Source organism: Pararobbsia silviterrae, assembly GCF_003628125.1.
In the GTDB taxonomy this organism is placed as follows: Bacteria; Pseudomonadota; Gammaproteobacteria; order Burkholderiales; family Burkholderiaceae; genus Pararobbsia; species Pararobbsia silviterrae.
In genome coordinates, this window is record NZ_RBZU01000012.1 from 172,830 (window position 1) to 225,017 (window position 52,188).

At 62.0% G+C, this 52,188-nt stretch carries 41 protein-coding genes (1 of these 41 cut by a window edge); 20 read left to right on the forward strand and 21 right to left on the reverse strand.

Annotated elements, in window-relative coordinates; all coding sequences use genetic code 11:
• Positions 1-365: the 3' portion of an ion channel gene (locus D7S86_RS22810; protein WP_121089665.1), read on the forward strand. It extends 541 nt beyond the left edge of the window; only the last 365 of its 906 coding nucleotides appear in the window; its start codon lies beyond the left edge, outside the window; its stop codon occupies positions 363-365.
• A 208-nt stretch (positions 366-573) separates the two neighbouring features.
• On the opposite strand, the gene D7S86_RS29610 is transcribed toward D7S86_RS22810, so the two are convergent.
• From D7S86_RS29610 to D7S86_RS22820, 4 genes are all read right to left on the reverse strand, one after another.
• Positions 574-726 carry a hypothetical protein gene (locus D7S86_RS29610; protein WP_158602055.1) on the reverse strand — a complete coding sequence of 51 codons (153 nt, stop codon included), beginning with the start codon at positions 724-726 and terminating at the stop codon, positions 574-576.
• A gap of 587 nt (positions 727-1,313) precedes the next feature.
• Positions 1,314-2,477, reverse strand: coding sequence for an NRAMP family divalent metal transporter (locus D7S86_RS22815; RefSeq protein ID WP_240648359.1), 1,164 nt, complete (start codon positions 2,475-2,477; stop codon positions 1,314-1,316).
• 613 nt (positions 2,478-3,090) lie between these two features.
• Positions 3,091-3,243, reverse strand: a complete 153-nt coding sequence (locus D7S86_RS29615) for a hypothetical protein (RefSeq protein WP_158602056.1) — start codon at positions 3,241-3,243, stop codon at positions 3,091-3,093.
• Between the two features lie 55 nt (positions 3,244-3,298).
• On the reverse strand, positions 3,299-3,583 hold the full coding sequence (locus tag D7S86_RS22820) for a hypothetical protein (protein ID WP_147432430.1): 285 nt from the start codon (positions 3,581-3,583) through the stop codon (positions 3,299-3,301).
• 381 nt (positions 3,584-3,964) lie between these two features.
• Between D7S86_RS22820 and D7S86_RS22825 the strand changes: the two genes are divergently transcribed.
• The 5 genes from D7S86_RS22825 (at position 3,965) to D7S86_RS22845 (ending at position 12,568) form a co-directional block, all read left to right on the forward strand.
• The gene (locus tag D7S86_RS22825; RefSeq protein WP_158602057.1) at positions 3,965-5,566 is read left to right on the forward strand and encodes a carboxylesterase/lipase family protein; all 1,602 of its coding nucleotides are present in this window, start codon (positions 3,965-3,967) and stop codon (positions 5,564-5,566) included.
• Positions 5,567-5,642: 76 nt separating this feature from the next.
• Positions 5,643-5,897: a 7(1) septoil knot domain-containing protein gene (locus tag D7S86_RS30315; RefSeq protein WP_240648363.1), complete on the forward strand. Its 255-nt coding sequence runs from the start codon at positions 5,643-5,645 to the stop codon at positions 5,895-5,897.
• Between the two features lie 152 nt (positions 5,898-6,049).
• A complete protein-coding gene (locus D7S86_RS22835; RefSeq protein WP_121089675.1) occupies positions 6,050-6,760 on the forward strand; it encodes a hypothetical protein in 711 nt (236 codons plus the stop codon).
• A gap of 531 nt (positions 6,761-7,291) precedes the next feature.
• Positions 7,292-10,834: a two-partner secretion domain-containing protein gene (locus D7S86_RS22840; protein ID WP_121089677.1), complete on the forward strand. Its 3,543-nt coding sequence runs from the start codon at positions 7,292-7,294 to the stop codon at positions 10,832-10,834.
• Positions 10,835-10,846: 12 nt separating this feature from the next.
• On the forward strand, positions 10,847-12,568 hold the full coding sequence (locus D7S86_RS22845; protein WP_147432431.1) for a ShlB/FhaC/HecB family hemolysin secretion/activation protein: 1,722 nt from the start codon (positions 10,847-10,849) through the stop codon (positions 12,566-12,568).
• Here D7S86_RS22845 and D7S86_RS22850 read toward each other — a convergent pair.
• The gene (locus tag D7S86_RS22850) at positions 12,565-13,419 is read right to left on the reverse strand and encodes a sulfotransferase family protein (RefSeq protein WP_121089772.1); all 855 of its coding nucleotides are present in this window, start codon (positions 13,417-13,419) and stop codon (positions 12,565-12,567) included. The two genes, D7S86_RS22845 and D7S86_RS22850, sit on opposite strands and share 4 nt — an antisense overlap.
• A gap of 137 nt (positions 13,420-13,556) precedes the next feature.
• Positions 13,557-14,594 (reverse strand): aldo/keto reductase, encoded by a 1,038-nt coding sequence (locus D7S86_RS22855; protein ID WP_121089681.1) that lies wholly within the window; start codon positions 14,592-14,594, stop codon positions 13,557-13,559.
• A gap of 689 nt (positions 14,595-15,283) precedes the next feature.
• On the opposite strand from D7S86_RS22855, the gene D7S86_RS22860 reads away from it, so the two are divergent.
• The 6 genes from D7S86_RS22860 to D7S86_RS22885 all read left to right on the forward strand — a co-directional run bounded on the left by D7S86_RS22860 (position 15,284) and on the right by D7S86_RS22885 (position 22,270).
• Complete coding sequence (locus tag D7S86_RS22860) at positions 15,284-16,039, forward strand: SDR family NAD(P)-dependent oxidoreductase (RefSeq protein ID WP_158602059.1); 756 nt, start codon at positions 15,284-15,286, stop codon at positions 16,037-16,039.
• 127 nt (positions 16,040-16,166) lie between these two features.
• A complete protein-coding gene (locus D7S86_RS22865) occupies positions 16,167-17,207 on the forward strand; it encodes a sugar ABC transporter substrate-binding protein (RefSeq protein ID WP_147432432.1) in 1,041 nt (346 codons plus the stop codon).
• 152 nt (positions 17,208-17,359) lie between these two features.
• Positions 17,360-18,391 carry an ABC transporter permease gene (locus tag D7S86_RS22870; RefSeq protein WP_121089687.1) on the forward strand — a complete coding sequence of 344 codons (1,032 nt, stop codon included), beginning with the start codon at positions 17,360-17,362 and terminating at the stop codon, positions 18,389-18,391.
• 10 nt (positions 18,392-18,401) lie between these two features.
• Positions 18,402-19,988, forward strand: a complete 1,587-nt coding sequence (locus D7S86_RS22875; RefSeq protein ID WP_121089689.1) for a sugar ABC transporter ATP-binding protein — start codon at positions 18,402-18,404, stop codon at positions 19,986-19,988.
• Between the two features lie 26 nt (positions 19,989-20,014).
• On the forward strand, positions 20,015-21,010 hold the full coding sequence (locus D7S86_RS22880) for an ABC transporter permease (protein ID WP_121089691.1): 996 nt from the start codon (positions 20,015-20,017) through the stop codon (positions 21,008-21,010).
• Positions 21,011-21,241: 231 nt separating this feature from the next.
• Entirely contained in the window at positions 21,242-22,270 is a 1,029-nt protein-coding gene (locus D7S86_RS22885) for a GGDEF domain-containing protein (protein WP_121089693.1), read from the forward strand.
• Between the two features lie 101 nt (positions 22,271-22,371).
• Here D7S86_RS22885 and D7S86_RS22890 read toward each other — a convergent pair whose 3' ends face one another.
• The 7 genes from D7S86_RS22890 to D7S86_RS22920 form a co-directional block, all read right to left on the reverse strand.
• Positions 22,372-23,019 carry an isochorismatase family protein gene (locus tag D7S86_RS22890; RefSeq protein WP_121089695.1) on the reverse strand — a complete coding sequence of 216 codons (648 nt, stop codon included), beginning with the start codon at positions 23,017-23,019 and terminating at the stop codon, positions 22,372-22,374.
• Between the two features lie 75 nt (positions 23,020-23,094).
• A complete protein-coding gene (locus D7S86_RS22895) occupies positions 23,095-25,860 on the reverse strand; it encodes a winged helix-turn-helix domain-containing protein (protein ID WP_158602060.1) in 2,766 nt (921 codons plus the stop codon).
• Between the two features lie 153 nt (positions 25,861-26,013).
• Positions 26,014-27,198 (reverse strand): lipid-transfer protein, encoded by a 1,185-nt coding sequence (locus tag D7S86_RS22900; protein WP_121089699.1) that lies wholly within the window; start codon positions 27,196-27,198, stop codon positions 26,014-26,016.
• Positions 27,195-28,742: an acyl-CoA synthetase gene (locus D7S86_RS22905; RefSeq protein WP_121089701.1), complete on the reverse strand. Its 1,548-nt coding sequence runs from the start codon at positions 28,740-28,742 to the stop codon at positions 27,195-27,197. Before D7S86_RS22905 ends, D7S86_RS22900 begins: the two co-directional genes overlap by 4 nt.
• A 3-nt stretch (positions 28,743-28,745) precedes the next feature.
• Positions 28,746-29,873 carry a DUF5938 domain-containing protein gene (locus D7S86_RS22910; RefSeq protein WP_121089703.1) on the reverse strand — a complete coding sequence of 376 codons (1,128 nt, stop codon included), beginning with the start codon at positions 29,871-29,873 and terminating at the stop codon, positions 28,746-28,748.
• Positions 29,874-29,921: 48 nt separating this feature from the next.
• Positions 29,922-30,689 (reverse strand): SDR family NAD(P)-dependent oxidoreductase, encoded by a 768-nt coding sequence (locus tag D7S86_RS22915; protein ID WP_121089705.1) that lies wholly within the window; start codon positions 30,687-30,689, stop codon positions 29,922-29,924.
• Positions 30,686-31,447, reverse strand: a complete 762-nt coding sequence (locus D7S86_RS22920) for an SDR family NAD(P)-dependent oxidoreductase (protein ID WP_121089707.1) — start codon at positions 31,445-31,447, stop codon at positions 30,686-30,688. Before D7S86_RS22920 ends, D7S86_RS22915 begins: the two co-directional genes overlap by 4 nt.
• 211 nt (positions 31,448-31,658) lie before the next feature.
• Between D7S86_RS22920 and D7S86_RS22925 the strand changes: the two genes are divergently transcribed.
• The gene (locus D7S86_RS22925; RefSeq protein ID WP_121089709.1) at positions 31,659-32,285 is read left to right on the forward strand and encodes a LysE family translocator; all 627 of its coding nucleotides are present in this window, start codon (positions 31,659-31,661) and stop codon (positions 32,283-32,285) included.
• Positions 32,286-32,388: 103 nt separating this feature from the next.
• Here D7S86_RS22925 and D7S86_RS22930 read toward each other — a convergent pair whose 3' ends face one another.
• The 8 genes from D7S86_RS22930 to D7S86_RS22960 form a co-directional block, all read right to left on the reverse strand.
• A complete protein-coding gene (locus D7S86_RS22930) occupies positions 32,389-32,871 on the reverse strand; it encodes a GyrI-like domain-containing protein (RefSeq protein WP_121089711.1) in 483 nt (160 codons plus the stop codon).
• Between the two features lie 699 nt (positions 32,872-33,570).
• Positions 33,571-34,281: a hypothetical protein gene (locus tag D7S86_RS29270; RefSeq protein ID WP_147432434.1), complete on the reverse strand. Its 711-nt coding sequence runs from the start codon at positions 34,279-34,281 to the stop codon at positions 33,571-33,573.
• 304 nt (positions 34,282-34,585) lie between these two features.
• Positions 34,586-35,065, reverse strand: a complete 480-nt coding sequence (locus D7S86_RS22935; protein WP_147432435.1) for a DUF4175 domain-containing protein — start codon at positions 35,063-35,065, stop codon at positions 34,586-34,588.
• A gap of 219 nt (positions 35,066-35,284) precedes the next feature.
• Positions 35,285-38,437, reverse strand: a complete 3,153-nt coding sequence (locus tag D7S86_RS22940) for an autotransporter family protein (protein WP_147432436.1) — start codon at positions 38,435-38,437, stop codon at positions 35,285-35,287.
• Between the two features lie 656 nt (positions 38,438-39,093).
• Complete coding sequence (locus D7S86_RS22945) at positions 39,094-39,669, reverse strand: DUF934 domain-containing protein (RefSeq protein ID WP_166444153.1); 576 nt, start codon at positions 39,667-39,669, stop codon at positions 39,094-39,096.
• Complete coding sequence (locus D7S86_RS22950) at positions 39,656-41,311, reverse strand: nitrite/sulfite reductase (RefSeq protein WP_121089719.1); 1,656 nt, start codon at positions 41,309-41,311, stop codon at positions 39,656-39,658. The genes D7S86_RS22945 and D7S86_RS22950 overlap by 14 nt, the downstream gene beginning before the upstream one ends.
• 26 nt (positions 41,312-41,337) lie before the next feature.
• Positions 41,338-41,526 carry a DUF2970 domain-containing protein gene (locus D7S86_RS22955; protein ID WP_121089774.1) on the reverse strand — a complete coding sequence of 63 codons (189 nt, stop codon included), beginning with the start codon at positions 41,524-41,526 and terminating at the stop codon, positions 41,338-41,340.
• Positions 41,527-41,666: 140 nt separating this feature from the next.
• Entirely contained in the window at positions 41,667-42,890 is a 1,224-nt protein-coding gene (locus tag D7S86_RS22960; RefSeq protein ID WP_240648360.1) for an aminotransferase-like domain-containing protein, read from the reverse strand.
• Between the two features lie 325 nt (positions 42,891-43,215).
• On the opposite strand from D7S86_RS22960, the gene D7S86_RS22965 reads away from it, so the two are divergent.
• The 7 genes from D7S86_RS22965 to D7S86_RS23000 all read left to right on the forward strand — a co-directional run bounded on the left by D7S86_RS22965 (position 43,216) and on the right by D7S86_RS23000 (position 51,937).
• A complete protein-coding gene (locus D7S86_RS22965; RefSeq protein WP_121089723.1) occupies positions 43,216-44,634 on the forward strand; it encodes a cytochrome ubiquinol oxidase subunit I in 1,419 nt (472 codons plus the stop codon).
• Between the two features lie 20 nt (positions 44,635-44,654).
• Positions 44,655-45,656: a cytochrome d ubiquinol oxidase subunit II gene (gene cydB, locus D7S86_RS22970; RefSeq protein ID WP_121089725.1), complete on the forward strand. Its 1,002-nt coding sequence runs from the start codon at positions 44,655-44,657 to the stop codon at positions 45,654-45,656.
• Between the two features lie 306 nt (positions 45,657-45,962).
• Complete coding sequence (locus D7S86_RS22980; protein WP_121089729.1) at positions 45,963-46,652, forward strand: 2-dehydro-3-deoxy-6-phosphogalactonate aldolase; 690 nt, start codon at positions 45,963-45,965, stop codon at positions 46,650-46,652.
• 39 nt (positions 46,653-46,691) lie between these two features.
• Entirely contained in the window at positions 46,692-48,167 is a 1,476-nt protein-coding gene (locus tag D7S86_RS22985; protein ID WP_121089731.1) for an aminotransferase-like domain-containing protein, read from the forward strand.
• 224 nt (positions 48,168-48,391) lie between these two features.
• The gene (locus D7S86_RS22990) at positions 48,392-49,291 is read left to right on the forward strand and encodes an AraC family transcriptional regulator (RefSeq protein WP_158602061.1); all 900 of its coding nucleotides are present in this window, start codon (positions 48,392-48,394) and stop codon (positions 49,289-49,291) included.
• A 353-nt stretch (positions 49,292-49,644) separates the two neighbouring features.
• Positions 49,645-50,211 carry a hypothetical protein gene (locus tag D7S86_RS22995; RefSeq protein WP_121089735.1) on the forward strand — a complete coding sequence of 189 codons (567 nt, stop codon included), beginning with the start codon at positions 49,645-49,647 and terminating at the stop codon, positions 50,209-50,211.
• A gap of 598 nt (positions 50,212-50,809) precedes the next feature.
• Positions 50,810-51,937, forward strand: a complete 1,128-nt coding sequence (locus D7S86_RS23000; protein WP_121089737.1) for an aminotransferase class V-fold PLP-dependent enzyme — start codon at positions 50,810-50,812, stop codon at positions 51,935-51,937.
• Positions 51,938-52,188 lie beyond the last annotated feature (251 nt).

Here is a 52,188-nt window from a genome sequence, read left to right on the forward strand (position 1 = left end):
CGGCACGCATGCGCATGATGCGCTCGGAAACCACGGCCGAAGGCTTTTTCATTCGCAAGCTCTACGACATCCCGTTAGTCCGGGAGCGTCATCCGGTTTTCATGCTTGGGTGGAACATGATGCATGTGATCGATGAAAGCAGCCCGCTTTTCGGAGAGACGGTGGAGTCACTGACGAAGAGTCGGGCAGAACTGCTGCTCACGATCGAGGGCGTCGACGAAACCACGATGCAAACGATGCAGGCGCGCACGGCCTGGCCGCCCGAGCGAATTCTTTGGGATCACGATTACGTCGATCTCCTGCATCAGGAAGACGGCGTCACGCATATCGACTACACGGTGTTCGACAAAGTCGTGCCGCGATGACACGTCGAGCGCTTGGAGATCGACGATCGTGCGCGCCGTCCGATGGCGCCGGCCGACAGAAATCGTGTGGAGATGACGAGGTTCCGCTCGCGGGTCGGTATTCTTGATAGACACATGTGCCGTCTCGTCATTTGGGGCGATATGTACGTAATATATGTACATATCGCCGCGAACTAAGAAAAACCCACGCCCGCGGCAGACCGCGCTTTTAGTGCGTGTTGAGCGGCGTACGCTTTGTGAGCGCGTTCCAGAGCGCGGCGAGGCGATGCATGCCGCGCGATCGAACGATGTCGAAGTGGTCAGGAAGGATCACGCAATCGTGGGCGTGAGGGATTTTCCAGAGCAGAAGGCCGTAGGTCATGATGCGTCTCCAGGCATCGTCGAAGATGCCGTGCGTGGGGAAACGGCGGACGCGCGGCCGCTTGCGTCATCAACGCGGCATCAGCGCATCGGCTCGCGTTCCCCGGTATGCGATAAGGGTGAGCGAGGTAAGGGGCAACTGTCGCTGTCGGGCATATCGACTCCTTGTGTACAGCGCACGCGCACTGCGTACACGCGTGCGGATTCCACGTGCGGACTCACGCAATCGACGACATCGTCGCGGCGCGAGCGAACACGTCCACGGGACGGCGCCCGTGAAGCGAAGTCGTCGGCACGCCCGCATTCGAATATGCAGCGTTCAGACGACGCGATAGCAGTGCATGAAGGGAACAACGACACGCACCGTCTGCCTGTGAGCAAGACGGCGGCGAGAGAAGAGGCGCTCGGACGTCTTGCAGGTCAGGCAGTGGGACTGCTCGAAGATCGACTACTGGATGCGTCCAAGGCATCGGCCTCGTTTGTGAAAGTGCCCGAATTCTAGTGGGCGTCTAGAGATAGCGTCAATGCATATTCCCTTTCAATCGTGACGCTTGATTAGACGCCCCTTAGCGGTCTGTTCGGCACGCGTTAAAAGAGCGAAGACAGGCCGCCGTACACGCCGAGGAACGCCGTCGCGGCGGCGCCGATGAGCAATAGCCAGAAATAGAATCCCTTAAGCCGCTTTTCCTCCGGGAGCGCGTCTGCCGCCAGTGCGGCCAGTAAGCCGAGCACAAAAGGCAGAAAGAGGGCGTTGACGACCTGTGCGCCGATGTTCACGAGGACGAGATCGTGGCTGATGCAGACGATGACGCTGGCGGTCAGCACGCTTGCGACGTAACCCCCGTAGAACCACGGTGAACGACCGGGCTTGAATTCCAGCGATCGTTGGTAACCCAGGACTTCGCCAAGACCCCAGGCCATCGCGAGCGACGCCACAACGGCCGCGACGGTGGCGGCGCCCAGTACGCCGACGCCGAACACCAGGCGGCCGAACTTCACGCCCAGATAGGGCGTCAACATCGCGCTGATATCACCGACCGATTTGAGCGATACCGTTGAGCGATGTCCGCCCAAGGTGGCCGCCACCGCGACGAGTACCGAGATCGTCAAGCATTGCGTCAGCAGAGCGCCGATGGCGGTTTCCCCTCGCGCCGTGGGGAGGTCGCGTGCCTCGAGCCGTTTTTCCGCAATGGCCGATTGCTGGTAAAAAATCATCCAGGGATTGAATACCGTGCCGATCAAGGCCGCGGCGAGAAACAGGAAGCCATGATCCCGCCATGGGAGATCGCTGACGTGCTGCCGAATCGTCGCGAGATCCGGTTGGGATCGCCACGCTACGTAAAAGAACGCCAATTCGAAAAGACCGATGATCACGGCCACGCGTTCGACGCGCCGATACGAACCCGTCGTCACGATCCCGATCAGCGCCGCCGCCGATAGCGGCAGGCTGATCAAACGCGAAACGCCGTAGAGCTCGCCGATGCCCGCGACAGCAGTGAATTCCGTGACGAGCGTTCCGGTCGTCGCGACGACCAGTCCGACGACCGACAGGTATGCCCATGTCGGTCCGAATCGCTCGCGGATCAGTTCTCCGTGCCCTTTTTGCGTATAGATGCCGAGTCGGACCGTGAGCTCCTGAACCATGTAGAGCACGGGGAAGAGCGCCAGCAGCAAAGGCGCCAACCGGTAGCCCCACTGCACGCCGCTTTGCGCGGCCGCGACGACGCTGCCGGCATCGGAGTTGGCCAACATGACGAGCAGACCGGGTCCGCAAATCGACAAAGCGCGCAACAGTCGCGCTCTTATCGTGCGGCGTGGAAGGCGATCCTCGGGTGTCGTTTCATTCGCGCAAGTCTTATTCGATTTCGTCGCTTCGTGCTGCATATCTGTTCGACTGATCTGATCCGCACACGGGGGTGTCGGAGCAGTAACGCCGCCTCAGGCGGCCAGGAGAGACGCATCGTGCGCTCCTCGAAGCTGGAACTCGAAGTGACAAAACGTTCGACTAACTGGACGGCGGCTGGGTGTCGCGACCTGCGTCGGACTCCCTTGCCCTGCCTCCGTGGTTCAACGTTCCGACGTGCTTTTCCCGAGACGCCCGCTGCGAGTGGATAACAACAACAATGATCGCCAAGCCAACGGCAAACGCGAGCCAGGACGCGACTTCAAAGGAATCTCTCATGGCAAGGGGTGTCCAGAGGCTGATTGCGAGCTGACTGAACGCTTTGTCTGATGAGAGCGCGGAGCTTCCGTTTCCGGTTCCTTAAGCTCGGATTGCGTTGACGGTCCGAGCTTCCATAAGCCGAATACCGCCATCAAAACCGCGAGTCCGAAGCCGATGCCCAGCACGATGCATGTACTCATTCTAACCTTTCAGCGCGTTTTCACTGTCGTCGAGCGCAAGCGTCATCCACACGCACGCAGTGACATCCATCGTACAGAGGCTTCCTTTCAGAACGGGCAGCGTATCGATGCGCGCTTTCAGCACGGTTCCTTTCGCGATGCTAACGATGACCATGACACGTGAATCGGGCTACACGTCGAAGCGATTGACGACGCGTTCAAGTCCGGTACTACTTGGTGTCGGTCGTCTTGCTGGTGGAGTCGAAGAACGCCGTGGCAGATAGCACCATCGATCCGATTTTGTCGACGTGATGATCGCTGAGCCAGCGCGCGAGTCCCGTTTTCAAGAACGTGTCGTTCCTGTCTTTGGGTGCTGTATCGGCCAACGTTTGATACGCCTGCGTCACCAATGTCCGAGGCGCTTCGGGCGGAAACAGCTTCGCAAACTTTGTAATGGTGGCGGCGGAGACCGTGTTGTCCGTAGTCGTTGACGTACTCGTCGATGTGATTTTCACGCTGCGCTCCGAATGGCATCGCCCCATGAAACAGGGGTCGCGATTCAGTGTACGCGTTCAGCGTGACCGGTGTGAATGCTTCTTGGTGGAAAGGGTCTACGCGGGTGCCGCAGAAGCCCGAGCATCGCATGTTTTTGCACGCGTCTTTGTAAAGTCGGATTCAAGCCGCGCCTGAACAGCGAGCGTGTCCGTGTCGTCATCGCCTGCGCGTGGAGAGTCTTTGATCGTTAAGCCTGCATGCCGAAAGGTTTCAACGACCTGACTTGTCGCGACGACGTCGGTGGGCTTCCACGTTTCGAGAGGCGATGTCGGATCGATTTCTGTCGATCGGATGGTCGGACTGTTGCAGTATTCGAGTGCGATGGTCTCTTGGAGAATTCCATGTATCCGGCACGATGTGTTGCCGTGCTCCTGCTAAGCCTACTGTTTGCTAACGTGGCCTGTCCGTCTGAAAGCGCGTCATCGGGTACGGACAACGATCGTGACGCGGCGTTTTCCAAGGCGCTTGTCCATGCACCGGACGCCGTTTATCAAGGCACCGTCGACTCCGGCTTTTCCGTGTTCAAAGGCATTCCGTACGCGCAGCCGCCGGTCGGCGATCTGCGATGGAAGCCTCCGGTTCCGGCCGAAAAAAATACCGCCGTCGTCGACGCGACGCGATACGGACCGGCCAGCGCGCAAAACGCGCTGGCCGGTGACGTGCTCGACATTGCCGCACCCAAGGATCAAAGCGAGGATTGCCTGCACCTCAACGTCTGGTCTCCCGCGCACGCGGCCAACGCGTCGCTTCCCGTCATGGTCTGGATCCATGGCGGTTGGTTTGCGCGCGGGTCTTCCCGGCAATATCCAAGCGGGGTGCTCGCCAAGAAAGGGAACGTCGTCGTCGTCACACTCGACTATCGCCTCGGGCCATTCGGCTTTCTTGCGCATCCGAGGTTGACCGCCGAATCGCCTGACCACAGCTCCGGTAACGATGGGCTGCGCGATCAGATTGCGGCGCTTCAATGGGTGCGGCGCAATATCCAGGCATTCGGCGGCGACCCCGATCGCGTGACGATCTTCGGACAGTCCGCCGGTGGGTATAGCGTCTGCTATTTGCTGGCCTCGCCGCTGACGAAGGGGCTGTTCCGCGCGGCGATCATGCAGTCGGGGACGTGTGAACTCAGAGGTCCGCAGCCCGCGCGACGCGCGGAGCAATTGGGGATCCGGCTATCGAACACGGTTCAATGCGAGGACACGCGAGACGTATTGGCGTGCCTGAGGCAAAAAAGCACCGCGGAGATCCTCGCTGCGCTTCCCAGTTCGGCGACGCTTCGATCTCCGGTGAACTATCGTCCGAATCAGGACGGGGAGGTGTTGCCCGGCTCGGCACGGCAATTGATCATCGACGGCGCGGGAAAAAACATTCCCGTCATGATCGGTTCCACGATCGACGACGCAAGTCGTTTCGTTCCGTCGACGTCGACGCGCGAGGAATGGGCGGACTATGTGAGAAAGCGCTGGCCGAAGCTGGCCGACACGATTCTTGCGCTTTATCCAGCCGATACCGACGCGGACGCGCATGCGGTGGCCGTGCGTGCGGCCACCGAAATGGTGTTCGGCTGTTCGGCTTTGGCGACCGCCAAGGCGATCGCCGGCAACGGGACGCCCGTCTATCTTTATCTTTTCACGTATGTGCCGGAGCGCGGCAGGCGCTTGAAGATCGGCGCATTCCATGCGGCCGAGTTGCCCTACGTTTTCGGGAATCTCAATCAGACGAACAGCCCAGGCTATGGTCCCGATGACGTTCGGCTGTCCGATGCGCTGATTGCGATCTGGAGCCGCTTCGCGGCGACCGGCGATCCGAATGGACCCGGTCTGCCCGCATGGCCTCGGTATGTGCCGACCGCTGATACGATTCAGGAAATCGGACTTGAGCAACAGCACGTAGCGAATCCGGAAGCGCGCGACTGCAGCGCGTTGCAGCGGCTTGGATTGCAGTAGCGGTGCTTTATTCCGGCAACAATTGAATCTTTCTTTAAGTGAGGCTTGGATGGCGCGCATCTATCAGGCGGCAACCATGAGCGAGGCTCAGTTTCGCGTCACGTTGGTCGACGATGCGGCGCGGGCGGATCTGCTCGTCTGTCGCGTTTCGAGTGCGGCTGAAGCGCACGGCGACGCCCTGTGGTTCATCACGAGCGACCGGCAATTTCCCGGTACGCCCGTTTATTTCTGTGACGAACGTCAAGCCGACTTGAAAGTGTGTTTCGTCCACGCGCGCGGCGAAGCGGGTTGGCGTCGCGCGCATCCGATGCAGGGGCGACTGAGCAGGTAGCGCGCCGCACTCGCCGGTGTCATGACTCAGCGTGATTCGGCCGATCGCGGTGCCCATCCCCGGAATTAAAAAATCCAAACCAATCTATTCGAGCGATCGGCCCGTTCGCGATTCAAGACAATGCAGTCTCCATTCAACGCTCGGAGACTGAAGTGACGATCAACGCATTGTTCGGCGTGAACCCCAATCGAGAAAGTCAAAGTACGGGCGACGCGAAAAGCGGTATCGACGGTTCCACTTTTGCCGCGTCGCTCGCGGCATCGATGCAGGCATCGCAACAAGCGCAAGCCACGCAAGCGGACACCTCCACGCAAGCGAACACGTCCCCGTCTTCGGCATCGAATGCTGCGTCGAGCACGGCGTCCGCGACCACCGCATCGAATACCGATACGTCGACCGTCGCCTTGGGTGCCGATGCGAAAGGACTGTCCGAACTCGCCGCGGACGGTGTGACGGTGTCGGTCCAGAGTCTTGCCGGGCTGGATTTGCCGCAGGGATTGAGTCCTTCTTCCGCAACGTATCAGCAGGATCTCCTCAAAGCCTTGAACGCGGCGCCCCATGAATCGAGCGGCGATACGCTGTCGCAGTCGGCGTTCGTCTCTTTGATCGAGCAATTCGGCGGCACGCAGACGCAAGCCGATCAACTCTTTTCGCAGCTTGGCGGGACGGACTCCGGCACCGTATCGAATGCACAGATGCTCGATGCCTTGGGTCAACTTTCGAGCGACCCGTCGAGCACGACGTCCCAGATGTTGCTGAGCTTGATGGACAGCAATCACAACCAGGTCGTGAGCAGCAGCGAATTCATGCAATTCGAAACGGCGATGGTCGACGCGGAGAACGGTGTCTCGACAGTGGGGTGAACGCCACCCGGGGCGATTCGACGCATGCCCGATAACGAGGGCATCGGGCACGATATACGTCTAGTCGACGCAATCGACACCTTGAGTCGTGGCGTGCGAGGGATCGACATCGCTCCCTCGCTGTTTCTCAAACATCGCCTGCGCTCACCGCAGCCGATCGTCGCATGAAGAGGCAGGCCGTGGGTTCATCGCGAGGCCCACGGTCCGGATCGCGCATTGCAGCGTTCACTGAATAAACCCTGAAAGATCCGTATCAGGATCGATGACAGTCGCGCCGGGCGAGTCTCGGCAGCGCCGATATGTCGCGCGCGTGAACGGCGCCGTGCGCGACGAAGGGTTGTGGCGATACCACGCAAAGATTGGATTCATATCCAGGTTTTCGACCCGCTGAATGTGGCCTTACAATCGCGGCTATCCTCGCATGGCATCGGGGGCTTGACGCCAAAACAGCGGCGGGCCATGGCGACACGGATTCGATTTCCGAACGCGTGAAGAACGGGGTATTCCCTTATATGGCTCGCGACAATAAAAATGAATCACATCTATCGCCTGGTCTGGAGTCGCGTCGCTCATAGCTGGGTCGCGGTGCGCGAAAATGCGCGGGGCAGGGGCAAAACGCAAAGTCGTGGCGGCAAGCGCGTCGTCGAGTTGACCGCCGCTGCGCTCTCGGTTTCCGCGGTGTGCATTCCTTTATCGCCCGCGGCATATGCGGCCAATGCCAGCGATGCATCGATTGCCGCGGGCAATGGCAGCGCCAAGATCGCGACGGTCGGGACGACCACGACGATCAATCAATCCAGCGAGCGCGTGGTCATCGACTGGACGAGCTTGTCGACGGCCGCCAACGAAGCGTTGGTCTTCAATCAGCCGAATGCGTCCGCGGTCGCGCTGAATCGCATCACGGGCTCGAGTCCCAGCACGTTTCTCGGCAGTCTCTCGGCCAACGGCCAGGTCTATATTCTGAATCCGAACGGCGTGCTGTTCGGCGCCGGCGCGCAAGTCAACGTCGGCGGTCTCGTGGCCTCGACGATGCAGATGGACGCGGCGGCGTTCATGAACGGCAGCGGCACATTCACGCAAGCGGCGAGCGCGACGGGCACGGTCGTCAATCAGGGCTCGCTCAACGCCGCGAGCGGCGGTTATATCGCGCTGCTGGGCAAGACGGTGCGCAATGACGGCACGATCACCGCGCCGCTCGGCACAGCGGCGCTCGGTGCGGGCAGCAGCATCACGCTGACGTTCAGCGGCAATAGCCTCGTCCATATGCAGGTCGACCAGAGCGTGTTCAACACGCTCGCGGAAAACGGCGGCCTGATTCAAGCCGACGGCGGCGTGGTCGTGATGACGGCCGGCGCGGCGGATTCGCTGCTGGCGTCCGTGGTCAACAACACCGGCACGATCGAAGCGCGCACCGTCGAAAATCACGCGGGGACGATTACCTTGCTCGGCGGCATGCAAGCCGGCACGGTCAACGTCGACGGCACGCTCGACGCGTCCGCGCAGAACGGCGGCAACGGCGGCGCCATCGAAACGAGCGCCGCCACCGTGAACGTCGCGAACAGCGCCAGCATCGATACGCGCGCGCCGCAAGGTCTCATGGGCTCCTGGCTCATCGATCCGATCGACTTCACCGTCGCCGCGAGCGGCGGCAACATCACGGGCGCGGCACTGTCGGCCGAGCTCAAGTCGACCAACGTCACGCTCGATACGGTGAATACCACGGGCACCGCGACGGGCAACATCAATATCGACGACGCGGTCAACTGGAGTTCGAACAGTGTCGATGCGAGCAGCCATACGCTGACGCTGAACGCGGCCAACAACATCAATATCAACGCTCCGATTACGTGGGGCGTGAGCGGCACGCCGGGCGACGCGGCCACGACGGGCGCACTCGTGCTGAACGCGGGCGGCGTCATCAATATCGGCGCGGCAATGAACGCGTATTGGCGCGCGCCGTTGACGATGAATACCGGGCCGACGAGCGCGAGCGTCATCAGCACGGTCAACGTCGATCTTCTGCCGAATGCGGGCGGTTTTTCGGGCTCGGTGAACTTCTTTTCCGATGCGGGCACGACCGCGGCCGGCGGAACCGGTTTGCTCACGATCAACGGCAATGCCTATACGGTGATCTCCGATGTCACGCCGGGTTCAGGCGTCGGTGTGGCGGGCGACACCGGAACCGACAGCCTGCAAGGCATGCAGAACAATTTGAGCGGCTACTATGCGCTCGGCAGCAATATCGACGCGAGTGCGACAGCGTCATGGAACGGCGGCGCCGGCTTCGCGCCGATCTCGACGTTCACCGGCGTGTTCGACGGGCTTGGGCATACGATTTCCGGACTCACTGAATTCGACACCCAGCTCGCGGCTAATGTCGGCCTGTTCGGGGACATCATGGCGACCACCGTGTGCAACGTCGGCCTTGTCGGCGCGAGCGTCGCGGGCAGCGGCTATGTCGGCATACTCGTTGGCTTCAATCATATTGGCACGGTCACGAATAGCTTCGCGACGGGGACGGTGAGCGGGGGCGTTTCGGTCGGCGGGCTTGTCGGCGCAAACGAAGGCACCACCGCTAACAGCTATGCCGACGCCTATATTCCCTATGGCGCGTCGTTCGCTGGCAACTACCACGGCGCCGGCGGATTGGTCGGCAGCAACTTCGGAACTATCGAAAACAGCTATGCGATCGGCGCTGTCAACTCGATTTTCAACGCCGGCGGATTGGCGGGAAGCAATTGGGGCGGCGCGATTATCGACAGTTATGCGACCGGCACCGTATGGTCCCGCACCGGCGCAGGCGGCGGTCTCGCCGGATATGGCGGCGAATCGAGTTCGATCACCCAGAGTTACGCGACAGGCGCCGTTACCGGGGCCGGGGACGCGGGCGGACTCGAAGGAAAAACCTATGGTTCGATCAGCGACAGTTACGCGACCGGCAGCGTGAGCGTGCTGAACAGCGGCTCCACCAGCGCGATACTGGGTGGTCTGGTCGGCATCGACGGCGGCTCGATCGCGAATAGTTATGCGACCGGAAACGTCAGCAACGCCACAATCGCCGGAACGGGGACGGCGGGTGAAACCGGCGGCCTCGTCGGCATGAACTACGGCGGCTCGATCACGAACAGCTACGCGACGGGGGCGGTGACGGGCGCGCGCTATGTCGGCGGGCTCGTGGGGGCCAATTTCGGTCCGTTCAACATCAGCGGCTCGATCCATAACAGCTACGAGACCGGTGTCGTCACGGGCACCGATAGCGCCACGACTGGCGGGCTCGTCGGCGCCGTCCTTTCCACGGGTTCCGTCACGGACAGCTTCTACGACAGCGATGCGAATCCGACGCTGACCGGCATTGGGGGTAGCGTCGATCTCGGTGGCGTCGTATGGGGTATGAGTACCGCGGCACTGCAGAATTCCGCCAACTTCACGAGCGCGACCGGCACGTCGAATCCGACGGACCATAGCGGCAACGGCGATGTGAATCCGGCTTGGGATCTTCCGGGCGCCGGCAATGGCGCGGGCTCGACATGGTTTATGTACAGCGGCTTCACCACGCTTTTGCTGCAGGCCTTTTTGACGCCGTTGACGATCACGGCCAACAACGTCAGCACGCAATATGACGGCACGGCCTTTTACGGCGGCAACGGCGTCACGTACTCGGTCACACCCGATCTGTCCTTGTTGTCGGGGACGCTGACCTATAGCGGTTCGGCGCAGGGCGCGGTCGGTCTGGGCGATTACGTGATCTCGGTGAGCGGCCTGTATTCGGCCCAGAACGGCTACATGATCACCTTCGTCGACGGCCGCTTATCGATCGTCAACACGCCGCCCGCGACGACAGGGGGAACGGGCGGTCTGGTGACGGCATCGAACGATCTTGGACAGGTGGAGGCGTGGGTCCTGTCAAAGCAAAACAGCGGACAAGCGAGTGCTTCGCGCGGCGTGCCCGATCTCGCGGATGCGGGTACGGCCTCCGACGATGAAGGCGACGTGACGATCAAGCTGGGCAGCAACGGATCGACGCTGCATATCGAGCGCGACGCCGGCGGTGAGCAAGCCCATATCCATCCATAAGAAGAGCTTGATTTGAAACACTCGACCTCGCAGCACGGGGCTGCCTCGCCCAGACCGTTGCCCTTGTCTTTGCTGATCGGGACGTTCTGCATCGGCATCGCGCCTGCGATGCCCGTGCACGCGGCCGGGCCCGCCGTTCCAAGCGCCGGCACGATTCTCCAACAAGTGGAGCCGGCCGCGCCGCCCGCACCGCCGTCCAACGATACGGGTCTGCGTATCCAGCAACCCGCGTCCGGCGCCTTGCCGCCCAGCATCGCGATCCACATCGAACATATCGACATCGTCGGCAATACGAAGATCGACACGGCGACGCTGCACGCGCTCGTGGCCGATGCCGAGGGCAAGGATCTCGACTTGCCTCATATCGGCGAGCTGGCCGCGCGCATCACCGACTACTATCACGCACACGGTTTTCCGCTCGCGCACGCGATCGTCCCCGCGCAGACCCTGCAGGCCGGTACCGTGAAGATCGAAGTCATCGAGGCGCGCTACGGCAAGATAGACATCGACAATCAAAGCCGTGTGAGTGATGGCTTGCTGCAGTCGACGCTGGGCGGTCTTCAAAGCGGCGATGTCATCACGCAGGCCGACCTCGATCGCAGTTTATTGCTGCTCGCCGATATCGCGGGACTGGTCGTCAATGCGACGCTGAAATCGGGTGCGCAAGCCGGTACGTCCGACTTGATCGTCGATGCCGCGTCGGCGCCGATGTTCAGCGGCAATCTCACGCTCGACAACGGCGGCGATGCCTACACCGGGCGCATACGCGGAGGCGCCAACGCCGATGTCTACAACCTGCTGCATCGAGGCGATACGCTCGGCGTGAGCGCATTGACCTCGGGCGACGGCATGCGCTACGGACGCGCTTCGTACGATGCCTTGCTGGACGGCTCGGGAACCCAACTGGGTGGTGCGTATTCGGCGCTGGACTATAAGCTGAACGGGTCGTTGTCGACGCTCGATGCCCGAGGCAGCGCCCAGACGAGCAGCGTCTGGCTCAAGCAGCCCATCGTGCGCAGCATGACGGTGAACGTCAACGCGCAGCTCGAATACGATCACCTGCAACTGAATGACGAGATCCGCAGCACGGGCATTCAGACCGATCGCCATCTCGACAATCTGACAGCCACCTTGTCGGGCGACGTGCGCGATGGTCTGTGGGGCGGCGGCCTCAGTCTGTGGAGCGCCGGCGTGACGGACGGCCATGTGCGTTTCGACAATGCAGTCGCGCAGGCCGAGGATGCGCTCACGACGAATACGCAGGGCAGTTTCGTCAAGGGCAACGCGACGCTGACGCGACTTCAAACTGTGACCGCGCGCGATACGCTTTATGTGAATCTGACTGGGCAGTGGGCATCGGGCAATCTCGATGCGTCGCAAAAGCTCACGATCGGCGGGCCGAACTCGGTGCGCGCGTATGACGTCGGCGTGCTGTCGGGCGACACGGGCTACACGTTCACGACCGAGTTGCGCCATGCGTTCGGCCCCTCCGCGTACGGCCAATGGGAGGCGATCGCGTTCGTCGACGCCGCGCATGTGGAAGTCAATCGCGACGCACTGCTGGCCAGCGCGAACAGCGTGAATCTCGGCGGCGTCGGTCTTGGCCTGAATTGGGCCGGACCGCATCGACTGGCCGCAAATCTGGTCGTCGCGATGCCCGTCGGCCCGACGCCGGTACAGATCGGCAGCCGTTCATCCGTGCGTGCGTGGCTGCTGGCGAGCGAGGCGTTCTAACGCGCGGGCGTTGCGGCCTGCGGCGCGAGCCGGTTCGGGTAGTAAAGCTGATAGAACCACGCGTAGGCGCTTTCGATCCGGGCCTGGATGCGTGGCGCGATATCGTGATGCGTGGGCGGCGCGATGCGCGCGTGCTGCGTGTGCAGGTATTTCATGCGGAAGTGGCTGTCGCTTTCCTGAATGCCTGTGCTGATCGCTTCGGGATCGATCCTGAGCGGCGAGACGCCGAGCCATTGATAGATATGCGACATGCAATCGGCCGGACGCGCCATCAGATCTTCGAAGCGCAGGAAATACAGGCATTTCTGGACGGCCTTCGGCAGGTCCGTCACGGCATGCAGCGAAGCCAGCGGTATGCCGATGACCTTGTCCTTGGCGAATAGCATGTCCGCACGGCCGAAACGGTCGTAGTCGGCCAGGTGATCGGGAAAATCGATCAGGATCGTGCGCTGGTGCTGCGCCTCGATCGATCCGTAGATTTGCCCGAGTTCGCGGACGCACACGATCAATTTGGCGTTCGGTTCGAGATGCAGCAGCATCTCGACGGCATGCAGCCATGCGCGGTTCTTGTCGACCACCACGGGGCGTTCGCAATCGTGATGCCAGCCGTGCAGGAAGCCCTGCATGGCCGACGTCAGATGCCCATAGCTGCGGTCGAAAGTCTGATCGAGTTGCGACAGAAAGAACGTGTCGTCGCTGACCATGTGGCGCATGCCGATCAGAAGATTGCATAGCGGCGAGCTATTCCCTTCGCAATGGATCTCCGGATGTTGCGCGAGCAATTGGCATAGCAAGGTCGACCCTGCGCGCGGCAGCCCCGTGACACCGACAAAGCGTGGATTCGTCGCCATGATTTTCATTGGAGTGAGCGGCGCCCGCGTATCGGACGCAGACGGAAGCAGCGCCCGATTATAGGGGAAGCGTCGCGGGCTCACATCGGCGACGACCCGCTGCATGAGCGCGTCGTCGCGGCTGCCTCTCTATCGGATCAACGACCCGCGGGCGTCGGCGCGGCGGGATCGACGAGCCCTTCGTCCTTGAGGTCGCGCCACAGGTCTGCGGGAATCGGCAGACGCATGAAGGCGAGGTTCTGTTCGAGCTCCTCGACCGAGCGCGCGCCCGGAATCACGCTGGCGACGATCGGATGTCCAAGCGGGAATTGCAGCGCGGCCGCGGCGAGCGGAATGTCGTGACGTGCGCAGACGGCCTGGAGTTGGCGGACCTTGTCGATGACGCGCGGCGGTGCGCTGCGCGTATTGAAAGTCGCGCCGTTCACGGGACCGGACGCGAGGATCCCCGAGTTATACGGGCCGCCGATCACGAGCTGCGTCCCGCGTTGTTCGCAAAGGGGCAGCAGCGTCGCGAGCGGCTCTTGTTCGAGCAAGGTATAGCGGCCGGCCAGCAGGAAATAGTCGAAGCGCCCTGCGACGACGAAGTCGCCGAGCATCTGCCATTGATTGATCCCGACGCCGACGGCTTTGATGACGCCTTCGGAGCGCAGGTCGTCGAGCACGCGATACGCGCCTTCCATCGCGTCCTGAAAGTGGCTGCGCGCGCGCGGATCCTCGCCGGGTTCGAAGGCCAGCGCTTCGTCGGGGTCGTGGATCGCGAGCATGTCGATATAGTCGACGCCGAGCCGCTCGAGACTGTCTTCGATCGAGCGGCGCACCGCATCGCGCGAGTAGTCGAACTCGGGTCGAAACGCGGGCGCCTGATCCCAGAGCACGGGCGCGACCTCGTCGGCAGAGATCGGCACCAGTGCATAGCCGACCTTCGACGAAATCACGATCTTGTCGCGCGGGAGCGATCGGATGGCTTCGCCGAGGCGCGATTCGGCGAGCCCGAAACCATAGACAGGCGCCGTGTCGAAATAGCGGATCCCGCGTTCGAACGCAGTGTGCACGGTCGCGATCGCGACGTCGGGATCCGTCGCGCGATACATATTGCCGAGTCCCGTGCCGCCCAGGCCCATCGTCGTCAATTTCAGTCCGGACGTGCCGAGCACGCGCGACGAGATTTCAGTCATCGTTCAATTCCATTCATTGAGTTAAGCCGCTTTTTCTGATCATCGAATTGATCAATCGATTAATCGCCAAAAAATACTAGCGGGCCGACTTATATTTGACCAGTGTTAACGCGCGTCGAATGTTTATTCAAGGGTTAACGCGAATTTCTTGAATGGAATGTGATCGTGTTCGGCTCTTTCTCGTCTCGATATACGTGTTAACGCTTAGCTGATATCGTAAGTATTGCTCAATCGTCACTAACGTTTTATGCCGTGTAACGTTAGTGATCTAGGGTAAACGTGATGCGATTTTCGTCGAAATAACTCACACAAAAGTAGTCGAATGACCCACAAAAATAGAGGTTATCTTGCCATGCTTTATTTTATAAAGTATTGAAAATGCATATAAAAACAAACAATCGCCCAAAAAATGGGACGCAAATCGTGCGTCGCAACACGGAAATATCGAGACCGTTCGTTTACTTCGTCGAACGTGTGGTGTTATAAAGAATTCACACATTACATTTTATTGAACAAACGTTAGTCCCAAGTCCGATCAATTTGGATCGGTCCATGTGTCGTTGTCGGTGAATGGATATGGGTTTCAATGTGCATTGAATCGATGCATGGATCATGTCGCGCCTAAAAAATATATGTCGTGGTGAAAAGTTATTTCAGATATCGGGTGTGATCGGGAATTCGGAATGAAATTGAGCGAACGAAAAGCGGTCGTGACGGGCGCCGCCAACGGGATCGGCAAGGCGATCGCGCACGAACTGGCCGCGCACGGCGCGCACGTGTTCTTGCTGGATCGCGACCGCGTTGAAGGTGAGGCGGCATGCGCGGCGATCGTCGCGGCGGGCGGCCGTTGTGAATTTCGCGAGCTCGACGTGACCCGTGCGGATCAGATCGCCGACGTCGCGAGCGCGATCCTCGCCGACGTCGGGTATATCGACATCCTCGTCAACAACGCCGGGATCTGGCGCCCGGGCACGGTCGTCGACGCGAGCGAAGCGACGTGGGACGCGGTGCTCGACACCAACGTCAAGAGCGTGTTCCTCGTCTCGCGCCAGTTCGTGCCCGCGATGCTCGAGCGCAAGCGCGGCGTCATCGCGAACGTCGCGTCGGTGGCGGGCATGGTCGGCGCGGCGGACGCGTCCGCCTATGCGGCCTCGAAAGGGGCGGTCATCAATCTCACGCGCAGCATGGCGCTCGATTTCGCCGCGCATAACGTGCGCGTCAACTGCGTGTGTCCGGGAATGATGGATACGCAGATGGGCGATGCGGTCGTCGCGCACTATCGGCCCGCGGATGTGCCCGAGGCCTCGAAACAGAATTGGCAACCCTTGCGCAGAGCCGGTGAACCGGACGACGTCGCGAAGGCCGTGCTCTACATGGTCTCGGACGATGCGCGATTCATGACCGGATCTGCCGTCGTCGTCGATGGAGGATTGACGGCGCAGTAGCGGCGTTCGCGCGTCGACGCGGCGCGCGCATGTCGCAGCACAGGGAAAGCCGTCATTCGACCGGCGAAAACAATCCCAATCGATCTCACCGAGATCCATTCAACCCGTTTCCTGGAGGAGACCCAAGGTGGCGAAGAAAACTCGTATGTGGGCGGCCGTCTGCGCGGCATTGACGATCGGTGTGTCCGGCCTCGCGCATGCCGCGGACAAGACGACGCTCGTCGTCATGATCCGGGGCCTCGACAACCCGTATCACGCGGACTATGCCGCGGGCGCCAAGGCCTTGGGCAAGGCGCTCGATCTGCCGGTCGACGTGCTCAGCAGCGAAGGCAATAGCCAGAAGCAGTTCTCCGATCTCAAGGCCGAGATCGCGAAGACGGGCGGCAATATGGTCGTCAACGTCGATCCGAACGAAGGCCCGGACGTGGTGCCGATCGCGAAGATGCTCGAAAGCGCGGGCGTCTACTGGGTCAGTTGGTGGAACAAGCCGGACGACATCAAGGTCGAGGACTATCCGCACTGGGTCGCGCACATCAGCTTCGACGCGGTCGGACAAGGCTATTTCAACGCGAAGGAACTGTTCAAGACATTCAAGACGCCGAACCAGGGCACGATCATCGCGATCCAGGGGATGCTCTCGAACAACGCCGCGATCGATCGCTTCAAGGGGTTGCAAAAGGCGCTCAAGGAATATCCGAACGTCAAGCTCGTGCAGTGGGAAGCCGCCGATTGGGACACCAACAAGTCGTATGAGATCACCAAGCAACTGCTGTCGGCGCATCCCGATGTCGACGGTGTCTGGAGCGCGAACGACAACATGGCGCTCGGCAGCATCGCGGCGCTCAAGGAAGTCGGCAAGAGCGGCCAGGTGAAAGTGAGCGGCACCGACGGCATTCCCGACGCGTTTGATGCGATCAAGGAAGGCACGATGTCGTCGACGGCATACGACGACGCGCGCTATCAGGCGCAACTCGGCCTTTCGATGGCGCTTGCCGCGAAGTCCGGCAAGCTCGACGTCAAGGCGACGCCGCACAAGTACCGCGCGTTCCTGATCCCCGGTGCGCAGGTGACGCCGCAGAACGTCGATCAGATCAAGGCCGGCGTCGGCACGATGCCGACCTACGATCTGAAGAACTTCTACGCGCGTTGGGTGGCCGAGATCAAGTAAGACCTCGACCTCGGGCATGCCGTCAGGACAGGGTGCCGACGCATGCAGGAATCGACGAGCCGGGCGCCGCGATGTCGCGCCCGGCTCGTCGGCGCGCAGACCCACGTTGTCGCGGCCGATCGGGGTCGTGACCTCAGGAAGGATCGTTGTTCATGAAACAAGCGGAAAGTCTCGCCGATGCGCGCACGGCGCAAGCGTCGGCCCGTGGATTCTCGATCGGGGGCGCGCGCCAGTGGTTGCGACGCTCGGGCGTCGGTGCGCAATGGATCTCGCTTGCCCTGATCGTGCTTGCGTTCGCGATCGGCACGCAAGGCCAAAGTCTGTCGTGGACGAATCTTCAGGTCGTCCTGAGCCTCGCCGCGATTCCGGCGATTCTTGCCGTGGGGCTGCATCTGACGATCGTGATCGGCGGCATCGATCTGTCGCTGCAAGGCACCGTCGCGGTCTGCGCGGTGTTCGTCGGCGTGCTCAGCAAGAACCGCTTCAATGATTTCGACGTCGGTCTCTGGATCGTTCCGATCGCGATGGCGATCGGCGCGGCCGCCGGATTCGTGACCGGCATGCTCCATACGAAACTCAGAATTCCATCCTTCATCACGACGCTCGGCATCAGTTGGGTGCTCTATGGCGTCGCGGTCTATATCAACAAGTCCAAGCTGATCAGCCTGCTCGATACGCGGATCCAGCATTTCATCAACGAGAAGACCTTCGGCATCGCGCATATCGTGCTCGTCGCGCTGCTGATCACGCTCGTCGTGCAGTGGTTCGAGGACAAGACACGCACGGGCCGCTATCTCTACGCGGTCGGCGGCGACGAGGCGCTCGCGCGGCAAGCCGGCATCAACGTCGAACGTATCAAGGTGCTGGCGTTCGTCGTCGCCGGCTGTCTGTACGGACTCGGCGCCGTACTGCTCGTCAATCGCATGGGCAGCGCGACGTCGCGCGCGGGCCTCAATCTGCTGTTCCCGGTCATCACGGCCGTCGCGGTCGGCGGCGTATCGCTGACGGGCGGGCTCGGTGGCGCGAAGAACGCGCTGCTCGGCACGCTGATCCTGACCGTGCTCAATAACGGCATGGTGCTGATGGCCGTCAATCCGTATGCGCAGACGGCTGTCAACGGCGTCGTGCTGATCGTGGCGGTCGCGTTGACGCTCGATCGAAAGAAGCTCGGCTTCATCAAGTAAGGGGGCATGCATGGTAACGACGATGGAACGCGTGAACGGTCACGCGCTTGACGATCCGCATGCGAGTCCGTCGCCGCACGATCCGGATATCGTGCTCGCGCTGCGCGGCATCACGCGTCGCTTTCCGGGTGTGACGGCGCTGAACGAGGTCGCGCTCGACGTGCGCAAGAACGAGATTCTCGGCTTGCTCGGCGAGAACGGCGCCGGCAAATCCGTGCTGACGAAGATCATGACGGGCATCTATCAGCCCGACGAAGGCACGCTCTCGCTGCACGGCAAGCGCGTGACGATCCGCGGCACCGCCGATGCGATCAAGAAGGGAATCGGCGTCGTGTTTCAGGAAGGATCGCTGATTCCGAATCTCAGCGTGATGGAAAATCTGTTTCTGCGTCACGAGGATCCGTTCCTGCGGTTCGGCGCGTTGTCGCGCCGCGCGATGGCGGCCGAGGCGCGCCGGCGCCTCGAACAGATGAATCTTGACGTCGACGTCGATGCACCGGTCTCGTCGATTTCCGCGGCGGCCAAGCAGATGGTGGAGATCGCGCGTGTGCTCTGGCTATCGGAGAAGTACGGCGCGTCGAATCCGATCGTGATTCTCGACGAGCCGACGACCGTGCTCAACGATGCCGAACGCGGCACCTTGTTCGAGATCTTGAACCGTCTCAAGCATCGGGCCTCGATCATCTTGATCTCGCATCGGCTGCAGGAGGTCCTCGAGAATTGCGATCGCGTCGTCGTGCTCAAGGACGGTGTCAACGTCACCGAGACCCGCACCGAGGGTCTGGCGATTGCCGAGGTGGAGAAGCTGCTTGTCGGCAACGACTATTCGGGCGACCGGTTTCGCGAGAGCGATCAACGCACGCCTGACGGTCCGGTGACGTTTCGCGTCGACAATCTGAGCAAGGCAGGGGCGTTCGACGCGCTGAGTTTCGCGGTCCGCGAAGGTGAGATCGTCAGCCTCGTCGGGCTCGTGGGGTCGGGCAAGGAGGCGCTGTGCCGCTGCATCGCGGGGCTCGATCGATTCGATTCCGGCAGCGTGACGATCGACGGCGCGTCGCCGGTCAAGGCATCGTCGCGATCCGCCGTGCTTCACGGGATCGGGCACGTACCGATCGAGCGCAGGGAAGAAGGCCTCGCGCTCAATATGAGCGTCGCCGACAACATCAATTACCTCGTGCTCGACAAGCTCAAGAAAGGCGGCCTCATCAATCGCGCGCGCGAGCGCGAGCACGCGCGCCAATGGGTCGCCGAGTGCCTCGTGAAGACGCCTTCGATCGATGCCGCATGCCGCGGGCTCAGCGGCGGCAATCAGCAAAAGGTCATCCTGTCGAAATGGCTGAGTTCGGACGTCAAGCTGCTGATCCTCGATCATCCGACGCGCGGCATCGATATCAAGGCGAAGGACGAGGTCTATCGGCTGATCCGTAAATTCGCGAAGGCGGGCATCGCCATGCTGATCATGTGCGACACCCTCGAGGAAGACATCGGGCTCGCGAATCGGATTCTCGTCATGCGCGAGCGCAAGCTCGTCGGCGAGCTCGACGCGCCGCCCGGCGCGAAACCCACGCCGCACGACCTGATCACGATGATCGTCTGAAACCCGCATTCAAAAGAGGCTGCAAAGTGGAACACAAATCGATCGGCAGCACGATGCACTGGGGCGCGCGCTTGCGTTTCGCGCGCCGGATCGCGAGCGTCAAGCCGCTCTATCTGACGATCGCGCTGATCGTGATCGTCGGCGTCGCGATGACGCTCGGCAACGACAACTTCCTGTCGCTCTACAACCTCGGCACGATCGTGAGCTTCGGCGCGATTCTGTTGATCGCGGCGCTTGGGCAGATGTTTCCGATCCTGATCGGCGGGATCGATCTGTCGGTCGGCGGTACGATCTCGCTCGTCTCGGTCATGTTCACGATGCTCGTGCCGCGTATCGGCTATGGCGCATATCCCGTGTGCCTCGTGACCGGGCTCGTGCTCGGCTATATCAACGGCTTGATGCTGACGCGCGTGAAGATTCCTTCGTTCATCGCGACACTCGGTACGGGCGGCATCGTGACGAGCCTCGCCTATCTGCTGTCGCCGCGCCCCGTGAGCGCCGCGCCGAGCGACTACGGCTATCTCGACGTCGTCAATGGTACGGTGTGGGGCGTGAATAACGTCGTCATCCTGGGCTTTATCGTGTTCGCGCTGTTGTTCGCGTTTCTGCGCTTCACGCGCACGGGCCGCAATATCTATTTCGTCGGCAGCAACATCAAAATGGCGTGGATGTCGGGCACGCATATCGTCGCCACGCGTAATGTCGCGTTCGTGGTGTCGGGTGTCTGCGCGGCGCTGGTCGGGATCGTCATCTCTTGCGTGCGTTTCGGCGGCGATCCGGTGGTCGGCACGTCGTACGTGCTGAACTCGGTGGCCGCGGTGGTCGTCGGTGGCACGGCGTTGACGGGCGGCATGGGCGGCGTCTTCAACGTGCTGTTCGGCACGCTGTTCCTGAGCATGCTCGACAACGGCATGAACGTGATCGGCGTCGATCAGTACTTTCAGCAGGCGATTTACGGCGCCATGATCATCTTCGGCGTGGCCGTCACATTCGATCGCTCGAAGACATCTGTCATCAAATAGGTGTAAGGGGCGGCCGACTCGATCGAGAGATCGTGCCATTGACGATCAGCGCGGAGCGACGCGCCTTGACGTTTGGAAGCCGCCGCTTAATTTTCGTTTTTCCGCGCTTGCGTATCTAAACGTCCGTTTAAATGTCCGCGCCGTCGTCGCGGGCGGGGGGAACACCGTACAGCCTCGACTTTTCTGGCAGTATTGGGCCAGTCAAAGGAAAACTTTGCGAGGAAAAGTCAGATGGAGGATATGTTTGACAAGCTTTCGGCGACGGTCACGTCGGCGAACAACTTGGAAGCGTTGACGCGCCCGTTATTGGAGTTACTCGAAACAGCCACGGGACTGGAGTCGACGTATCTGACCTCGATCGACGAGGCCAACGCGGTTCAGTCGATCCGCATCGCCCGGAACACGGGCGAACTCACGATACCCGAAGGTCTGGTCGTCCCATGGGGCGACACCTTGTGTAAGCGCTGCCTGGAACAAGGCCGTCGCGTCGTGTCGAACGTCAGTGAAGTATGGGGCGACTCTCAAGCCGCCGCCGCGTTGGGTATCGAGACCTACGCGAGCGCGCCGGTGCGCGGCAGCAACGGCGAAATCATCGGCACACTCTGTGCGGCCGGGAAAAATAGCCAGAAGCTCGGATCGCGTGCGCTGAGCACGCTCAACTTATTCTCGGAACTGATCGCGCAATTCATCGAGCGCGAGCAATTGCTCGCCGAACTGGCGCGTGCGAATGACCGGCTCACGAAGGCCGCGCTGACCGACTCATTGACCGAGTTGCCCAATCGCCGCGCGCTGCGTGACGAGCTGGGGCGATTGCTCGCAAGGGCGGCGCGCGACAGCTCCTACATTCTCGTCGGCATGCTCGACTTTGACGGATTCAAGGCCGTCAACGATCAGCATGGCCATCTTGCCGGGGATGAATTGTTGAAGCAGTGCGCGGCGCGACTCGCCGGCGTGTTGCGCGGCACGGATATGCTCGCGCGCATGGGGGGCGATGAGTTCGCCATTATCGGACCGGGGCCTTTCGATGAGGCGGCGGGAAGCAAAGCCGCGGCGGAGCTGACCGTGCGCTTGGAGGAGGCATCGGCCGGCACGTATTCTCTGCTCGACGTGCCGGTTGCGTTTCGCGGGGTCAGCGCCGGCATCGTTGCGATCCGCTCCGTTTCGATCGATCAGGCGCTTGAGCTGGCCGATGAGGTGATGTATCGCGCCAAGCAGGATCGGCGTAGCCGAAACGGCGGGGGCACGTCCCGCAAGGCTTAGGGTGCGCGGGAGCTTGCCGATCCGGTGATGTGCGCCGAGCGGGGTCGTCGTTGCGTTCGCGCGGATACGCGGTGCATGTCGCATGCGCCGTACGCCGACGCTCAACCCGCGGCACGCAAACGCTCGAGCACATCGGCACTGTCGGACACCTCGGCAAATTCATACGCCATCGCCGTGAGCGCGAGGCGTTGCACGTCGTGCGCCGATACCTCGCCGAAGCCCATGTCGGGATAGGGCATCGCGGCGTTCGCGTCGGCGAGCACGACAACCTTGTATTCGCGGTGTACGGCGTCGCGCACGGTCGTCTCGCAGCAGACGTTCGTGACCGTGCCGCAGACGACGATCGTGTCGATGTCGCGCGCGCGCAGGATCGTGTCGAGATCGGTGTTGTGAAATCCGCTGTAAAACAGCTTGTCGACGACGATGTCGCCGTGCTTCGGCGCGAGCGCGTCGATGATCTCGATGCCCGGCGCGTCGCGCGCCAGGATCTCGTCGACGTTCGGATAGAGATCGCGCATGCGCCCCGTGTCGCTGCCGTCGCCTCGCACGACATGGCGCAGGTAGATCACGGGCATCCGTGCCGCGCGGAAGGCCTGCGTGAGCGTGTCGATCGGCGCGACGATGTCGGCGGTTGACGGCACATACAGCGCGCCGTCGGGTTCGCAGAACACGCGCTGCATGTCGACGACGATCAGCGCGGTGCGTTGCGCGTCGAGGGGCCAGCGGACTTTCTGATTCGGAATGGGCATCGGATGCGCTCTGGAGTCGGGATCGATCCGCGAGCTTAGCGCGCACAATTTCCGTCGGCACCCGTGTCAAAAAACTTATAGCAGCGAATTCTGCTCGGCGCGCGCGAGCGCGCTTGTCCGGTTCTTGACGCCGAGCTTCGCGAAAATATTGTGCAGATGCCATTTCACGGTCGCCTCGGACACGAACAGGCTCCGCGCGAGTTCGCGGTTGCCGAGGCCGGTCTTGAGCAAGCGCAGCACCTTGAGTTCGCGTTCGGTCAGGGGTTCGGTCGTCGCCGTATCGACGCCTGCGCTCGGGGTCGCCGAGGTCGCGTTCGGCGTCAGCGTCCGTCCGCCCGCGGTCAGCAACGTTTGCAAGTACGCGTCGGGCGCAAGCCCGCGGCTTTCGACTTGACGATCCGCGCGGTTCGAGCGGATCGCCTCGATCATTTCGAGCACGATGGGGTCGCTGTCGACGACGCTGCGCACGAGCCCGCAGCGCGCGGCGTGATCGAGCGCTTCGTCGAGCATCCGCAGCGCTTGCGCGCCTTCCTGCGTGCGGTAGTGATGCACGGCCTTGAGCACGAGCAGGCGCGCGACCTGAGCGCGATGGTTGTCGCGCATCGCTTGCCGCAACGCGTCGTTGAACGCGCCCGCCACGTTCGCCGTATTCGTCTGGGTCGCCGACATGCGCAAGCGCAACTGGATCAAGCGGACGCAGTCCTCGCTGTTCGAGAGGGCCTGATTCGGCGCGCCGGGATCGTATCCGATGAGACCGTACGATCGGGCAAGCTTCTGTGCGTCTTCGATCGACCCGTTTCGCAAACGGAGCGCGCAACGCTCGGCCGAGAGGATCAGCGCAAGGCGCGGCAAGCGGAGCCGATGCCCGAGCGATTCGCCTTCGAGCAGGCAACTGTCTGCGAGCGCGACGTCGCCCGCGAGATGCAGCAGACGTGCGCGCGTCAGATAGCCCGCCGTCGTCATTTCGATGAGGCCGTGGTCGTCGACGAAGGGCAGGCCGATTTCGAGGAAGGTTTTCGCGCCGGGCAGATTGCCTTGCTCGTAGCAGATCTCGGCCGCGAGCAAGGCGAGCATCGAGCCCGCGTACGATGCGACGCCGAGGCTGCGCTCGACGACGACGAGCCCCGCGCGCGCCTGCTTCGATGCGTCGTCGTAGTCGCCGTGGCGCATCGCGAGCATCGCGGCCAGCGCGGCCGCCCAGGCGAGACCGTAGTCGGCCCGCGTCTCGCTGAACGAACGCCGCGCGATCGCCAGGGCTTTGTCGCCTTGCTCGAACGCATCGGTCGCGCAGCACGCGCTCGCGAGCACGTTGGCCACGACGCCCGTGCAGAACGCATCGGCGCGCGGCCACGATTTGAGCCAGATCTCGCTGCCGGCTTTGGCTTGCAGCGGTTCGCCGACGTGGGCCCAGTAGACGCACCGGATCATCTCGACCATGCAGCGCAACGTGTCGTCGCCGTTTTCGTGGCATGCATGTTCGAGCGCGCGAAGTTCCTGTTCGGCTTCGGCGTAACGGCGCGTCATCGCGAGCGACCATGCATGGCCGACGCGGATCGTGGGCCGCGCGTAGACGAGATGTTGGGGCAGGCGCGCGAGCCACCCGAGCAACGTCGCATGTTCGCCGCGATGTTGAACGAGTTCGGCCGAGAAGTCGGCCACGAGATCGGCCGCGCGTTCGAGATCGAGGCCGTCGAACGCGTACCGGATCGCCTCGCGCAACAGGCCGTGGCGTTGAAACCATGCGCTCGCGCGCAGACTGATCGCGCGGCTTGCGTCGGCCGGGCGTTCGCGCGTGCGGCCGCGCAGATAGTCGGCGAACAAGTGGTGATACCGGAACCACGTACGCGTGCGATCGAGGCCCGACAGAAACAGATTGCGCGCCTGGACTTCGGCGAGCATCGCGTGGCTGTCGCCGCGCGAGCGCACTTCGTCGCAGAGTTCGGCCGAGAAACGTTCGAGGCCCGCGGTATCGAGCAGAAAGTCGCGTACATCGGGCGGCAGGCTATCGAGCACGTGCTCGCCGAGATAGTCGGTGATATCGCGATCCGTGCCCGAGAAGTCGCGTACGAATGCGCTGCGGTCGCCGCTTTCGCGCAAGGCAAGCGAGGCGAGTTGCAGTCCGGCGATCCAGCCTTCGGTGCGGTCGTGCAACGCTTGGATCTGCGCGCGATTGAGCGGCGCGCCGCTGACAATGCCGACGAAATCGGCCGCTTCGTCGAGCGCGAGACCGAAGTGCGTCGCATCGAGTTCGAGCAATTGATTGCGCACGCGCCACGGACTCAGCGACAACGGCAGACGCGTGCGGCTCGCGATCGCGACGCCGATCGTCGGCGGCAGATGGGCGATCAGCCATTCGACTTGCCGGTGCAAGCCCTCGTCGTGCACGAGATGAAAATCGTCGAGCACGAGCAGGAGACGACCTTCGACGGCGCTCAAGTCGCCGAGCATCGACGCCGCGACCGCTTCGGTCGATACGACGCTTCCGCCGGCCGTTTGCGCGAGCACGCTGCGGCCGAGCCGCGCATCGGCATGACGCAGCGCGGAGGCGAGATATCGGAAAAACAGCAGCGGGTCGTTGTCTTCCTCCTCAAGGCTGAGCCATGCGACCGTGACGCCAAGCGTTTCGGCCTGCGCGGCGAACTGCGCGAGCGCGGTCGTCTTGCCGTAGCCCGCGGGCGCCGTGATGCTCAGCAAACGCTTGCCGAGGCCCGAGTGCAACAAGGCCGACAAACCGGGGCGCGCGAGCAGCGCCGTCGCGAGCTGCGGCGCGGCGAGGCGCGATTCGACGAGTACGGCGGCCGACGCCTTGACCGCGCCCGAGGCACGACCGGATCTCGCCATCGATGTCTCCTGCTGTGTTGTGATGGGTATGCCGCGATTCAGCTGCATGTCCGGCGCGATGCGTGTCGAGCGCACATCGCGCCTGCTTCGAATCCGTGTTGAGCCCGGGTTGATCTCATTTCGCCGGCGGGTCGGATGTCATTCAACCACGATTCAGACGGCCTCGTAGAGCGTCACGACACAGGCGCCGCCGAGTCCAAGATTGTGTTGCAGCGCGAGCCGTGCGCCGTCGACCTGACGCGCTTCGGCCGTGCCGCGTAACTGGTGCGTGAGTTCATAGCACTGCGCGATGCCCGTCGCGCCGAGCGGATGGCCCTTCGAGAGAAGCCCCCCCGACGGGTTGGTCACGACGCGGCCGCCGTACGTGTTGTCGCCGTCGGCGATGAACGCGGCGGCCTCGCCTTCGTCGCAGAGGCCCAGTGCCTCGTAACTGATCAACTCGTTCTGCGCGAAGCAGTCGTGCAATTCGACGACGTCGAGATCGCGCGGGCCGACGCCGGCTTCGTCATAGACGCGTTGCGCGGCGCGCTGGCTCAGGCCATAGCCGACGAGCGACATCATGTCGCGGCTTTCGAACGTATCGGGCGTATCGGTCGTCATCGCCTGGGCCACGATCGAGACATCGGTGCGCAGCCCGTGCCGCTTGGCAAAGTCCTCGCTGACGACGATCGCGGCCGCCGCGCCGCACGTCGGCGGACACGCCATGAGTCGTGTCAAGACGCCGGGCCATAGCATCGGCGCGGTCATGACGTCGTCGATGCTGAGCTCGCGGCGCAGCAACGCGAGCGGATTGCGCACCGCATGACGGCTCGCTTTCGCACGCACGGCGGCGAATGATTCGAGCGGCGTGCCGTATTTCTGCATATGCGAGAGGCCCGCGCCGCCGAAGTAACGCAGCGCGAGCGGCAGCTCGGCCATGCCGACGCGTTCCGCGGCTTCGTGATCGAAGTGTTCGAACGGACTCGGCCGATCGTTGAACACCGTGCCGAGCGCGCCGGGGTTCATCTGTTCGAAACCCAGCGCGAGCGCGCAGTCGACGGAACCGCCCAAGACGGCCTGACGCGCGAGGAACAGCGCGGTCGAGCCTGTCGAGCAGTTGTTGTTGACGTTGACAACGGGGATGCCCGTCATGCCGAGCGTGTAGAGCGCGCGTTGACCGCTCGTCGAATCGCCGTAGACGTAGCCGACATACGCCTGCTGGATCGACGTGTACGCGAGTCCCGCGTCGACGAGCGCGAGCCTCGCGGCCTGCGCGCCCATCTCGGGATAGGGCGCATTGGCCCCGGGTTTGACGAACGGGATCATGCCGACGCCCGCGACGAATACGCGGGCGCTCATGTCGAATCCTTTGTCTTGTCGAGCAGCATGGCGCGGACCTCCTTCTTCATGACCTTGCCGACCTTCGAGCGAGGCAAATCCGCCCAGAATTCGACTTGTTTCGGGGCTTTGACGCTGCCGATGCGCGATTTCACGAAGGCCATGACCTCGTTCGCGTCGAGCGTACAGCCAGGACGCAGTTGCAGCACGGCGACGACGCGTTCGCCCCATTTGTCGTCGGGCAGGCCGATGACGGCGCTGTCCTGGACGTCGGGGTGCTGCATGAGCGCGGCTTCGACCTCGACCGAGTAGACGTTGAAGCCACCCGTAATGATCATGTCCTTCGCGCGGTCGACGATATAGAGGTAACCCTCATCGTCGAGGTAGCCGATATCGCCCGTGTGATGCCAGCCGAAACGCGATGCCTCCGCGGTGGCCGCCGGGTCCTTGTAGTAGCCGGCCATCACAAGCGACGAGCGTACGACGATCTCGCCGCGCTCGCCTGAAGCGAGCAGTTGGCCGTCGGCGTTCATCGCGGCCACTTGAACGAGCGGGCCGGGCCGTCCCGCCGACGACAATCGCCCGCGCGCGACCGTGCCGTCTTCGTTGAAGTGCTCGCGCGGCGACATCATCGAGACCATCATCGGCGCTTCGGTCTGGCCGAAGAGTTGGGCCATGACGGGGCCGATCTTGTCGAGCGCTTCTTCGAGCCGTGCAGCGGCGATCGGCGCCGCGCCGTACCAGAAGCATTGGAGCGAATCGAGGCGCGTGCTCGCGAGCTTCTCATGCTGGAGCAGCATGTAGATCAGGGTCGGCGGCAGGAACGTATGCGAGATCGCATGACGCTCGATGAGCGAGAGGAACTCGCCGAGATCGGGCTTGGGCATGATCACGATGCACCCGCCGAGCGCCATGACGGGCAGGCAGAGCACGCCCGCCGCATGCGTGAGCGGCGCGAGCGCAAGGTAGCGCGGCCGGCCGTCGAACGGATAGCCCATGAGCGTGAGCGCCGACATCGTCTCGAGATTGCGTCCCGTGAGCATGACGCCCTTCGGGCGGCCCGTGGTGCCGCCCGTGCCCGCGATCATCGCGAGATCGTCGGGCGGCGCGATATCGACAGGCTGCGTGTCGAGGCCGTCGAGCCATGCGTTCATCGAAACGGCGAACGGCTGCGGTGCGTCAAGGCACACGAGCGCGCGCAACTTGGGCAGGTGCGCGCGCATCTGCTCGACCATCGGTGCGTAATGCCCGTGGAATACGAGGCACGCGCAGTCGAACGCGTCGAGGACGAACGCGTTCTCGCTCGCTTCGTTGCGCGGGTTGATCGGGCACCAGACGCAGCCTGCGCGCGAGATGCCGAACACCGTTGCGAAAGCGTGCGGGTCGTTGCTCGACAGCACCGCGACTTTTTCTCCCGGACCGATTCCCGCGCGCGCCAAGGCTTTCGCGACGCGCCAACTGATGCGTTGCACGTCGGCATAGCTGAGCGTGGCGTCGCCCATCACAAGACAGGGCGCGTTCGCGCCGAGCTGCGCGCCCTTGTCGAGATAGTCGACGAGTCGCATGACCTAGCCCAGACGCGTGATGATCGGCTCCTGCACGAGCCCGAAACTGCGCAGCGTGCCGAGCAGCTCGCGGTGTCCGAACGCCTGGCATGCCGATGCGAATCCCACGCGTCGCGGGGCTTGCTGCAAGAGCGACGCGGCTGCATAGGCCTGCAGCAGACCCGTCTGCTTGTAGTTGCTGTTGCCGAAAATGACGCAGTGCACGCGGCCGAGCGGGCCCGATGCGTAGACCGAGTCGACCGACTTGTTGATCCGGGGGTTTTCGCGCGGCGGCATCGTGCCCATGATGCCCGATGCGGTCTCGGTCAAGGCGGCGTCGCGCTGTTCGGGCGACATGCCCTCGGTGGCCTTGAGCGCGGCCGCCACGATCTGCGGGACGCCTTCCATCAGAGCCTTGTTGAACACGCCGCCGAGCACCTTGACGTTCGCCACGCGCGGATCGCGCTTGAACCAGACGGGGTGCGAGGTCCCGCCCCACGGCAGCGCGAGCGCGGCCTCGTGCTGGCCCGGAATGTTCAGACGGTAAAGGCCCGCGTCGGCCTGCCACTCGACGTACTGGTTCTGTTCGAGGTAATAGGCCTTCGAGGTCGCGGCGTTGATGAGGATCGTCAGCGTCGAGGCGATCGTCGGACTGCCGCCCCAGAACACGGCGATATCGAGCGTATCGAGCCCCGGCGTTTCGAGGCACAGCTGCGCGGCGATTTCGCCCGTCGTGTACATGTGCGCGATGCCGGGCGAGAGCAGCAGACCCGCGGCCGCGAAGCGTTCGCCGTATTGCTCGTCGAGCGTGACGAGCCAGTCTTGCTCGCCCGTCGTGTCGGTGTAATGGCACTTGGCCGCGAGACATGCCTCGACGATTTCCGTGCCGTACTTCGCGAACGGCCCGACGGTATTGAGCACGACCGATGCGCCGCGCAGCAGCTCGGTGAGCGCGGGGACGGTGTGCGCGACCTCGACGATCTCGTAGTTCGCGGTCTCGATGCCCGGGACATTGGACTTCATCGCGGCGTCGAGTTTGTCGACGCTGCGGCCGGCCGCGATGAACGGGATGTTGTACTCGCGCAGGTATTCGCAGATCAGGCGCCCCGTGTAACCCGACGCGCCGTAGACCACCACAGGTTTCTTGCTCATGGAGTTTGTCTCTTGAGTGCTTGTCTTGAATGCGTGAAAAGGGGGGGCTCAGAGCAGCGACGAACTGACGCCGCCGTCGATCACGAAGCCGCTGCCGTTCGAGAAGCTCGATCGGTTCGATGCGAGGAATACCGCGAGCTGGGCCACTTCGTCGGTCTTGCCGTAGCGTCCCTGACGTTGGGCGATGACGGCGCCGAAGTCGGGCAGATTGAGCTGGGCCTCGAACTCGGCCTTATGCGACGTCACGAGTTCGGTATCGATGAAGGCCGGCAGGATCGCGTTGACGCGTACGTTGTGCGCGCGCAATTCGACGGCCGCGGTTTGCGTGAGCGAGACCACGCCGGCCTTGGCGGCCGCGTAGCTGCCGATGAGGGGGCATGCGGCTTTGGCCGTGACCGAGGCCATGTTGATGATGCTTCCGCCGCCTGCGGCGATGATCGCGGGCGCTGCGTGGCGAATGCACAGAAAGACGCCGTCGAGGTTGACCGAGGTGACTTCGCGCCAGTCGTCGTAACTTGTCGCGGCCAATGGCGCCACGCGTGCGACGCCTGCGTTGGGCACCATGATGTCGAGGCGGCCGTGCCGCTTCACGGCGGCGTTGACGAGCGCCTCGACGTCGTCCGAGCGGCGCACGTCGCAGCGGACCGCGATCGCGCCTTCGAGCGAGTCGGCGACCTGCTGTGCGGCGTCGGCGTCGATGTCCGCGACGACGACCTTCGCGCCCTCGGCGGCGAAGGCGCGTGCGATGGCTTCGCCGATGCCGCGTGCGGCGCCCGTGACGATCGCGACTTTGTCCTGCAGTTGCTTTTCGCTCATAGCAATCCGGCGGACAGGCCGCCGTCCAGGATGTAGTGGGAGCCCGTCGTCCAGCTCGCGGCGTCGGATGCGAGGAAGGCGGTCATTTCGGCGACTTCGTGCGTGGTGCCGAGGCGGCCTTGTTTGACCGCGACCAGCGCGCTGAACGGCACGCCGACGGCCGCTTCGACGGTCGGGATCAGGCGATCGACCATGGCGGTGTTCACGAAGCCCGGGCAGACGGCATTGACGCGCACGCCGACTTGTTTGAGTTCGGCCGCGGCGGTGCGTGTGAGCTGGAGCACGGCCGCTTTCGACGCCGCGTAGAAACCGAACAACGGCACGCCGTTGACGCCCGCGAGCGACGAGATGTTGACGATCGCGCCGCGGCCCGATTCCGCGAGTGCGCCGATCGAGTGTTTCATGCCGAGGAACACGCCGAGTACGTTGATCGACATGAGTCGATGGAATTCTTCTTCGGTGTGGTCGAGCAGCGGTTTGACGATCTCGATGCCTGCGTTGTTGACGAGTGTGTCCATGCCGCCGAATGCTTGCCGCGTGGCTTCGACCGCGGCCGCGACGTCGGCGGAAGACGTCACGTCGCAGCGCACGGCGCGCGCTTGCGGGCCGAGATCGGCCGCGGCTTTCGTGACGCGTGCTTCATCGATGTCGCAGAGCATGACTTGCGCACCGCGCTCGACGAACAACGACGCGATGGCGAGGCCCAGGCCTTGCGCTGCGCCCGTCACAAGGGCTCTTCGGCCCTGTAGTTCGTTCATGACTTTGTCTCCGGTTCGCGTGCGATTGACGCGTCGGAGCATTTGACCAGCGAGCGAGGTGGGGGCCCCCCAACGAAAGGTTGGTTTGTCGTGCTGCGGCGCAACGGGTCGATGCGGGCGTGCGCATGCAGGGTTGGGGGAAACCCTGGTATGCGTTGACGGTGATCGCGAGGGAAATCGTCGACAATCGCCATGCACAACAGGAGTTGCCATGTTCGATTTCTCGACGCTGACCACGTTTATCGCCGTGGTGCTGGGATTGTTTCTGATTCCGGGCCCCGCGGTGCTGCTCGTGCTGAGCCGGACGGTTCAGGGCGGTCGCAGGGCGGGGATCATGACGGGCCTCGGTATCGCGACGGGAGACTTCGTGCATACCGTGTTTGCGGCAGTCGGGTTGTCGGCGGTGCTGATGACTTCCGCGCTCGCGTTTACCGCGGTCAAGTTCGTCGGTGCCGCTTATCTGATCTATCTTGGCATTCGCGCGATCCTTGCCAAGCAAGGCGAGGCTTCATTGCCGAACATGCCCGTCGTGACGCCGCGAAAAGCGTTTTTGCAGGCGGTACCGGCCGAAGTCCTCAATCCCAAGACCGCACTGTTTTTCCTCGCCTTCATGCCTCAATTCGTGCATCCCGAACGAGGATCGGTGTTCCTGCAGTTCGCTGTATTGGGATTGATCTTTGTCGCGTTGAGTTCGCTGTATACGACGCTGATCGCGTGGGCGATTCGTCCGCTCGGACGTCTCGCCAAACATCTTTCTTGGCTACGCCGCTGGCAGGGAAAAATGATCGGCACGATCTTTATCGGGCTCGGCATCAAAGTCGCGACTCAACATCGGTAGGTCGTGGTTCTTTGCGACGACACGGCATGCGCGCGTTGAGATTCCATGTCGCGCTTCGGCGAGTAGGCCGCCGCACATTCTTTATGACTCGTACGCGCACGCGCTAAGCGGCCAGCGGGCACCAGATCTCGACGACGCCGCTGGCGGTGGCCGGGTCGAACGCGTCGCCGTAGAGCTCGAACATGGGGGTGGGCGCGAACTGTTTGCCCGAACTCGGAAGCCAATCACGCCAGATCTGCTCGCAGGTATGTCGAATGCCCGACACGTGTCCGGTGTGCCGGAATACGGCATAACGGCTCGCGGGGATCGTGACGATTTGGTAGGGATCGCCGAGACCGTCCGTGCTCGACACCTCGACGCCGGCAAGATAGTCGAAGCCCGTCTGATCGCCGTTGTAGCTCAGGCCGAACGTCGCGTGTCCGACCTGATTCGGCACCCGTCCGATATGCGGTCCGAAGCGCTGCCAGAGCATGGGGATTCCTTCGATCGATGTGTAGGGGAAGCGCGCGCCAAATCCCGCGACGAGGCGTTGCTGAGCATCGACGAAGCTCGGCGTGTCAAGCGCGGCGCCTTTCGGTGACGTCATGATGGGCTCTCCCGATGGATGTCGGCGCTTGATTCTACGCGCGGTGCAGAGGCTCGGGTCAATCGTCGCCGACCCTGATCTTCGCGGTCGTCTTTCTCGTCGCCGCGAGTCGAGTCAACGGCCCGCCTGAGATCTTTCGGTTATCGGAGTAGATCGCCGGGAGGACTGGCCTCGTCGGATTCGATCGATACGCGTATCCGCGAGGTCTGCGGGTGATCTGCTTGCCGCCTTTGCAGAAATGCTGAAGGGCGGCTGTTTCGAGTCGACGTTGACCGACTCCACCGGGCTGCGATCGGCCAGGGGCGGACTGTAGCGATCGGATCGTAAGGTACGTAGCCGCCGTACTCAACGGACGTTGAACAACGGGTGCAAAGCGTCCGTGACCATACTTCGACAGTCAATTCAAAGCGACCGAACGGTAGTGTCGTCCTGCGATTCGCCAGAACAGCGAACCGCCTACCGCGCCTGCTGGCAGGCCGTTAGCACATCCGATTCGAGTGGCCGTTCCGGGCCAAACTCGTTCCGCCGTCGTACTGCCGAGTTCGGCCAGGAGCCGTCGTCCGTTCACGAATGTCGAGGGACTGCCCGCGATTGCATTTCGGTTTGTTTAGGCCACGAGCAGCTTGGAACGAACGACGTTTGAGTCCTCGGCGACTTGCCGTGCATGTATCCAGTCGACGACGGCCCGGATTGACGCGATTAATTCGGCAATTCGACGCCGAGAATTGCCGGAACGAGATCACGCAAGGCTGCGTCGACCCGGACGACGAGCAACGTGACGTCATTATCGTCATTCATCGATGCCATACCGTCGATGGGATCGTCCGAGCTCGCGAGTCTGCTCATTGTCCCGAGTCCGTTTTCGTGCGGAGCGGTTTCGAATGAAACCTGATCGGAACCGAAGCGTCGAATGCGGTCGTGGGGGAAGGGGGTATTGTCGAACGCCTCTCGGGGAAGAACGCCTTCATCAATAATGGTGTCCACGAAAGCTTTCCTTTCGGGAAAAAGACGCGCTGCGATTTTAGCGGCTTCAAAACGCCCCGACGTCTGCCCGTATGAGGTGCTCCACTGTATTGCATCGCCCCGGATGCCTTCGTCGCTATGGAGCGCTTGCTTGCGGGACGTGTCCGCTATCACGACCAGTGTTGTACCGGCTGAGCCGTAGTAACCGAAACACGTCCACCCGCGCGGACCTAAGACACCCACGTCGCCGAGCGAGTACCACGCGAGGCGCGATGCGACCGCCGCTGGGAGTTGAGGCGTCTTCGACGCACGAGGTGCCGGCCTGTGTCCAAGCTGGCCATCCGAAGCGCATCCGACGAAAGGAACCGACACCGCTTGCGCAGATGCTTGCAATGCTGCGCCTATCTGCACGGCGAAAAGCAATAGCATCGGCCAAGTCGCTTTCATGGGATTTCCGTTAAGAATGCTAGTGAGACATCGATCCAACGTGCGCGTACCGGTCCGCGACATTCTGGACGCTCAGGCATCAAAAGTCGAACTCGCGAACAGCCGTTTCTCTCGATACACGGGATGTGTGGGAGAAGAGACCGATAGACCGTAACGGGTCGAGAAGGGGCGCGGCGGTCGCATGAGGCTGCAATCGGCCAAATGCCGCCGTTCGAGGTTATTCCGCGAGAGTCCCGTTTCGCTTTGAGAACCGCCACTCGCGATGCGGAGCTGGTGCGTGCCTTTAGCCATCGGACAAGCAGTGTCATTCGCCGATTGTCGATGGAAGTTTCAATCCTGATCGGAGCGCGTCCAATCGATGCCAGACTTGCCCGTCGCTGCGCCAACGGATGATTGCAATTAACGCCGGAAGTCCGAAAGCGATGTCCATTCCAATCGCGAACGGGCCTGCACCCCGAAATGTCGTGCCGAGCAACGCGATCGACACGAATAGGGCGCAGAACAACAAGCCCGCACACCTCGATACCCATATCGGCGGCACGCCGACTATTCTGCCTGTAGCGTGGTCTACCCATCCCGTCACGGTCTGCCAGTTGCAGGCCTCGGTAAGCAGGGCTGTCACTGTCATTCCCTTCGCTACGCGTACCTTTCCACGCATTTGGACGGCGTATTCGTGTCGGCCACCGGCAACAAAGTTGAACGCCGTGAACACGCCGAACCGTGATGCGCTAAACGCGACCTGAGACACATCGTCAAATGTCACTGTCGTTGGATACAGATTCACGTGTTCGAGCCTGAAATAGTGATGTTGACCGATGCGCAGTTTCTCAGCGACCTAGCCGGCGTACGCGCAGGCTGCTCCCGGCCTGAAGCAAACACACGCAACTCGCACGCCACATTCATTCGAGCGGCCGCTATCCGATTCTGAATCGCACGCAAATACCCGCGCCTTAGCCGCTTCTGGCGCTATCGGTGAAGGTATTGTCCGTCTCTAAGCACATGATCACCACGAATACCGATAGCCGGCCTGAGCGAACACGGTCCGCCGGTACTCGCCGCCAAGGTTGCGCGCGTACCTGACGTTGAAGTACAGCTCGGACGATTTGCCCATACTCGTCGTCACGCCCGCGCCGACGTCGTACCAGGTCCTGGCGGGATCCGCGCTCAGCGGCGTACCGCCCACGCTGGTCTGCCCAGGAGAGAAGAAGTCGTGCAGAACGTCGAATGTCAGATAGGGCGTTGTGGCGCCCGTCTGGCTATCGTTTTGCAGATTCGCCCGGAACAACCGGATGCCCACGCGTCCCCGCAAGCCATTCGTGCTGGTACTCGAAATCGGCGAAATGCCGTCATCCGTTCCGTTCATGTGCAGGTATTGATAGAGCACCTGCGCCTGCGGCTCGATTGCAAGGCCCGTCGAGCCAGGAAGCAGGAAGGGCTTGCCCACCTCGCCAGAAATTCCCGCGCTGAAGCCGTTCTGGGTTGCCTCGTCGCCATAGATGTCGGTGTACTTGCTGTCGTAATGCGTCAGTTGGCCTACGCCGTCGAAATAGGTGCCGTCGGGAAGATATCGCGTCCAGTAACCGCCAAGGGACTGCGCTTGCGTGTCCACCGAGCCCGTTGCGTCCGACAGTTGCGAATTGAGACTGCGCAGGCTGTTGTCGAACGTGGCCGAGATCGAGCCGAAGGTCACCATCACGCCCGTGTGCGTGCTGCCCCCATTGGCGCCGTGCTCGAGCGTCCAGTCCTTGCCGAACTGCCCGAAGAACGTCTGTTCGCTAGCCGCAAATCCGTGGTTTGAATCGACGTCGACATTCTCCCCGCTCACGCGCCCCCAGACCCCGTCACTGTTGCTGGCGCCGGTCTTGTTGGTTTGTCCTGCTTCGACGCTTGCGATATCGCCCACGCGCTCGTTCAACGTCCCCATGATCGTCAAGCCGTAGTCGGCATTGAGCAGCGGGGTCATCGAATAGCCGACCGCGCCCGGACGATAGGCCACGACGTCGGAAGGCGTGACCGCTCCTGACGACGACGCGAGCGTCGAGCGCAAGTACCAGTCGTTCGCGCTCGCAGCACCGCCCTGGTACAGCAAATACTCGTAGGCACCGCTTTGGACAGCACTGCCCAGGCGGAAACTGTTCGCCGCCGACGTCCCGTCCACCTGCACGAGTTCGATGCCATCGCCCACGGTCTGCACGCCAGTGCCTGTCGCATGCACCTGAATGCTCGTGCTGCCGCTCGTGTTGCCCGTGACAACCAACTGATCCGTCTTCGTGGCCGCGCCGCCCTGATTGAGCAGCGTGTTCAACACCAATTGCCCGTTTGCACCCGTATAGTTGCCGCCGACCCTGAGCACGTTGCCGATTTGCCCGGATGCGGCCGCCACGTTCACCACACCCCGATTCACCAGATTGCCGCTGATCGTGAATGCGCCATTCGCATCCGCCGCGAACGCGGGCAATGCGTTGGCGACAGCGATCGTGCCCGCGTTGGTGACTGCACTCGCTACTGTTCCATATCCGCCGAGCGTCGCGCCGTCCGCGACGCTCGTTGCGCCCGCACCCAGGGTGGCGTTCGCATGCGAGGCATCGCCGACGGCGAGCGTGCCATCAGAAACGACCGTGCCGCCGCTGTAGGTGTTCACCGCATTCAGCACCGTCACGCCCGAACCGATTTGCGCCACATTGCCTGCGCCGCCGATCACGCCATCAAACGTGACGCGGTCCGAGCGATTGAAGGCCAGCGTGCCGTTGTCAGCGACGTCGCCAACGATGCTGCCCGAGGTCCCGCCGTCGCCGAGCTGCAAGGTCCCCGCCGAGATCGTCGTGCCGCCGGTATAAGTGTTGTTGGCCGTCAAGGTCAGCGTGCCCACGCCTTGCTTCGTCAGGCCGCCGACGCCCGACATGACGCTCGCGGCCGTCACATCGAAACCATTCGAATCCAGGAACATACCCCCGGCGTCGAGATTGAAATCGCCGGGCGTAAAGCCGGAGATCAAGGCCGAACCCGCAGTGCTGCTGGCGGTGGCGCGCAGGATGCCGTCGTCGAAATCGACCGTCGCGCTACCCTGGTCCGGCGCGAGGTAGCCGGTTTCGAGAATCCCGTTGGTGTTGACGATCAGGGCGCCGCTCGTGCCGGGGTCGCTCACGCCCATCAGCACGGCCGCCGCCGAGACGACGGCGCCGTCGCTGATGGTCAGCGTACCGTGTCCTTCTCCGCCGTAGGTATAGCCGCCGATTTCGAGGGTGCCGGAACCCACGACCTGGAAGCTGGAACCCGTGCCGGTCACCAGCATCGTGCCGGTGCCGTTGACGCCGATGCCGCTCCCATCCGTCGCCTCGATCGTGCCGCCGTTGGACACCGTCACATTGACACTGTTTGTGGCCCCGCCCGCGGTGAAGTAGCCGGCGTTCCAGACCGTACCTGTTCCGTCCACCTGCACGGTGATGTTGGCCGCCGCCGTGACTCCGCAGCATTCCCCGATGCTGGTGGTGCTGCTCGTCAGTTGACCGTCGTTGTTGAGGACGATCGAGGCATCACCGCCGCGCCCGACGCTAAGGTAGTCTGTCGTCAGGCTCGATCCGTTTCCCGTGACCGTCAAGGTGCCTGAATCGAAGCTCAGGAAACCGACCTCGGCGGGGGTGTCCGGGATCACGAGCCGGGCGCCGTTGGAGACGGTCAAGCCACCGCTGCCTGATCCGCTGACATCGAAGGCGCCACCGAAGGTCCCCGCGTTCCAGACCGTACCCGCCCCGCTCAACGTCAAGGCATAAGTGCCCGTGCTCAGGCCCAACCCATTGCCGCTTCCGCTGCCGGTAGCCGTGCCGGTGGGCACCGTCGTCCCGCTCGGGGTCGTGACGTCTGTCGTGAGATTCAGAATCGGCAGATAGTCATTGTTGGCGTTCGCGTCGGTCATCGCATCGGTCAGATCCGATGCCGCGCCCACGGAGTACGACACCTGCGCGTGCGCCGGACGCACGTCCACGGCTACGCAGAAAAGCGCAGTCATAGCCGTCGACAGAACCACGGAGCCGCGGTGCCGAACGCCAATGCCATCGCGTTGTGCGACCCGGTCGCCCTCACCACGTGCCGCGCCCGCCGACGTGCGTACAGAAGAGATTTTTGTGGTCGTGCCAGGTTTATTGCTTTGTTTTTTCACAACGTCCCCGATAGCAGCCCTATGCGTTACATGTTTTTACTGCGATTCATTGCGCGTTGATCACGCAAGCAGGCTCGGCATTTACCTCTTTATTTTCAAATTGCCTTTATCGTGCCCGTCACATTTGAATAGCAGCGCGTCGTGACAAGGTCACAGCGGCCACGCCGCTAAACGCCTTCGGGAAGCTGTTTGGGATTGCGTGAGTACTCGTTTAGCGAGCTCGTTCCGAGCACTTATGACGCGGTGATCCAGAATGTCCGTGACGATAGACGTGACGAGGAAGAATGTCCGTTCGACATCGGAAAGGAGCCCTTGATGGCAGGGTGACCCTAACGACTGCTCGGGGTCGGGAAGGGGCCCGTCGCATGCGGCGACAGTCGGCCAAATGCGACCCCTCGTACGAAACGATCAAGGGGCTGCTTTCGCAAGCGATCCGGATACGCATCCAACACGTTTAAATCCTCGAATCGTCGCGTCTGCACCTGGGTCTCGCATCGGGTCGAGCATCCCTGCCCAGGTCACCCCCATTGTTGCGTTCAAAACAAACAAGTCGAATTCAAGACCTATCCAAGCCTATGCGGTCACGATCAGTACGCCGCCCCTATGGTAGAACGGCGCGGTCGCAAACAAAGGGGCCGCAGTGCGATAGACCGGACTCAGTCGCCTGACGCGATGGTGTCCCCACGGCGTCGGAACGAGGGTGTCGGATCGCCGACGATTCCCTGATACCGAACAGATAGTTCGCTAAAGCCCTTGATTGCATCTTCGACGCGCTTGTCTGCTCGCACCCAGAACGCATCAAACCCGCAGCGACGCATGTATTCGAGCTGGTCTCTGAGCACATCACCGATTGCGAGCAGCTCCCCCTTGAACCCGTATCGCGTGCGCACCATGACACCGATGCTGAGTCCCCGTCCGTCACGAAAGCTCGGAAAATCCACCGCAATCACCGGCGCACCGGCCAGTCTCGTTGCCCACGACTCGACATCGGCTTCCGGTGGAATCCAGGCGCCCGTTTCGAGCATCAGATCGGCGTGAGCATCGAGTGCACCTAGATAAATGTCAACGGGAAGAATCGCCCGCTCGAGCGCAGGTCGCCCCTGCGCAATGCGCTCGGTTGCCTGCGCGGCGTCCCGCACAAGGGTCCACCGATTCTCGACGATTGTCGGACGACCGTCGTCGAGTCGAATCATGCGCTGCGATGGGTGCAGGGTCGTTTCATCGATCGGCATAAACATGCTCCTTGAATGGCGTGACACCCAGGCGACGCACCACATCGACAAAAGGCTCATCCGCGATTCTGCGCGCGCGATACACCTCGACAATGCGCTCGACGACATCGGGCATCTGGTCCGCCTTGAAGGATGGACCGATCACGGCGCCGATCGATGCATCCTTGCCCTGAGCGCCACCCAGCGTGACCTGATACCACTCGTCGCCATTCTTGTCGACGCCGAGCACCCCGATATTGCCCATGTGGTGATGGCCACACGCGTTGATGCAGCCTGAGATGTTTAACGACACATCGCCAAGGTCATGAACGAAATCAAGGTCGTCAAAGCGCTGCTGAATCGCTTGGGCGATCGGAATCGATTTGGCGTTGGCGAGTGAACAATAGTCTCCGCCAGGACACGCAATGATGTCCGTCAGCAGACCGACGTTGGGCGTTGCAAGCCCATTTGCGTCGAGCGTGTTCCAGAGCTCGAACAGATCGCTCGTCAGAATGTCCGGCAGGATCAGGTTTTGCTCGTGTGCGACTCGAATCTCGCCGAAGCCGAACCGGTCAGCGCATTCCGCCACACAGTCCATCTGCGCGTCGGTCACGTCGCCCGGCGGCGCTGCCAAGCCAGGCTTGGTCGAGACGACGACGGATGCGTACCCGGGCACCTTATGTGCATGGATGTTGCGGCGGATCCAGCGCGCGAACTTCGGATGCGCGGCGGCACGCTGGGCCACGGTCGGGTCCGTGGCGGCATCGGAATAGGCAGGCGGCGCGAAATGCGCACGCACGCGTTCGTACTCTTCATCGGGCAGCGTTGCAGGCCCGTCTTTGAGGTGTGCCCATTCCTGCTCGACTTCCGCGGCAAAGCGCTCGACCCCGAGCTCGCGCACCAGAATCTTGATGCGTGCCTTGTATTTGTTGTCGCGCCGCCCGTAGCGGTTATAGACCCGTAACAAGGCTTCAAGGTACGTGAGCATGTGCTGCCACGGCAGCGCATCGCGTACGAGGGAGCTCAGGATGGGCGTGCGACCCAGTCCGCCTCCGGCATGCACGCGAAGCAGGCGCTCGCCGCGCTCGCCTTCATAGACGTAGAGGCCGACATCATGCATGCGCACCGCTGCACGGTCTTCATGAGACGAAGACAACGCGATCTTGAACTTGCGTGGCAGGTACGCGAACTCCGCATTGAGCGTGGACCATTGACGAAGGATCTCCGCAAGAGGACGCGGATCGAGCCACTCGTCGGCTGCGACGCCGGCGAACTGCTCGGTCGTGATGTTTCGCACGCAGTTGCCCGACGTCTGGATCGCGTGCATATTGACCGTCGCAAGCGCGGCCAGAATCGCTGGCGTGTCTTCAAGGCGGATCCAGTTGAACTGGATGTTCTGCCGCGTCGTGAAGTGACCATAGTTGCGGTCATATCGACGCGAGATATCGGCCAGCATGCGCAACTGCGTCGACGACAGCGTGCCATAGGGGATGGCGACCCGCAGCATGTAGGCGTGTTTCTGCAGGTAAAGGCCATTCTGCAGCCGCAGCGGCAGAAATTCTTCCTCGGTCAGCTCGCCGGAAATGCGTCGGGCGACCTGGTCGCGAAACTGCTCGACGCGTTCGGCGACGAGCGTCCTGTCTAGTTCATCGTATTGGTACATGGCGATCCAAACGGTACGGGCGTGATTCAGTGCGCGTGTGTGACAGCAAACCGCGCAACGAGAAACAGTGTCCCGCCAAAGCATCCAGCCAGACTGAAGGCAATGACCGGCAGCAGCGGCAGCTTCACGTGCGCAAAATCCGCCTCGTGCGATGCGCGCTTGCGTACACCGAAAAAGCTCCACAGAACGACTCTCACCATACGCAGATAGTCCATGCTGATCTCCTTGTCCGGAATGAATGGCCGGCACTTGAGTCTCATGATTGCTCCGGATGCGCTCCGCTAACAGAAGCAGATACGTGTTATTGCGCCATAGCAGTGCGCGTGCGCGGCGCTTTTTCCGGTGGAATCCGCCCCTATCTGCTCCGGCTCACGCAACGTGCGAGTCGGCGGATGCCTTCCTGGATGTGCTCCGGTGAGGCCGTTGCAAATGACAGTCGGAGGCCGTCACTGACGGATTCGCCAGGCATAAAGGCTGCGCCGGGTACGTAGGCGACGCCCTCGCGCAGCGCTTCGGGCAACAGCGCCGTCGTGTCGACACCCGGCAAGGTTCCCCAAACGAACATGCCGCCCTTCGGCGCCACGATGGTTTGCGCGAGCGCGGGCATCTCGCGCTGGATTGCGCGAATCATGGTTTGCGCCTGCGCTCGATAGAACAGCCGGGCGCGTTCGAGTGCCGGCTCGAGCGCGCCTGAACACAGGTAGTGCCAGGCGACCAGTTGCGACAGGTTCGACGTGTGCGTGTCGCCGATCTGCTTGACCAGCGACATAGGCGACATCCAGTCGGGCGGGCCCGTCATCCAGGCGAGGCGCAGCCCCGGCGCAAGCATCTTGGACAGGCTGGATAGATGGATGACCCACTCGCGTTCGTGCGCATTAGCGAGCGCCAGCAGCGACGGAGGTGGAGGCTCGTGAAAATAAAGCGCGCCATACGGATCATCTTCGACGATCGGTACAGCGCTACGCCGTGCGAGCGACAGAAGCTGCTTGCGCTCGCGCAGTGCGAGGACGTTGCCTGTCGGGTTTGCAAAACTGGGCACCAGATAAATAAGCTTGGGGCGTAGCGCGACAACCTGTCGTTCGAGCGCATCCATATCGATGCCCCTGCCGCCGGCGTCTGCCGGTATCGTCTCGATCCGCGCGCCTTGGGCATGAAACACTTGCAGCGCTCCAAGGTAGGTCGGCGCCTGTGCCAATACGATGTCGCCCGAATCGATCAACGTCCGCGCCGCCAGATCGATGCCTTGTTGTGATCCACTGACGATCTGGATATCCGCAGCATCGAGCGCGATGCCCTGCACGCGATTGCGATCAGCAATCAACGCCCTGAGTGGCGCGTAGCCTTGCGTGGCACCGTAGCGCAGCGAGTCTTCGAGCGAATCACGCGCCGCGCGCACCAGCGCGTTGCGCAGTCCCATCGCATCGATTGCTTCCATCGGCGGAAAGCCGCCGGCAAGAGAGATCACATCGGAACGTCCGAGCAATGCGAACAGCTCGCGAATCGGCGACTTGCGAAGTCTTGCGGTCGTGCTGGACAGACGCAGCGCACGCTGAGGGTCGGACAGACGGACGGTGTTCACGGGGGACCTCGATCGAAACGATGGCCTAGCGTAGGCAGCGCACCGTCTGACGGCCATAAGCAGATGCCGAATCTTTCTACGCAGCAGCGCGAGCCCTCCCGCTGCGCGCTGCACGTTCCGGGCGCTGGGCCGGTGTCGATGGGGTGCGACACATTGTCGCGCACGCACCTGCTATGGCTGTTTTCGTTGCAAGTGTTCCGGTCGACTCGGACAGGTCGCGCAGACAATGTCATCCGAGCGTCGCGGGGCCGAGTGAGTTGCCGCGCGACACGATATCTCCATACGTCGACACGTTGCGTCGCCGTCGTCAGTCAGGCATTGAATCATGTTGAATATCGATGTTCTCTCGCTCGCGCGCGTCCAGTTCGCGTTTACCGTTTCGTTTCATATCATCTTCCCGGCGTTAAGCATCGGACTCGCGAGCTTTATCGCCGTGCTCGAGGGTCTCTGGCTCAAGACGGGACGCCAGGTCTACAAGGAACTTTGCCTCTATTGGTCCAATATCTTTGCAATCGCGTTTGGCATGGGGGTCGTTTCCGGACTCGTGATGGCCTATGAGTTCGGTACCAACTGGTCGGGCTTTGCCTTATACGCGGGCAGCGTGACCGGACCCTTGCTGGCCTATGAAGTCATGACGGCTTTTTTTCTCGAGGCCGGGTTCCTCGGCATCATGCTGTTCGGATGGACGCGCGTCGGTCCGCGCGCGCACTTTGCCGCCACCGTGCTAGTCGCTGTCGGGACGATCGTTTCGATGTTCTGGATCCTTGCGTCGAACAGTTGGATGCAGACGCCTCAAGGTATCGCGATCGTCGATCATCGCGTCGTCCCCGTCGACTGGTGGAAGATCGTCTTCAATCCGTCGTTTCCGTACCGACTCGTGCATATGGCGCTCGCGGCGTTTATCGTTGGCGCACTCGTTGTTGCGGCGACCGGCGCCTGGCACCTGCTCCACGGGCGTCGCGACGCGGCCGTGAAAACGATGTTTTCCATGGGGCTCGAATTGCTCGTCGTGCTCGCGCCGTTGCAGATCCTTGCGGGCGATGCGCATGGGCTCAACACTCGCCAGTATCAGCCTGCCAAAATCGCAGCCATCGAAGGACTGTGGGACACCGAGCACGGCGGCACGGCGCTGAACGTATTTGGCCTTCCCGACATGAAAGCCGAAACGACACGCTATCGCATCGCCATTCCGCACCTCGGCAGCCTCATCCTCACGCATACCTGGAACGGTGAGATTCGCGGCCTCAGGTCGTTCCCGCCGGCCGACCGCCCCAATTCGACACTCGTGTTCTGGACGTTCCGGGTCATGGCGGGCCTGGGTGTGCTGATGGCGGTGATGGCGCTCTGCGCGTTGGTGCTTCGTCTGCGCGGCCGGCTCTTCGACGCCGTGCGCTTTCATCGCTTCGTGCTGATCATGGGACCCAGCGGCTTCGTGAGTCTGCTCGCCGGCTGGATCACAACCGAAGCGGGTCGCCAACCTTGGGTCGTCTACGGACTCATGCGCACTGCCGACGCGGTAGCGCTTGTCACCGCGCAACAGGTCGGCGCGACGTTGTTCGCTTTTGTGGTCGTCTACACGCTCGTATTCGGCACGGGCATTTACTACATGCTCCGGCTCATGCGAACGGGGCCGGCTGTTATCGCGCCGACGCCGGGTCCCAGCGCGCGGTCGGAGTGCGTCGCACGCGCTCGCCGCTCCACTGAACGCGGACGGACCCTGCGCGCTTCCGACTCGTCGCTTTGAAATCACGTTGAACTGAAATCATGGACATTACGATTGTCTGGGCCGCCATCATCGCGTTTGGACTTGCCCTATATGTTGTGCTGGACGGCTTCGATCTTGGCATCGGCGTTCTGTTTCCGCTCTTTCCTCGCGACGATGAACGCGCGCTGATGATGAGCACTGTGGCGCCTGTCTGGGACGGAAACGAAACGTGGATGATTCTCGGGGGGGCGTCGTTATACGCCGTGTTTCCGATGGTCTATTCGGTTGTGCTGTCGGCGTTGTATCTGCCCTTGCTGCTGATGGCGATCTGCTTGATTTTCCGCGGTGTCGCGTTCGAGATCCGCGCGCGTTCGCGCCGCACACGGCATCTATGGGATCTTGCCTTTATCTGTGGCTCGGCGGGCGCGACGTTTTTTCAAGGCGTCGTAATTGGCAGTTGGCTATCGGGCATTGACGTCGAAGACGGGCGATTCGCGGGTCATGCCTTTGATTGGCTGTCGGCGTTTAGTCTGTTCACCGGCTGCGCGCTTGTTGTGACCTATGCATTGCTCGGTTGCGCGTGGCTCATCATGAAAACTCACGGCGATCTGCAACGCCGCCTCTATCGCGTGATGGCGCCGCTAGGCGTACTTGAACTGGCGTTGGTCGCTGTCGTCTCGGTCTGGACGCTCAGCCTCTCTCCGATGTTTGACGCGCGCTGGTTTCATTCAAATCTGCTTCCGTGGCTTGCACCCGTGCCCGTGCTCGTGGCGCTGATTGCCTACGGCATGCGCAAAGCCATCCTTCATCGCCACGACACCCTGCCATTCGTGCTGATGCTTGCGTTCGTGCTGCTCGGCTTCGCTGGGCTGCTCGTCAGCGTCTGGCCTTGCGCGATTCTTCCCGGCGTGACGATCTGGGACGCAGCGGCACCGCGTTCGAGTCAACTCTTTACGTTGCGCGGTGCATTGATCGTGTTACCCGTCATCGTCGCCTACACGACACTCGGATACCGTGTCTTCAGAGGTAAAACCCGACATGCAGACCTTCACTACCACTGAGCGCGAACAAGCGTGCGCGCCCAATGCCGCGCTCGTTCACATGTCCAAGCCCCTTGCTACGCCGGAGCCGCGCTATCGGGGCTTGTGGTTTATCGGTCTTTGGTGTGCCGGCGTTACCGTTGTCGGCACGGTGGCCTTGTGCATGCATGGCGTGATGCATGTGATTGCGCTTCACACGTCGTCGGTGTGTGGCGACCCCGTCGCGTGCAAGCACATACCGCATTTGCGACGGTAGGCGCGGCCAACCCTCATGTTGCCGTGTCGACGCGCTCGAACTTTTGGATTCCGTTTCAAGGAGAACTTGCCATGCAGTGCATCGAAGCTGGCCCTCGTGCCCATTTCCGCCACACTGGCTTCGCTTCGGCCATGTTTGCGTGTCCGCTGATCGCCATTTTGCGCGGGCTGACACCCGATGAAGCCGTCCCCGTCGGAACGGCCCTGGTCAACGTCGGTTTTCGCGCCATCGAAGTGCCGCTCAATTCGCCCGACCCATTGCGCAGTATTCGACTGCTGCGCGATGCGCTGCCTGCGGACGTTATCGTCGGCGCAGGCACCGTACTGCATCCTGGCCGCGTGAAAGATGTCGCCGATGCCGGTGGTGCACTGATCGTCATGCCGCATGCGGACCTCGAAGTCGTGCGCGCCGCCAAGGACGCGTCGCTTGCCTGCACGCCGGGCGTGGCAACGCCAACCGAAGCCATCGCCGCGTACTTTAACGGCGCTGACGCGCTCAAACTGTTTCCGGCCGACACATTGAGCCCTGCAGTGCTCAGGGCTTGGCGCGCTGTGATTCCCGAAGACATCGGTCTGATGCCGGTCGGAGGCGTTACGCCGCATAATATCGACGCATTTGTGAACGCAGGCGCCAGTGGCTTTGGGATTGGCGGTGCGCTCTATACCGCGGGTACGCCGCCAACCCAAGTCTCCGATCGAGCCATGCGATTCGTTCACGCCATTCGTAAGTCATCGGCAAGCGGCGGGTCGGTGAAGCGCTGAATCGATAAGCACAGCCTCACTCCACGTCGACACACCCTGATGAATCGATATGAAACGCTCGCCAACGCGATGGCCGACGAGATACGGTCGGGTCGTCTGCCGATTGGATCGAAGCTGCCCTCAATCCGGCAGATCACAACCCAGCATGGGGTGAGTCAGTCGACGGTGTTGAGCGCTTACTATTTGCTCGAGGAGTGGGGGCTCATCCGTGCGGAAGAACGCTCGGGCTACTTTGTGACGCCGGGCGCGAGCGTCGCGCCGGTGGAAACGCCGCGCGCGCAGTCTCTTGCCGAATCCGCGAAGGTCGATATCAGCAGCCTCGTGTTCTCAGTGTTGCAAGCGACCAAACACGTCGGCGCCGTTCCCCTCGGTTCGGCGTTTCCGTCTCCGCTGCTGTTTCCTTTGTCGCGACTTGCAAAGTCGCTCAATCAGGGGGCGCGGACATTGAACCCATGGAGTACGGTCGCCGACCTGCCGCCGGGAAACGAACATCTACGGCGTCAGATCGCGTTGCGATACGTCGGCGCGGGCATCGCTTCGCCGATCGATAATATTGTTGTGACAAACGGCGCGCTGGAAGCGTTGAACCTGAGTCTGATGGCGGTCACGCGTCCCGGGGATATCGTCGCGGTCGAATCGCCGGGCTTCTATGCCGCGCTTCAGGCTATCGAGAGACTGGACCTGCGGGCGCTCGAAATTCCGGTCGATCCGGTTACGGGCCTTGATCTCGACGCGCTGGCTGCGGCGCTCGACAAGCATCCAGTGCGTGCATGCTGGTTTATGACGAACTTCCAGAACCCTACGGGCGTGACGCTGACCGACGATAAGAAGCGCGCGCTCGTCGAACTGCTCACCGCCCACGATGTGCCGTTGATCGAAGACGACGTCTATCAGGAACTGCATTTCGGAAAGACACGGCCATTACCCGCCAAAGCCTTCGATACGAAGGGCCTTGTCATGCATTGCAGTTCCTTCTCGAAGACGCTTGCACCGGGCTATCGGATCGGCTGGGTATCCGCGGGGCGCTATACGGAACGCGTGCAACGGCTCAAGCTCATGACGACATTGTCTGCGAGCATTCCCGCGCAAGCCGGCATCGCTGACTATCTGCAATATGGCGGTTACGACAAACACTTGCGTCAATTGCGCAACGCGTTCAAGTCGCAACTCTCGTCGATGCAAGTGGCGCTGCGTCGGCATCTTCCAGCGCGCGCGCGCTGGACCGTTCCGTCGGGCGGATACTTCATCTGGATAGAGCTTCCCGATGCGATCGATGCGATGGCGCTGCATCAACGCGCGATCGAGCATGGCATCAGCATCGCGCCGGGGCCGATGTTCTCCGCGACTCACTCGTTTCAGAACTGTATCCGACTTAATTTCGGACATCCCTGGAGTGGACAAATCGAAGACGCGATCCGTACTCTCGGCGATATTTTGGTGGACCCCGAGATGCGCGCTACCGCGCGTCATTTCCGTTCATGTGCCGCTGATACAGAGCCGACAGACGGTATATAGGCGACCCGTCCGCTGTTACGGGGGGATTACACTTGAATGCATTGGTATCACTCGGACGCACTCGAGTCCGCTATGTCCAAGTTTGCGCAGGCGCGTGCCATATGCCAACGCGGACGCGTCGATGACGAGCCATGGCTCGTCATGCCGCATGGGAGAGGCCGTCGTTCGTTGGTTCCGGTAGGATCAAGCACAGGTGGCGGTTGTCGATCAGGAGGGCGCACGTCATGTTGGCTGAGAAGGTCTCGAATTCGATTGCTCGGAGCTTCCGGATTCCATCGGTGCCGACGATCGCCGTACGTGTCACCGGTGGGTCGCAGATTGCGTTTTCTCATTTCAAGAACCAGAGACCTCAGCCGGGACTGTCGATCCCCTCGGCCCGCGAGGAGGCTTTTGTGCTCAATATTCCACTGGCGCCGGCATTTTTCCCGATCGTCTCGATTGATGGGCGACGGCAAAGCGTCGCTCAGAAGCCCGGAAAGGTTTATCTGTTTGACCTTGCTTCGCGAAATGAGGTCAGCCTCTCTGCGTCCTACGACAGTATCCGTATCCACATACCAAGATCTGCCCTTGATGGATTTGAATCTGAGGAAGGAATGTCAAAGGTGGCAGGACTTCGTGCGCGGTCGTTTGGTCAGCATGATCCGGTTCTTTACAATCTCGGCCTCGTCGTTCTGCCGCTGATCGAGAACACGATCCATTCGACCCGTGCGCTTCTCGATCATATCGCCGTCGTCCTGTTCGATCATGTCGTTCACACGTATGGAGACATCCGGCGCAAGGCAGCCTCGCGAGGCGGGCTGACCGCCGGGCATGTCAGAAAGGTATCCGACTACGTCGACGCGTACTTGTCTGATGATCTTTCCGTCTCGGCGTTAGGCCAGGAATGCGGGCTTTCCGTAAGCCAGTTCTCGCGTGCTTTTCGCGTCTCAATGGGGGTTACACCGCATCAGTGGATAACCCAATGCAGAGTCGAACGCGCGAAGGAACTCATGATGAATACTTCAGGCGAACTTGCCGACATTGCAATCGCTTGTGGGTTTGTCGACCAAAGCCATCTGGGCCGACAATTCCTCGCCCGCGAAGGGGTGAGTCCGGGACAATGGCGGCGAGCATTTCGACGCTAGCCAGCGGGGCGCTTCAGGCAACGCGAAGTTCTTGAAAGCTTGCCTCACGCGGACCCGGTGCAGGTGGCGACACGCTCCCGAGGCCGCGGGGCTCCACGAACGCACCGTGTCGTTCGACCCATCGAACGGGGGCGGGATTCTCCCAGAGGTCGCCGGTTTTCTACTAGAGATGCGGTTGAGGCCCGGGTACTCTCCGAGCGCATGTTCTCGCGCAGAGCGCGCGCTCGTGGGGCAGCAATCTACGTGCGGTGCTACCGATCGCCGTTGATTCCGAGTGGGATGGGCACCGGTCGATGGCCGCATCGTTCGACGGGCCGCTGCTCGCGATGTCGACACCTCAAGGAAGACCTCGAATGACGATCGAACAATCCCGACAAGCGGTGCTTGGCGACTGGGTAAGCATCTCGCCGGAAGTGCGGCCCAGTGCTCAGAAGAACGCCGATGGCACGCTCAAGCCCTTCTACCTGACACGTGCGTTCAAGGCGCTTCCGCAAGACCGCTTTGAGCTTGTGGTCGTCAACTTTGCGGATCCTTTCGGGAACGTGGCATTGGCTCGGATGGACATCAAGGGACACATGATCTGGCGCGGGGATCACCCCATTGCTACAGGTGCGCAGAAGGTGGACTTTGTTGCCGACGAAGGCTACGCGGTCACTCCGCTGGTGCAGGGCTTCGCCGACTATCTCAACAAGGTCGCGGCGACCGGCTATGCGAATTGGGTGGTCGGCCAGACTCAAAGCATCTTCGGCATGGAGTTCCCGCCCTTTGGTTTGAAGGCCGGCGAGAATTTCATGGAATACGACCTCGTGTACGTCACCCGAGACATGCTGTTCTGGGGGGCTCGAAACGTGGACGGCCGCGGATTCGACAGCGAATCGAATCGACCGACAAACCTCCAGATCCCACTCGTGCGCAAGTGACCCCTTGTCGGATCGGCGACAGCCGATCGCTCCCGGAAGGCCAAGCCGCGAGGCCTTCTTGACAGCGCACCACCGAACGACAGAGGGCCGATGAATCGGTCGACCGTCCCCGGGTCTCTGCTGCACATGAATTTCGCTAGAGGTCGCGGCGTGGCTGACATGCGTTTCAACGCCTCGTTAAACGACTTGTGGATCAGGATGGAAAGCACGGATTCGACCCCGCCTTTCTCCACGACCGTGTCATCCCGGTTGACCGAATAGAGGATCGCCGGATCGAGGTAGCGCACGTCCGAATCGTCGGAGGGCCGCTTCGGGTCGATTGCGGAGGACGGCCGAGTGGATCGAGGCCGTCGCGCATTGCCGGGCTTGGCCCCAAAGCGGACCCCTTGCCACCCCATATGCGCCTTTTCGAACGTCTCTTCGGAGCCGGCTATGTGTCGTCGCACCGCGGCAGTCTGGGGCTCGGCTTGGCAGATTCGAGCGGCGCTTTGCAAAATCTCCGGGTCGGAAACGAGGGTTTATCAGTCGGTGTCGTTACCGCTCGCCTTCGTTAGAATCTGCGTTCGATTCCCTTATTCGTCCACTTTCGGAGGCGAACGTGCCAGGACTCCTTCCCGACGTCGATCGCGACGGGCTGCTTGAATACTCCGTCGTTTACACGGATCGATCGATCAATCATATGTCGCAGCGCTTCCAGGGCATCATGCGCGATATTTCGGACGCGCTAAAAAACGTCTACAACGCGAAATCGGTTGTTGTCGTCCCTGGCAGCGGGACGTTCGGCATGGAAGCCGTTGCCCGACAGTTCGCGACGAACAAGAGGTGCCTGATTATTCGCAATGGGTGGTTCAGTTTCCGGTGGTCACAGATTTTCGACATGGGCGACATTCCGTCTGAATCGACGGTGCTGAAGGCTCGTCCGGCCGAGCAGGGAAGGCAGGCCGCATTTGCACCGCCACCGATCGAGGAAGTCGTCGCTGCGATTAAGGAGAGCAAACCGGATCTGGTTTTCGCGCCGCATGTCGAAACCGCATCGGGGATGATGCTGCCTGACGGCTATTTGCGAGCGGTGGCTGACGCTGTTCATGCCGCCGGCGGCATGTTCGTACTCGATTGCATCGCATCGGGTACGGTTTGGGTCGACATGCAGGCGAGTGGCGTCGATGTTCTGATCAGTGCACCACAAAAAGGATGGAGTGCGTCTCCGTGCTGTGCACTCGTTATGCTTAGCCCGCTTGCCCGCGGAAGAATCGACGCGACAACCAGCACCAGCTTCGCCTGCGACCTTCGCAAATGGCTTCAAATCATGGAAGCGTACGAGAAGGGCGGCTTCGCGTATCACGCCACGATGCCCACGGACAGTCTCGCGACGCTGCGTGACGTTCTGAAGGAAACCGAGGCATACGGCTTCAATAAGGTAAAAGCGGAGCAGTTCGAACTTGGCAAGCGCATTCGCTCGCTCTTGAGCGACAAAGGTTTCAAAAGCGTGGCTGCCGCAGGGTTTGAGGCGCCGGGCGTTGTAGTCTGCTACACGGACGACGACGGCATTCGATCTGGCAAGAAATTCGCCGATGCCGGCCTGCAGATCGCGCCCGGCGTGCCGCTCCAATGCGACGAGCCCGACGATTTCAAGACTTTCCGCGTCGGCTTATTTGGTCTGGATAAACTGAGGGACGTCGAAAGCGCTGTCTCCAGATTCTCCGCGGCGCTGGACAGCATTCTGTAGCGCGTGTTTTGCGCACGTGTAGGGCTCAGCCTGGCGACTTAACGGGCAGGAAGGCTTCATATCCTGCGGGCAAGCGTCCAGGCTGAACGCTTGTTGTGTCTGTGCTGGATTCGATGGCTGGAGTGGTTTGCGAATTCAACCATGTCAGGCCGGAGTGATCTTACCCACGAACCGTGGACACTCTGACGTGAGCAACGGTTAATGTTTCGAAGGGTAGCGGCGCTTCGTAGCCAATCGTCGAATGACGCCGC

What these genes read in the sequence shown, in the direction of transcription:
- D7S86_RS22945 (WP_166444153.1), bottom strand. Translation starts at nt 39,669, where the DNA reads ATGCCGATCGATGAAACGACCCTGCACCCATCGCAGCGCATGATTCGA.
- D7S86_RS22985 (WP_121089731.1), top strand. Translation starts at nt 46,692, where the DNA reads ATGAATCGATATGAAACGCTCGCCAACGCGATGGCCGACGAGATACGG.
- D7S86_RS22840 (WP_121089677.1), top strand. Translation starts at nt 7,292, where the DNA reads ATGAATCACATCTATCGCCTGGTCTGGAGTCGCGTCGCTCATAGCTGG.
- D7S86_RS22925 (WP_121089709.1), top strand. Translation starts at nt 31,659, where the DNA reads ATGTTCGATTTCTCGACGCTGACCACGTTTATCGCCGTGGTGCTGGGA.
- D7S86_RS22825 (WP_158602057.1), top strand. Translation starts at nt 3,965, where the DNA reads ATGTATCCGGCACGATGTGTTGCCGTGCTCCTGCTAAGCCTACTGTTT.
- D7S86_RS22980 (WP_121089729.1), top strand. Translation starts at nt 45,963, where the DNA reads ATGCAGTGCATCGAAGCTGGCCCTCGTGCCCATTTCCGCCACACTGGC.
- D7S86_RS22955 (WP_121089774.1), bottom strand. Translation starts at nt 41,526, where the DNA reads ATGGACTATCTGCGTATGGTGAGAGTCGTTCTGTGGAGCTTTTTCGGT.
- D7S86_RS22910 (WP_121089703.1), bottom strand. Translation starts at nt 29,873, where the DNA reads ATGAGCAAGAAACCTGTGGTGGTCTACGGCGCGTCGGGTTACACGGGG.
- D7S86_RS22900 (WP_121089699.1), bottom strand. Translation starts at nt 27,198, where the DNA reads ATGAGCGCCCGCGTATTCGTCGCGGGCGTCGGCATGATCCCGTTCGTC.
- D7S86_RS22930 (WP_121089711.1), bottom strand. Translation starts at nt 32,871, where the DNA reads ATGACGTCACCGAAAGGCGCCGCGCTTGACACGCCGAGCTTCGTCGAT.
- D7S86_RS29615 (WP_158602056.1), bottom strand. Translation starts at nt 3,243, where the DNA reads ATGGTCATCGTTAGCATCGCGAAAGGAACCGTGCTGAAAGCGCGCATC.
- D7S86_RS22855 (WP_121089681.1), bottom strand. Translation starts at nt 14,594, where the DNA reads ATGACTGAAATCTCGTCGCGCGTGCTCGGCACGTCCGGACTGAAATTG.
- D7S86_RS22965 (WP_121089723.1), top strand. Translation starts at nt 43,216, where the DNA reads ATGTTGAATATCGATGTTCTCTCGCTCGCGCGCGTCCAGTTCGCGTTT.
- D7S86_RS22875 (WP_121089689.1), top strand. Translation starts at nt 18,402, where the DNA reads ATGGTAACGACGATGGAACGCGTGAACGGTCACGCGCTTGACGATCCG.
- D7S86_RS22905 (WP_121089701.1), bottom strand. Translation starts at nt 28,742, where the DNA reads ATGCGACTCGTCGACTATCTCGACAAGGGCGCGCAGCTCGGCGCGAAC.
- D7S86_RS30315 (WP_240648363.1), top strand. Translation starts at nt 5,643, where the DNA reads ATGAGCGAGGCTCAGTTTCGCGTCACGTTGGTCGACGATGCGGCGCGG.
- D7S86_RS22895 (WP_158602060.1), bottom strand. Translation starts at nt 25,860, where the DNA reads ATGGCGAGATCCGGTCGTGCCTCGGGCGCGGTCAAGGCGTCGGCCGCC.
- D7S86_RS22990 (WP_158602061.1), top strand. Translation starts at nt 48,392, where the DNA reads ATGTTGGCTGAGAAGGTCTCGAATTCGATTGCTCGGAGCTTCCGGATT.
- D7S86_RS22915 (WP_121089705.1), bottom strand. Translation starts at nt 30,689, where the DNA reads ATGAGCGAAAAGCAACTGCAGGACAAAGTCGCGATCGTCACGGGCGCC.
- D7S86_RS22950 (WP_121089719.1), bottom strand. Translation starts at nt 41,311, where the DNA reads ATGTACCAATACGATGAACTAGACAGGACGCTCGTCGCCGAACGCGTC.
- D7S86_RS22885 (WP_121089693.1), top strand. Translation starts at nt 21,242, where the DNA reads ATGGAGGATATGTTTGACAAGCTTTCGGCGACGGTCACGTCGGCGAAC.
- D7S86_RS22920 (WP_121089707.1), bottom strand. Translation starts at nt 31,447, where the DNA reads ATGAACGAACTACAGGGCCGAAGAGCCCTTGTGACGGGCGCAGCGCAA.
- D7S86_RS29610 (WP_158602055.1), bottom strand. Translation starts at nt 726, where the DNA reads ATGACCTACGGCCTTCTGCTCTGGAAAATCCCTCACGCCCACGATTGC.
- D7S86_RS22870 (WP_121089687.1), top strand. Translation starts at nt 17,360, where the DNA reads ATGAAACAAGCGGAAAGTCTCGCCGATGCGCGCACGGCGCAAGCGTCG.
- D7S86_RS22890 (WP_121089695.1), bottom strand. Translation starts at nt 23,019, where the DNA reads ATGCCCATTCCGAATCAGAAAGTCCGCTGGCCCCTCGACGCGCAACGC.
- D7S86_RS22995 (WP_121089735.1), top strand. Translation starts at nt 49,645, where the DNA reads ATGACGATCGAACAATCCCGACAAGCGGTGCTTGGCGACTGGGTAAGC.
- D7S86_RS22850 (WP_121089772.1), bottom strand. Translation starts at nt 13,419, where the DNA reads ATGGCGACGAATCCACGCTTTGTCGGTGTCACGGGGCTGCCGCGCGCA.
- D7S86_RS22815 (WP_240648359.1), bottom strand. Translation starts at nt 2,477, where the DNA reads ATGTTGGCCAACTCCGATGCCGGCAGCGTCGTCGCGGCCGCGCAAAGC.
- D7S86_RS29270 (WP_147432434.1), bottom strand. Translation starts at nt 34,281, where the DNA reads ATGAAAGCGACTTGGCCGATGCTATTGCTTTTCGCCGTGCAGATAGGC.
- cydB (WP_121089725.1), top strand. Translation starts at nt 44,655, where the DNA reads ATGGACATTACGATTGTCTGGGCCGCCATCATCGCGTTTGGACTTGCC.